Source organism: Streptomyces mutabilis, assembly GCF_014649815.1.
GTDB lineage: Bacteria > Actinomycetota > Actinomycetes > Streptomycetales > Streptomycetaceae > Streptomyces > Streptomyces mutabilis.
On sequence record NZ_BMTT01000009.1, the window covers coordinates 57,672 to 113,195 of the forward strand.

General features: G+C 71.6%; 55 protein-coding genes, 2 tRNA genes, 1 other RNA gene and 2 pseudogenes (2 of these 60 running past the window's edge). 34 read left to right on the forward strand and 26 right to left on the reverse strand.

Annotation, left to right across the window (positions count from 1 at the left end):
- Positions 1-1,153: the beginning of a DNA polymerase III subunit gamma and tau gene (locus IE142_RS19500; RefSeq protein ID WP_191886942.1), read on the reverse strand. The gene continues 1,205 nt to the left of window position 1, outside the view; only the first 1,153 of its 2,358 coding nucleotides appear in the window; it begins with the start codon at positions 1,151-1,153; the stop codon falls past the left edge of the window.
- 69 nt (positions 1,154-1,222) lie between these two features.
- An RNA gene (gene ffs, locus IE142_RS19505) (signal recognition particle sRNA small type) lies at positions 1,223-1,321 on the reverse strand.
- Between the two features lie 73 nt (positions 1,322-1,394).
- Between ffs and IE142_RS19510 the strand changes: the two genes are divergently transcribed.
- Positions 1,395-1,482: transfer RNA gene (locus IE142_RS19510), tRNA-Ser, on the forward strand.
- A gap of 204 nt (positions 1,483-1,686) precedes the next feature.
- Here IE142_RS19510 and IE142_RS19515 read toward each other — a convergent pair.
- The 4 genes and pseudogenes from IE142_RS19515 to IE142_RS19530 all read right to left on the reverse strand — a co-directional run.
- Positions 1,687-2,545, reverse strand: a pseudogene (locus tag IE142_RS19515) (LysR family transcriptional regulator); the annotation flags it as partial.
- Positions 2,546-2,708: 163 nt separating this feature from the next.
- Positions 2,709-4,925, reverse strand: a complete 2,217-nt coding sequence (locus tag IE142_RS19520) for an MMPL family transporter (RefSeq protein ID WP_229830684.1) — start codon at positions 4,923-4,925, stop codon at positions 2,709-2,711.
- Between the two features lie 187 nt (positions 4,926-5,112).
- On the reverse strand, positions 5,113-5,781 hold the full coding sequence (locus tag IE142_RS19525; RefSeq protein ID WP_191886943.1) for a response regulator: 669 nt from the start codon (positions 5,779-5,781) through the stop codon (positions 5,113-5,115).
- Positions 5,778-6,968, reverse strand: coding sequence for a sensor histidine kinase (locus IE142_RS19530; protein WP_191886944.1), 1,191 nt, complete (start codon positions 6,966-6,968; stop codon positions 5,778-5,780). Before IE142_RS19530 ends, IE142_RS19525 begins: the two co-directional genes overlap by 4 nt.
- 175 nt (positions 6,969-7,143) lie before the next feature.
- Here IE142_RS19530 and IE142_RS19535 point away from each other — a divergent pair, with 175 nt between their 5' ends.
- The gene (locus tag IE142_RS19535) at positions 7,144-7,575 is read left to right on the forward strand and encodes a hypothetical protein (protein WP_191886945.1); all 432 of its coding nucleotides are present in this window, start codon (positions 7,144-7,146) and stop codon (positions 7,573-7,575) included.
- Positions 7,576-7,653: 78 nt separating this feature from the next.
- Here IE142_RS19535 and IE142_RS19540 read toward each other — a convergent pair whose 3' ends face one another.
- The 5 genes from IE142_RS19540 to IE142_RS19560 form a co-directional block, all read right to left on the reverse strand.
- Positions 7,654-9,429 carry a copper resistance CopC/CopD family protein gene (locus tag IE142_RS19540; RefSeq protein WP_191886946.1) on the reverse strand — a complete coding sequence of 592 codons (1,776 nt, stop codon included), beginning with the start codon at positions 9,427-9,429 and terminating at the stop codon, positions 7,654-7,656.
- Between the two features lie 156 nt (positions 9,430-9,585).
- Positions 9,586-10,350 carry an SDR family NAD(P)-dependent oxidoreductase gene (locus IE142_RS19545; RefSeq protein WP_191886947.1) on the reverse strand — a complete coding sequence of 255 codons (765 nt, stop codon included), beginning with the start codon at positions 10,348-10,350 and terminating at the stop codon, positions 9,586-9,588.
- The gene (locus IE142_RS19550; RefSeq protein ID WP_191886948.1) at positions 10,347-10,841 is read right to left on the reverse strand and encodes a cupin domain-containing protein; all 495 of its coding nucleotides are present in this window, start codon (positions 10,839-10,841) and stop codon (positions 10,347-10,349) included. The genes IE142_RS19545 and IE142_RS19550 overlap by 4 nt, the downstream gene beginning before the upstream one ends.
- Complete coding sequence (locus IE142_RS19555; RefSeq protein ID WP_191886949.1) at positions 10,838-11,470, reverse strand: GNAT family N-acetyltransferase; 633 nt, start codon at positions 11,468-11,470, stop codon at positions 10,838-10,840. The genes IE142_RS19550 and IE142_RS19555 overlap by 4 nt, the downstream gene beginning before the upstream one ends.
- Positions 11,463-13,535 carry a penicillin acylase family protein gene (locus IE142_RS19560; RefSeq protein ID WP_191886950.1) on the reverse strand — a complete coding sequence of 691 codons (2,073 nt, stop codon included), beginning with the start codon at positions 13,533-13,535 and terminating at the stop codon, positions 11,463-11,465. The genes IE142_RS19555 and IE142_RS19560 overlap by 8 nt, the downstream gene beginning before the upstream one ends.
- 81 nt (positions 13,536-13,616) lie before the next feature.
- Here IE142_RS19560 and IE142_RS19565 point away from each other — a divergent pair, with 81 nt between their 5' ends.
- The 6 genes from IE142_RS19565 to IE142_RS19590 all read left to right on the forward strand — a co-directional run bounded on the left by IE142_RS19565 (position 13,617) and on the right by IE142_RS19590 (position 17,122).
- Entirely contained in the window at positions 13,617-14,345 is a 729-nt protein-coding gene (locus IE142_RS19565) for a siderophore-interacting protein (protein WP_191886951.1), read from the forward strand.
- Positions 14,346-14,370: 25 nt separating this feature from the next.
- Positions 14,371-14,955: an HhH-GPD-type base excision DNA repair protein gene (locus tag IE142_RS19570; protein WP_191886952.1), complete on the forward strand. Its 585-nt coding sequence runs from the start codon at positions 14,371-14,373 to the stop codon at positions 14,953-14,955.
- A gap of 339 nt (positions 14,956-15,294) precedes the next feature.
- Positions 15,295-15,678, forward strand: a complete 384-nt coding sequence (locus IE142_RS19575; RefSeq protein WP_229830686.1) for a hypothetical protein — start codon at positions 15,295-15,297, stop codon at positions 15,676-15,678.
- A 75-nt stretch (positions 15,679-15,753) separates the two neighbouring features.
- Positions 15,754-15,891, forward strand: coding sequence for a hypothetical protein (locus IE142_RS19580; protein ID WP_191886953.1), 138 nt, complete (start codon positions 15,754-15,756; stop codon positions 15,889-15,891).
- A 175-nt stretch (positions 15,892-16,066) separates the two neighbouring features.
- Positions 16,067-16,363, forward strand: coding sequence for a type II toxin-antitoxin system VapB family antitoxin (locus tag IE142_RS19585; RefSeq protein ID WP_003999914.1), 297 nt, complete (start codon positions 16,067-16,069; stop codon positions 16,361-16,363).
- Between the two features lie 138 nt (positions 16,364-16,501).
- Entirely contained in the window at positions 16,502-17,122 is a 621-nt protein-coding gene (locus IE142_RS19590; RefSeq protein WP_191887093.1) for a LytR C-terminal domain-containing protein, read from the forward strand.
- Between the two features lie 13 nt (positions 17,123-17,135).
- Here IE142_RS19590 and upp read toward each other — a convergent pair whose 3' ends face one another.
- On the reverse strand, positions 17,136-17,771 hold the full coding sequence (gene upp / locus IE142_RS19595) for a uracil phosphoribosyltransferase (protein WP_191886954.1): 636 nt from the start codon (positions 17,769-17,771) through the stop codon (positions 17,136-17,138).
- A 105-nt stretch (positions 17,772-17,876) separates the two neighbouring features.
- Between upp and IE142_RS19600 the strand changes: the two genes are divergently transcribed.
- The 8 genes from IE142_RS19600 to IE142_RS19635 all read left to right on the forward strand — a co-directional run bounded on the left by IE142_RS19600 (position 17,877) and on the right by IE142_RS19635 (position 22,403).
- The gene (locus IE142_RS19600) at positions 17,877-18,107 is read left to right on the forward strand and encodes a hypothetical protein (RefSeq protein WP_191887110.1); all 231 of its coding nucleotides are present in this window, start codon (positions 17,877-17,879) and stop codon (positions 18,105-18,107) included.
- A gap of 278 nt (positions 18,108-18,385) precedes the next feature.
- Positions 18,386-18,931: a tRNA adenosine deaminase-associated protein gene (locus IE142_RS19605; RefSeq protein ID WP_191887095.1), complete on the forward strand. Its 546-nt coding sequence runs from the start codon at positions 18,386-18,388 to the stop codon at positions 18,929-18,931.
- A 77-nt stretch (positions 18,932-19,008) separates the two neighbouring features.
- Complete coding sequence (gene tadA / locus IE142_RS19610) at positions 19,009-19,440, forward strand: tRNA adenosine(34) deaminase TadA (RefSeq protein ID WP_229830711.1); 432 nt, start codon at positions 19,009-19,011, stop codon at positions 19,438-19,440.
- Between the two features lie 55 nt (positions 19,441-19,495).
- Positions 19,496-19,580, forward strand: a tRNA-Ser gene (locus tag IE142_RS19615).
- Between the two features lie 60 nt (positions 19,581-19,640).
- Positions 19,641-19,844 (forward strand): hypothetical protein, encoded by a 204-nt coding sequence (locus IE142_RS19620; protein WP_191887111.1) that lies wholly within the window; start codon positions 19,641-19,643, stop codon positions 19,842-19,844.
- Complete coding sequence (locus IE142_RS19625) at positions 19,844-20,137, forward strand: Dabb family protein (RefSeq protein ID WP_191886955.1); 294 nt, start codon at positions 19,844-19,846, stop codon at positions 20,135-20,137. The genes IE142_RS19620 and IE142_RS19625 overlap by 1 nt, the downstream gene beginning before the upstream one ends.
- A gap of 175 nt (positions 20,138-20,312) precedes the next feature.
- Positions 20,313-21,164 carry an RNA polymerase sigma factor SigF gene (locus IE142_RS19630; protein ID WP_191886956.1) on the forward strand — a complete coding sequence of 284 codons (852 nt, stop codon included), beginning with the start codon at positions 20,313-20,315 and terminating at the stop codon, positions 21,162-21,164.
- 291 nt (positions 21,165-21,455) lie between these two features.
- Entirely contained in the window at positions 21,456-22,403 is a 948-nt protein-coding gene (locus tag IE142_RS19635) for an RNA polymerase sigma factor SigF (protein ID WP_191886957.1), read from the forward strand.
- Between the two features lie 106 nt (positions 22,404-22,509).
- Here the strand turns inward: IE142_RS19635 and IE142_RS19640 are convergent, their stop codons facing one another.
- Complete coding sequence (locus IE142_RS19640) at positions 22,510-22,707, reverse strand: hypothetical protein (RefSeq protein ID WP_100047657.1); 198 nt, start codon at positions 22,705-22,707, stop codon at positions 22,510-22,512.
- A gap of 229 nt (positions 22,708-22,936) precedes the next feature.
- Here IE142_RS19640 and IE142_RS19645 point away from each other — a divergent pair, with 229 nt between their 5' ends.
- The 3 genes from IE142_RS19645 (at position 22,937) to IE142_RS19655 (ending at position 26,922) form a co-directional block, all read left to right on the forward strand.
- On the forward strand, positions 22,937-23,440 hold the full coding sequence (locus IE142_RS19645; protein WP_191886958.1) for a MarR family winged helix-turn-helix transcriptional regulator: 504 nt from the start codon (positions 22,937-22,939) through the stop codon (positions 23,438-23,440).
- A gap of 85 nt (positions 23,441-23,525) precedes the next feature.
- The gene (locus IE142_RS19650) at positions 23,526-25,991 is read left to right on the forward strand and encodes an MFS transporter (protein WP_502266899.1); all 2,466 of its coding nucleotides are present in this window, start codon (positions 23,526-23,528) and stop codon (positions 25,989-25,991) included.
- Between the two features lie 109 nt (positions 25,992-26,100).
- Positions 26,101-26,922: a YceI family protein gene (locus IE142_RS19655; protein WP_191886960.1), complete on the forward strand. Its 822-nt coding sequence runs from the start codon at positions 26,101-26,103 to the stop codon at positions 26,920-26,922.
- Here the strand turns inward: IE142_RS19655 and IE142_RS19660 are convergent.
- Both IE142_RS19660 and IE142_RS19665 read right to left on the reverse strand, forming a co-directional pair.
- On the reverse strand, positions 26,905-27,606 hold the full coding sequence (locus IE142_RS19660) for a GAF and ANTAR domain-containing protein (protein ID WP_191886961.1): 702 nt from the start codon (positions 27,604-27,606) through the stop codon (positions 26,905-26,907). The two genes, IE142_RS19655 and IE142_RS19660, sit on opposite strands and share 18 nt — an antisense overlap.
- Positions 27,607-27,624: 18 nt before the next feature.
- Complete coding sequence (locus tag IE142_RS19665) at positions 27,625-28,329, reverse strand: ANTAR domain-containing protein (protein ID WP_229830688.1); 705 nt, start codon at positions 28,327-28,329, stop codon at positions 27,625-27,627.
- A gap of 260 nt (positions 28,330-28,589) precedes the next feature.
- On the opposite strand from IE142_RS19665, the gene IE142_RS19670 reads away from it, so the two are divergent.
- Entirely contained in the window at positions 28,590-28,985 is a 396-nt protein-coding gene (locus tag IE142_RS19670; protein ID WP_191886962.1) for an STAS domain-containing protein, read from the forward strand.
- Between the two features lie 34 nt (positions 28,986-29,019).
- Positions 29,020-29,490 carry a PPOX class F420-dependent oxidoreductase gene (locus IE142_RS19675; protein ID WP_191886963.1) on the forward strand — a complete coding sequence of 157 codons (471 nt, stop codon included), beginning with the start codon at positions 29,020-29,022 and terminating at the stop codon, positions 29,488-29,490.
- 69 nt (positions 29,491-29,559) lie between these two features.
- On the opposite strand, the gene IE142_RS19680 is transcribed toward IE142_RS19675, so the two are convergent.
- From IE142_RS19680 to IE142_RS19715, 8 genes and pseudogenes are all read right to left on the reverse strand, one after another.
- A complete protein-coding gene (locus tag IE142_RS19680) occupies positions 29,560-30,318 on the reverse strand; it encodes a TetR/AcrR family transcriptional regulator (protein WP_191886964.1) in 759 nt (252 codons plus the stop codon).
- A gap of 118 nt (positions 30,319-30,436) precedes the next feature.
- Entirely contained in the window at positions 30,437-31,951 is a 1,515-nt protein-coding gene (locus IE142_RS19685; RefSeq protein WP_191886965.1) for an MFS transporter, read from the reverse strand.
- A gap of 54 nt (positions 31,952-32,005) precedes the next feature.
- Positions 32,006-34,201, reverse strand: coding sequence for an ArnT family glycosyltransferase (locus tag IE142_RS19690; protein ID WP_191886966.1), 2,196 nt, complete (start codon positions 34,199-34,201; stop codon positions 32,006-32,008).
- A complete protein-coding gene (locus IE142_RS19695) occupies positions 34,198-35,559 on the reverse strand; it encodes a bifunctional glycosyltransferase family 2/GtrA family protein (protein ID WP_191886967.1) in 1,362 nt (453 codons plus the stop codon). The genes IE142_RS19690 and IE142_RS19695 overlap by 4 nt, the downstream gene beginning before the upstream one ends.
- Before the next feature lie 14 nt (positions 35,560-35,573).
- A pseudogene (locus IE142_RS19700) lies at positions 35,574-37,101 on the reverse strand (HAMP domain-containing sensor histidine kinase).
- Positions 37,098-37,835, reverse strand: coding sequence for a response regulator transcription factor (locus IE142_RS19705; RefSeq protein WP_191886968.1), 738 nt, complete (start codon positions 37,833-37,835; stop codon positions 37,098-37,100). Before IE142_RS19705 ends, IE142_RS19700 begins: the two are co-directional and overlap by 4 nt.
- A 103-nt stretch (positions 37,836-37,938) precedes the next feature.
- On the reverse strand, positions 37,939-38,829 hold the full coding sequence (locus IE142_RS19710; protein ID WP_191886969.1) for an amidohydrolase family protein: 891 nt from the start codon (positions 38,827-38,829) through the stop codon (positions 37,939-37,941).
- A gap of 40 nt (positions 38,830-38,869) precedes the next feature.
- Complete coding sequence (locus IE142_RS19715; protein WP_191886970.1) at positions 38,870-39,754, reverse strand: DUF2797 domain-containing protein; 885 nt, start codon at positions 39,752-39,754, stop codon at positions 38,870-38,872.
- Positions 39,755-39,846: 92 nt separating this feature from the next.
- Between IE142_RS19715 and IE142_RS19720 the strand changes: the two genes are divergently transcribed.
- Complete coding sequence (locus IE142_RS19720; protein ID WP_191886971.1) at positions 39,847-40,245, forward strand: winged helix-turn-helix transcriptional regulator; 399 nt, start codon at positions 39,847-39,849, stop codon at positions 40,243-40,245.
- Here IE142_RS19720 and IE142_RS19725 read toward each other — a convergent pair.
- Positions 40,220-41,704 carry a peptidoglycan D,D-transpeptidase FtsI family protein gene (locus IE142_RS19725; protein ID WP_191886972.1) on the reverse strand — a complete coding sequence of 495 codons (1,485 nt, stop codon included), beginning with the start codon at positions 41,702-41,704 and terminating at the stop codon, positions 40,220-40,222. The genes IE142_RS19720 and IE142_RS19725 overlap by 26 nt on opposite strands.
- 275 nt (positions 41,705-41,979) lie before the next feature.
- Here IE142_RS19725 and IE142_RS19730 point away from each other — a divergent pair, with 275 nt between their 5' ends.
- The 4 genes from IE142_RS19730 (at position 41,980) to IE142_RS19740 (ending at position 45,895) form a co-directional block, all read left to right on the forward strand.
- The gene (locus tag IE142_RS19730; RefSeq protein WP_229830689.1) at positions 41,980-43,287 is read left to right on the forward strand and encodes a hypothetical protein; all 1,308 of its coding nucleotides are present in this window, start codon (positions 41,980-41,982) and stop codon (positions 43,285-43,287) included.
- Between the two features lie 913 nt (positions 43,288-44,200).
- Positions 44,201-44,461: a hypothetical protein gene (locus IE142_RS36795; protein ID WP_229830691.1), complete on the forward strand. Its 261-nt coding sequence runs from the start codon at positions 44,201-44,203 to the stop codon at positions 44,459-44,461.
- Positions 44,458-44,811 carry a hypothetical protein gene (locus IE142_RS36800; protein ID WP_229830693.1) on the forward strand — a complete coding sequence of 118 codons (354 nt, stop codon included), beginning with the start codon at positions 44,458-44,460 and terminating at the stop codon, positions 44,809-44,811. The genes IE142_RS36795 and IE142_RS36800 overlap by 4 nt, the downstream gene beginning before the upstream one ends.
- 550 nt (positions 44,812-45,361) lie before the next feature.
- A complete protein-coding gene (locus IE142_RS19740; RefSeq protein WP_191886973.1) occupies positions 45,362-45,895 on the forward strand; it encodes an NUDIX hydrolase in 534 nt (177 codons plus the stop codon).
- Here the strand turns inward: IE142_RS19740 and IE142_RS19745 are convergent.
- Complete coding sequence (locus IE142_RS19745; protein WP_191886974.1) at positions 45,873-47,210, reverse strand: helix-turn-helix domain-containing protein; 1,338 nt, start codon at positions 47,208-47,210, stop codon at positions 45,873-45,875. The genes IE142_RS19740 and IE142_RS19745 overlap by 23 nt on opposite strands.
- Before the next feature lie 126 nt (positions 47,211-47,336).
- Between IE142_RS19745 and IE142_RS19750 the strand changes: the two genes are divergently transcribed.
- From IE142_RS19750 to IE142_RS19760, 3 genes are all read left to right on the forward strand, one after another.
- Positions 47,337-47,567 carry a hypothetical protein gene (locus IE142_RS19750; protein WP_229830695.1) on the forward strand — a complete coding sequence of 77 codons (231 nt, stop codon included), beginning with the start codon at positions 47,337-47,339 and terminating at the stop codon, positions 47,565-47,567.
- 244 nt (positions 47,568-47,811) lie between these two features.
- Positions 47,812-48,255 carry a glycine-rich domain-containing protein gene (locus tag IE142_RS19755; protein ID WP_191886976.1) on the forward strand — a complete coding sequence of 148 codons (444 nt, stop codon included), beginning with the start codon at positions 47,812-47,814 and terminating at the stop codon, positions 48,253-48,255.
- A 71-nt stretch (positions 48,256-48,326) separates the two neighbouring features.
- Entirely contained in the window at positions 48,327-49,163 is an 837-nt protein-coding gene (locus IE142_RS19760) for a protein kinase family protein (protein WP_191886977.1), read from the forward strand.
- 1,773 nt (positions 49,164-50,936) lie between these two features.
- On the opposite strand, the gene IE142_RS19765 is transcribed toward IE142_RS19760, so the two are convergent.
- Positions 50,937-51,431: a GntR family transcriptional regulator gene (locus IE142_RS19765; RefSeq protein ID WP_191886978.1), complete on the reverse strand. Its 495-nt coding sequence runs from the start codon at positions 51,429-51,431 to the stop codon at positions 50,937-50,939.
- A 170-nt stretch (positions 51,432-51,601) separates the two neighbouring features.
- Between IE142_RS19765 and IE142_RS19770 the strand changes: the two genes are divergently transcribed.
- The 5 genes from IE142_RS19770 to IE142_RS19790 all read left to right on the forward strand — a co-directional run.
- Complete coding sequence (locus IE142_RS19770; RefSeq protein WP_191886979.1) at positions 51,602-51,958, forward strand: SCO3933 family regulatory protein; 357 nt, start codon at positions 51,602-51,604, stop codon at positions 51,956-51,958.
- 124 nt (positions 51,959-52,082) lie between these two features.
- Positions 52,083-53,501: a cell division protein FtsK gene (locus tag IE142_RS19775; protein ID WP_229830698.1), complete on the forward strand. Its 1,419-nt coding sequence runs from the start codon at positions 52,083-52,085 to the stop codon at positions 53,499-53,501.
- Positions 53,502-53,517: 16 nt separating this feature from the next.
- Positions 53,518-53,697: a hypothetical protein gene (locus IE142_RS19780; protein ID WP_191886980.1), complete on the forward strand. Its 180-nt coding sequence runs from the start codon at positions 53,518-53,520 to the stop codon at positions 53,695-53,697.
- 50 nt (positions 53,698-53,747) lie between these two features.
- On the forward strand, positions 53,748-54,476 hold the full coding sequence (locus IE142_RS19785) for a DUF2637 domain-containing protein (protein ID WP_191886981.1): 729 nt from the start codon (positions 53,748-53,750) through the stop codon (positions 54,474-54,476).
- A gap of 156 nt (positions 54,477-54,632) precedes the next feature.
- On the forward strand, positions 54,633-55,524 hold the 5' portion of the coding sequence (locus tag IE142_RS19790) for a replication initiator (protein ID WP_191886982.1). It continues 599 nt past the right edge of the window; 892 of the gene's 1,491 nt are visible here — the first part of the coding sequence; it begins with the start codon at positions 54,633-54,635; its stop codon lies beyond the right edge, outside the window.

The window sequence follows — 55,524 nt, forward strand, 5'->3', positions numbered from 1 at the left end:
CGCGCTCAATGCGGTCCAGCCGCGCCATTACCGAACGCTCGTCGCCGTACGCGGCGGGCAGCAGCACGCGCGCGCAGATCAGTTCCAGCTGGAGGCGGGGCGAGTGGGCACCCCGCATCTCGGTGAGCCCCTCGTTGACGATGTCGGCGGCACGGCTCAGCTCGGCGGCACCGAAGGACCGCGCCTGGGCCTGCATGCGCTCGACGACGTCGGCGGGGGCGTCGATGAGCCCCTTCTCCGCGGCGTCGGGCACGGCGGCGAGGATCACCAGGTCACGCAGGCGCTCCAGCAGGTCGGTGACGAAGCGCCGTGGGTCGTTGCCGCTCTCGATCACCCGGTCCACGACCTCGAAGGCGGCCGAGCCGTCCCCTGTGACGAACGCCTCGACGACGGAGTCGAGCAGCGAGCCGTCCGTGTAGCCGAGCAGGGCCGTGGTCATGTCGTACGTCACACCGTCGGCACCGGCACCCGCTAGCAGCTGGTCCATGACGGACATGGAGTCCCGGACGGACCCCGCACCTGCCCGCACCACCAGGGGCAGCACGCCGTCCTCGATCGCGATCCCCTCCCTGCCGCAGACCTCGGCGAGGTAGTCGCGCAGGGTGCCGGGCGGCACGAGGCGGAAGGGGTAGTGGTGGGTCCGGGACCGGATGGTGCCGATGACCTTCTCGGGCTCGGTGGTCGCGAAGATGAACTTGAGGTGCTCCGGCGGCTCCTCGACGACCTTCAGCAGCGCGTTGAAGCCCTGCGGCGAGACCATGTGGGCCTCGTCGATGATGTAGATCTTGTACCGGCTGGAGGCGGGCCCGAAGAACGCCTTCTCGCGCAGGTCACGGGCGTCGTCCACGCCTCCGTGGGAGGCGGCGTCGATCTCGATGACGTCGATGGAACCCGGCCCGTTCCTCGCCAGGTCACGGCAGGACTGGCACTCGCCGCACGGGGTGGGAGTGGGGCCCTGCTCGCAGTTCAGGCAGCGCGCCAGGATGCGGGCGCTGGTCGTCTTGCCGCAGCCGCGCGGACCGCTGAACAGGTACGCGTGATTGACCCGGTTGTTCCGCAGCGCCTGCTGCAACGGGTCGGTGACATGCCCCTGACCGATGACCTCGGCGAAGGACTCCGGGCGGTAACGGCGGTAGAGCGCGAGAGACGACACGCATACGAGGTTATAGGCGCCCACCGACAACCGGCCCCGCCCGCGGACCCCGACCGCTCCCGCCCCGTGAACGCAAGCGCCCCCCACGCACCCGCCAGAGCCGACCTACCCTTGCTGCCTTCCGGCCCTGGGGGAGTTCAGTCAGATAGCGCCGCGTGAGGGGCTGAGCCACACGTTACCCGATCCGGGGGCCGGAGAACGAGTTCGCGAGCACTCTCCGACGTCATGTAATGTTCTCTGCGGAGGATTCGCCTAGAGGCCTAGGGCGCACGCTTGGAAAGCGTGTTGGGGGCAACCCCTCACGAGTTCGAATCTCGTATCCTCCGCCAGTGCCTCACCGGGCACGAAGTCGAAGGGCCCCACCGCTTGCGGTGGGGCCCTTCGACGTGTGTGGTGCCGGCGCCCGCGCATCTCGGGCGACCTCTCCTCGGTGGCACCCGCGCGGCACAGTGGTCCCGGCGGCGTCGGCGGTCCGGTCGGCGTCGGCGACAGCCACAGGGAATTGACGGGAAGGGAAGGGAGTCGGACCGGAATTCCTCGCCCAGGAAGGTGAGCAGGGCCTGCTCCGCCGGGCCCGCGCGCCCTGGCGGAGCACGGCGATGACGGGCTGGGACACGGCCGGGAAGACCGGGCGGACGAGGTGCCGGTGGTCATGGGGCACCACCGAGGCGGGCACCAGCGCCGCCCCCAGTCCGTGGGCGGCCCAGCGCACGGCCGTCGCCGTCTGGGAGACGCGGGCGGCCGTGACGGGCGCCGGGTCGATGTCGCGCAGCACGTTCAGCAGTACGCCGTCCAGGACGCTGTCGCGGTCGACCGCACCCACGGTTCCCCCTTCAGCGTGCTCAGCTCGACCCGGTCCGCGGCGAGCTGCGGGTGTCCGGCGCCCAGCACCGCGACGAACTCCTCGTCGCCGAGGTGGTGGGCGTCGGCGGGGCTCCGCTCGCACGCCGCCATCAGGGCGAGGTCCAGAACGCCCCGGCGGCACAGGCGCTCCAGCTCTGCGGAGTTCGGTTCCTCGAAGACGGTGACCTCAAGACGCGGGAAGCGGCGGCGCAGGGCGCCCAGCGCACCCGGCAGCTGCCCCGTGCCCAGGCCCAGCTGTGCGGAGACCACCAGCTAGCCCACCAGTTCCTCGGCCCCGGCCCGTGCCGTGGCCCGCGTCCGCCGGGCCGCGCTCACCGCGGCCTCGGCGTCCCGCAGGAACGCCCGGCCGACGGCGGTGGGCACCAGCCCGGTCGGCGTGCGGGCGAACAGCTCCACGCCCAGCTCCCGCTCCAGGCCGTGCATCTGCTGGGACACCGAGGGCTGGGCGACGCGCAGCGCCTCCGCCGCGGCGGTCACCGAACCCTTCTCGGCCACGGCCAGGGCGTACTCGAACTGACGAAGGCTCATCGGCTTCCCTCTCCTCTTCCGCGGGCCGTGGCCCGCCCGGTCGTCGTCCCTGGAGGGAAGAAGCCGTTCGCGGCCGCCGTTCATCCCGGCCCTCGTGAGGGGCGGGTCGAGGGGGCCGAGGGGGCCGGCCGCACGGGCGCCCCCTCCCCCTCCCCCTCCCCCTTCACCGCGCCGTCTCCGTCTCCGTCTCCGTCTCCGTCTCAAGCCGTACCTTCGGCAGGTGCCGGGCCAGGGGCGACGGGAGCCACCAGGCGCGGTCGCCCAGGAGGTGCATGACCGCGGGGACCACCAGGCAGCGGATCAGCGCGGCGTCCAGGAGGATCGCCGTCGCCAGGCCCAGACCGAACTGCTGGAGCATGCGGCTCGGACTGAGGACGAAGGCCGCGAAGACGACGATCATGATGGCCGCCGCGGCCGTGATGACCCTGCCGGTGGCGGCCAGTCCCTCGCGGACGGCGAGGGCGGAGTCACGGGTGCGTCCCCACTCCTCGTGGATGCGGGAGACCAGGAACACCTCGTAGTCCATGGAGAGTCCGAAGACGATCGCGAAGATCATGACCGGGATGAACGCCTCCACCGGGCCGGGCTGCACCCCGAACCAGCCGTGCTGGAAGACCAGGGTGATCACGCCGAGCGCCGCCAGGATGGACAGGAGGTTGAGGACCGCAGCCTTGACCGGGATCCACAGGGAGCGGAAGACCAGGAGGAGCAGGATCGAGGACAGGCCCACGACGATGGTCACGAAGAGCGGGATGCGGGACGACACCGAGTCGGCGAAGTCCTGCGCGGCGGCCGTCGGACCGCCGATGAGATACGTGGCGCCGGTGCGGTCGGCCAGGCCGGGCAGCACCTCCTCGCGCAGGGTGTGGACCAGGTCGGCGGTGGGCTCCGCCTGGGGTGCGGTGGCGGGGAAGGCGATGACCGTCGAGACCGCGCCGTCGGAGGACGGGAGCGGCGGGGTCGTCGCCGCGATGCCCGGGGTGTCCGTGAGCGTGGCGCGCAGGGCAGTCGCCGCCGCCTCGTCGCCCTGGGACACGGCGATCAGGGGGCCGTTGAAGCCGGGGCCGAAGCCCTCGGCCAGCAGGTCGTAGGCCTTGCGGCTGGTGGACGCCGCCGGGTCGTTGCCCGCGTCGGCGAAGCCCAGCCGCATCCCGGCGGCGGGTGCCGACAGGGCCAGCAGTGCCACGGCCGCCGCCAGCAGCGCCGGCAGCGGGCGGCGCTGTACGGCGACGGCGAGGCGGCGCCAGCCCCGGCCCTCCTCGGTGCCCTTCGCCCCGGCCTTCGCCGCGCGCTTGAGGACGTGGCGCTGGATACGGGCGCCGAACAGGGCGAGCAGGGCCGGCAACAGGGTCAGCGAGGCGGCCATCGTGACCAGTACGGTCAGCGCCACGGCCAGGGCCACGCCCTGGAGTGCGCCCAGCCCGAGGGCGACCAGGCCCAGCAGGGCGATGATGACGGTGCAGCCGGCGAAGAAGACCGTACGGCCCGCCGCGTCCAGGGCGGTGCGGGCGGCGGCGTCGCGGTCCGTGCCCCGGACGAGTTCGTGGCGGTAGCGGTAGAAGATCAGCAGCGCGTAGTCGACGCCCACGCCGAGGCCGACCAGCATCATGATCGGCGGTGTGAAGTCGGCGACCGTGAAGACGTGCGACGCGAGCGCGATCAGGCCCACCGCGCCGCCGACCGCGAACACCGCCGTGACCAGCGGCAGCGCGGCGGCCACCACCGACCCGAAGAGCAGTACGAGGATGACCAGCGCGGCGAGCATGCCCGCGCCCTCGGCGGCCCCGCCGCCGCCCTCCTCCGCGCCGCGCACCGCCTCGCCGCCCAACTCGACGGTGAGGCCGTCACCGTCCGCCGACCGCGCCGTGTCGATGATGCGGGCGACGTCCGCCTCGGGAACGTCCTCGGCCTTGGCGTCCAGGACGACGGTCGCGTAGGCGATGGTGCCGTCCGCGGAGACGGCTGCGGCGTCGGCGTACGGGCTGCGGACCTCGGCGACGGACGGCAGTGCGCGCACCCGGTCGAGGGTCCGCTCCACCTCGGCGCGGTCGCCGGTCAGTCCGGCGGGGTCCTGGAGGACGATCTGCACGCTGTCGCCCGCCTGCGCCGAACCGTGCCGTTCCAGCAGGTCGGCGGCGGCCTGGGAGTCGGTGCCGGGGAGGGTGAAGTCGTTGCGGTAGGCGCTGCCGGCGGCCTGCGAGCCGACGGTGACGACGGCGACCACGGCCACCCAGAGCAGCAGGGCGCCCCAGCGGTGGCGCCGGGACCAGGAGGCGAGGCGACCGAAGACAGCCGGGTGGGCCACGCGCCGGGCAGGCGGGGGTGAGGGGCTGAGTCCGGGATCGGGACCGGGGCTGGGATCGGGGCTGTGTGGGTGCATGCCCGCAGCGTCCGGTTCCGGCATGCCGCCGGGCGTCGGCCCCGGGAGGACAGTCGCCGTACGGCGTGGGTTGCGGGGGCGGAGGCGGTGTACGGCGTGGGTTGCGGGCCGGACGTGGTGTACGGCGTGCGGCGGGGGGTGAAGGGGGTGTACGGCGTGGGGTGCGGGGATGAGGGGAGCGGTCGACTCACTCCGTCAGCCAGCCGGGGCTGACCATCCCCGACTCGTACGCCAGCACGACCAGTTGGGAGCGGTCGCGGACGTCCAGCTTGGTCATGATGCGGCTGACGTGGGTCTTGGCGGTGGCGGGGCTCAGGACCAGGCGGGCGGCGATCTCGTCGTTGGTGAGGCCGGCCGCGACCAGGCGCATGACCTCGCTCTCCCGGTCCGTGAGGGTGTTCAGCCGCGGGCCCGGCGCGGGGGCGCGGACCCGGCCGGCGAACTCGGCGATCAGACGCCGGGTGACGGAGGGGCTGATCAGGGCGTCACCGCGGGCGGCGACCCGGACGGCGTGCACCAGTTCCTCCGGCTCGGTGTCCTTGACCAGGAAGCCGGTGGCGCCGGCGCGCAGGGCGCCGTACACGTAGTCGTCGAGGTCGAAGGTGGTGAGGATGACGACGCGTACGTCCTTCAGGCGGGCGTCGGCGGCGATGTTCCGGGCCGCCTGGAGGCCGTCGACGCCGGGCATGCGGATGTCCAGCAGGACGACGTCGGGGCGCAGTGCGCGGCAGGCGGCCAGGGCCTCGGCGCCGTCGCCCGCCTCGCCGACGACCTCCAGGTCGTCCTCGTCCTCCAGGATCGACCGGAATCCGGCGCGCACCAGACGCTGGTCGTCGGCCAGCACGATTCTGATCATGGGGTGGGGAGTGCTCCCTTCGGACGGGCGGAAGGCTCCGGGGTGTCCGGGCACGGCAGGGTCGCCCGGACCGTGAAGCCGCCCGCCGGGCCGGGACCTGCGGTGAGCCGGCCTCCGAGGGTGCGGGCGCGCTCGCGCATCCCGGTGATGCCGCTGCCGGAGCCGCCGCCCACGGGGGCGGGGCCGCGGCCGTTGTCGGTGACCTCGACGGTGATGTGCCGCGGGCCGCGCTCGGTGCGGACGGTGACGGCGGAGGCGTGGGCGTGGCGGGTGACGTTGGTCAGCGACTCCTGCACGATGCGGTACGCGGCGAGGTCCACCTCGGCCGGGAGCGGACGCCCCTCGCCGTCGGCGCGCACCTCGACGTCGAGGCCGGTCAGCCGGGCCGCCGCCACCAGGTCGCCGAGCCGGTCGAGGCCGGCCGCGGGCGCGGTGGGCGCCGACTCGTCGGCCTGCCGCAGCACGCCCAGGATCGCCCGCAGCTCGCGCAGGGCTTCCCGGCTGGCGTCCTTGACCGCGCCGAGCGCCTCCTCCGCCCGTCGCGGGCCGTCGGGGTCCTTGCGGAGCCGGCGCAGGGCGGCGGCGGACTGGACGTTGATCAGGGAGATGTGGTGGCCGACGACGTCGTGCAGCTCCCGCGCGATGCGCAGCCGCTCCTCGCTCGCCGCCCGCTGCTCCGCCTCCCGGGCGAGGGCCAGCCGGTTGTCGCGCACCCAGCCGAGGGCGACCACGCCCACCAGCCAGCCGGTCATCATGAACAGGGCGACCCCGTTGACGTCGTGGTTGCCGAGCAGCGTGCCGGTCCCGGTGAGCAGCAGACCGAGCGCGGCCAGGACGATCGCCGCGCGGAGCCTGCCCGCGGCGGCGACCGTGTAGAGGGCGACGACGAAGGCGACCATCAGCGGACCGTCGTAGGCGCTGACCAGGTAGTACGCGATGGTGGCGGCCAGCACGAAGGCCGCGGTCGGCACCGGGTGGCGTCGGCAGACGTACAGGGCGGCGCAGGCGGCGACGAGCAGGGCCCAGACGAGCGCGGTGGCCTCCCAGGACTCCTCGCGCTCGCCGATCAGCGAGCGCAGGCTGCCCACCGCGACCAGGACGAGGACCGCCCCGGCCAGCGCGGCGTCCGCCGCCCGGCCGCGCGGCAGCCTCAGCCGGGGGCGGGACGGCAGGGCGCGGGGAACCATGCGGCCAGCGTAGGCAGGGCACCGGCCGCGTGCCCTCCCCCGCGCGACGGAACCCGCCCGCGCGCACCCGCAACCCGGGGCGTAGCCGGACGCCGGGCACCGCAACCGCTGGGGTACGGCGGATACCGGCCGCAGGCCGACGCCCCGGAGCCGGTCGCCCGCCGAGGCTGACGGCATGAACAGCCGACCCTTGCCCGGCCTCCCCCTCTCCGTCCGCCTGCGCCGGCTGCACCGGCCGATGGTGGCCCTGCTGACCGTCGTCGCGCTGGTCCGGCCGGTGTTCTCGGTCACCGGAGCGACCGACGCGCTCGGCAGACCGCTCACGCCCCTCCTGCTCACCCTGCTGATCAGCCTGTTCTGGATTCTCGCCGTCGGGCTCAGCCGGGTGCGGGAGCCGCTGCTGACGCCGGTGGCCGCCGGGGTGGCGTACGCGGTGGCCGCCCTGGTCCTGAGCGGGGTGCTGTCGCCCGTGCTCACGGGTGAACTGCGAGGTCCCCTGGCACGGCCGCAGGCCATCCTGCCGATGCTCCTCGTCAACGGCGTGTGGGGCGCGGTCTGCGGCGTCTGCGCGCTGGGCGTGCGCCGGTTGCGCGGAGGAGCGGTGTGAGTGGCGGAGCGGAGGAGCGGTGTGAGTGGCGGAGCGGCGTGAGTGCAGGGGTGCGCGCGCGGACGGGGGGGTGGCGCGCTATCTCTCGATGCGGATCCGCCTCGACTCGCTCACCTGGTCGATCTCCGACACCCGGACCGTCGTCCTCGTCGTCCAGGTGCCGGGAAGCGGGAGGGTGAGGGAGTTGGTGCTCCAGTAGCCGCCCCGGTCCACGAGTGCCGCGTCGATCGGACCGACGTCCTTGTCGGGCAGGGTGAAGGAGAGGCGCAGTTCGGGGACGGCGGCCAGGCTGCCGTCGGGGCCGAAGACGACGGCCTGCACGGCGTTGTCCCCGGTGCGGCCGGGGTCCAGGGTGATCTGGACCGTGCCCCGGCCCGAGGCGCCGATCTCGAAGGGGATCGTGGTGACGGACGCGGGCAGCACCCTGCCCGCCGGCGCGGTGCGCGCCGCCTCGGCCGCCGCGCGGCCCGGCACGGTGCTGGTGAGCACGGTGGTGATCCCCAGGACGACCGCCGCGACGCCGGCCTCGGCGAGGACGGACCTGCGCAGGCCCCGGCGGTGTGCCTCCCCGGCGGTTCCGGGCGGTGGCACCGGCCCGGACGGCTCCGGGGCGGCCTCCCCGCCCCCGGGCGGCCCGCCCACCCGTTCCCGCACCCTCTCGGGTGCGCGCTTCCGTTCCCGTACGGCTGTCCCGGAGTCCATCAGGGCCGCCGTCCACCGTCGGGACACCGCCGCCGCGGCCAGCAGCACGGCGACCGCCGCCAGCTTGGCCAGCAGCAGCCTGCCGTACGCCGTCCCGGTGAGCGCCTGCCAGGAGCCGAGGCCGCGCCAGGACTGGTAGACGCCGGTGACGACCAGGACGGTCACGGAGGCGAAGGCGATCCGGGAGAAGCGGGTGACCGTGGCGGCGACCGTGGTGCCGCGCAGGGTGACGAGGAGGGCGACGAGGCCGCCGAGCCAGACCGCGGTGGCGAGCAGGTGCAGCACGGACGACGTCACCGCGAGCGGTACCTGGACGCCGGCGGACGCGTGCTCGGCGGCGGCCCAGGTCAGGGCGAGACCGACGGCGAGCGCGGCGCCCACCGCGGCCGGGGCGGGGGTGGGCACTCGGCGCCGGGCGGTACGGGCCGTGCGGGTGAGGAAAAGGGCGACCGGCGCCAGCAGGGCCAGTCTGAGCAGCAGCAGCGCGCCCGGCCGGGTCGTCGCCGTGTCGCCCAGCGCGGAGACGTCCAGGGCGGCCGACGGTCCCGTCCCCGCCTCGTACGGGGCCCTGAGCAGCAGCAGGGCGACGGTGGCGGCGAGCAGCGTCCACCAGGACGCCACCAGCGGCCGGCGCAGCGGGGCGGTGTCCGGTGGGCGGCACAGGGCGACGAAGGCGGCGGTGCCGATGAGCAGGGCGGCGGCGAGGTGGGCGAGGTAGCGGGCGATCTTGTGGAGGGTGGCGGTCAGCGGGTTCTCGGTGGGGCCGGGGTCCACCGAGACCGTCGTCGCGGAGGGATTGCCGACAGAGAAGGCGAAGGCGCCGGAGACGGGGTGGCTGTCGGCCGAGACCACCCGCCAGGCCACGGTGTACGTGCCCTCGCCGAGCCGGCCCGGCAGCGTGACGCGGGCCGTGTCGGAACGGCCGTCCGCCCGGCCGGCCTCCCCCGTCCGCACCCGGTGGCCTCCTGGATCGAGGACGCGGAACGAGTCGTCGCGCAGGCCGACGGACTCGGTGAAGGTCAGGGTGACGTGGCGCGGGGCGCGCTGGAGGACGCTGCCGTCCCCGGGGTCGGTGGAGCGGAGGGCCGCGTGGGCGGACGCCGGTCCGGCGCCGCCGAGGACGAGCAGGAGCAGCGCGGCGCCCAGCAGCACCGGCCACCGAAGCGCCCGTGGTCCTCGCGGTCGCCGGCTCCCGGCGCGCGCACCGTCATCACACCTCACGTCGTGTCCCCGTCGTCGGAACCCACTGCCTCGGGGATGCGTACGGACGCGGCGGCCGCACCGCTCAGCGGTTGTGCGGCCGGTTCCTCACCACGACGGACGTGCCGTCACCCCGCCGTCCACCACGAGGTCGTGACCGGTGACCCAGGACGCCAGCCGTGAGGCGAGGAACACGCACGCGTCCCCGACGTCCTCCGGCCGCCCCAGCCGTCCCGTGGGCGCCGCCCGCAGCCACCGCCGTACGCCGTCCGGCCAGGACTCGGCGAGACCGTCCCGGTCGATGAGGCCGGGCGAGACGGAGTTGACCCTGACTCCCCACGGCCCGTACTCCAGGGCCGCCGAACGTGCGTGCATGACGACCGCCGCCTTGGAGGCGCTGTAGTGCGCGTGGGCGGGAGCGGGCGCGCCGGCCTCCACGGACGCGATGTGGGTGACGGTGCCGCCGCCGTCCTGGTCCCGCATGATCCCGGCGGCGGCCTGCGTGCACGCGAAGACGCCGGTGAGGTTGGTGTCGACGACCTCCCGCCACTCGGCGGCCGTCATGCCGGGCAGCTCCCGCAGGGGCTGCACGCCCGCGTTGTTGACCAGTGCGGTCAGCCGTCCGCCGCCCCAGTCGGCGGCGTCCCCGACCAGGGCGCGGCAGGCGTCCTCGTCAGTGAGATCGGCGCGCAGCACGGTCGCCCGTCCGCCGAGCCCCCTGATCCGCGCGGCCACCTCCTGCGCCGCCGCCACCGCCGTACGGCAGTGCACCACGACCGCCGCTCCCTCCTCGGCGAAGCGCAGCGCGATGCCCCGGCCGATGCCGCCGCCCGCGCCGGTGACCAGGGCGACCTGTCCGTCGAGGAGTGTCATGGGCGGCACAGTTCCACGATCCGGTCCGCCCGGTCCGGGTAGCGCGCCGTGAGTCCGGCCGCGTCGCCGTGCTCGTAGTCCCCGTAGGTGAAGCCGGGCGCCATCGTGCAGCCGAAGAGCGACCACGTCCCGCCGGGGGCCACCCGGCCGCCCATCCAGGTTCCGGCGGGGACCGTGAACTGCACGTGCTGGCCGCCCAGGACGTCCGGCCCCAGCAGGGCCGTACGCGTGCCGCCGTCCGGGTCGAGGAGCAGCAGCTCAAGGGGATCGCCGAGGTAGAAGTGCCAGACCTCGTCGGTGGGCAGACGGTGCAGCGCGGAGAAGTCGTCGGGGCGGGCGGTCAGCAGCGCCACGATGGCGGTCCCGGCGGGACGCCCGTCGGGGCGCTCGGGACCGGCCCAGGTGCGGCGGAACAGGCCGCCCTCCCGGGGGACGGGCTCCAGCCCGTAGTGCTCGATCAGGTCCTCGGCGGTCGGCGGGGGCGGCGTCACGCCGGGAAGGCTACCTCCCGGCGGATGAAGGCGAGTTGTGCCTTCTTCTCCGGCAGGTACACGTCCGGCAGGTCGACCTCGGGCAGCACGACGGCCGGTCCGGCGGTGAAGCCCTGCTTGACGAAGCGGGCGATCGCCTTCTCGTTGCCCACGTCCGGGTCGACCACGATCCGCCTCCGGTCCAGGCCCACCAGTACGTACGCCATGACGGCCGACGCGAGCGCGGCCGTCCAGCCGGGACGCGCGCCCTCGGGCCCCGCCGGCGCGAGCAGCAGGTGGACGCCGATGTCACCGGGTTCGACGTCGTAGCACTCGCTCACCCGGTCGGCCTCGGGGTCGTAGGTCTGGAGCAGCGCGACCGGTTCGCCGTCCTTCACCACCAGGAAGGCGTGGTGGGTGTCGAGCGTGTCCATGTGGGCGTACGTCTCGGCGACCCGATCCCGTGTGAGGCCGGTCATGCCCCAGAAGACGGCACGCTCCTCGCTCACCCAGCGGTGGATCACGTCGGCGTCGGCGGCCGCGTCGAGGGGGAGGACGCGGACGGTGCCGAAGCCGTCCAGCTCCTGCTCGTGGACGGGCGGGCGGGAGGCGTACGCCGACGTGCGGGGGGCCGTGTGCGGGTCAGTCATCGGTTTCCTTCGTGAGCCGGTCGAAGTCGGTGATCACCGGGACGAGTTCGCCGTCGAGCCACAGGGTCTGCTGGTCGCGGTGGTGGGGCGAGCCGGGGACACCCGAGGCTCCGTGGGGCACCACCCAGCGGCTGTGCTGCCGGTCGGCCAGGTCCCAGACGTAGCGGGCGGCCGGGCCTCGCGCGGCGCGGTCGGTGAGTCCGGGCACGGCGGAGGTGCACAGCACGCAGTCGTGGTCGCCGGAGAGGCGGGGTTCCTCCCGGCCGTCGGAGGTGTCGGGCAGGGCTCGCCAGGGGGCGAGGCGGTGGGTGTCGCCCCAGGTGCCGGCGGGAGGCCGGGCGGCCACCTCCTCCAGCGCGGCACGGACGGCTTCGGCGCGGTCGATGCCGTACAGGTCGTCCGCGCGCAGCAGCTGTTCGAGGGCGTACGCGACGCGCGGCACGAGCGCGAGCCACGGCCGGAGCACGTCGGGGTACGCGGGTGCCACGGCCGCGGGGGCGAGGGCCGGGTGAGCCGCGAGGCGCCGTACGACGGCTCCGCGCACGGCCGCGTACGCCGCCGCGTCGGTGCTGCCGGCGTCCATGTGCCGGTCCCAGGCGAGGAGGCGGTCACGGAGGGCGGCGGCTTCGGGAAGCAGGTCGTCCAGGGCGGCGAGGCGGTCCAGGAGGGGGCCGGCCGAGGCGAGGTGGGTGTCCGTGTGGATCGCGGGCATGCCGGCCGCCGACCAGCCGTCCTTGCCGGCGAGCAGGGCGGCGATGCGGTCGGCGCGGTGCGGCGGGGCGAACTCGACGCCGAGCGAGGCGGCCGGGCCGCGCTGGTTGGCCATCACGGCGACGCCCCCGGTGAGGCCGGCGCGGGGCGGGGTGTGCCAGCCGGTCCACTCGTGGCCGGGCTCCCAGGCGAGTACCGGGCGCAGGCTGTTGGCGCTCGCCCGCACCGGTACGCGTCCCGCCACCCGGTGCAGCAGCCCGCCCTGGGTGTCGGCGGCCTGCACGACGTTGACCGGCTCGGCCCACGCGTCCAGGGCGCGGTCCACGTCGGCGACCCGGCGGGCCCGCAACAGCGGCAGCAGGGCGCCGAAGCCGAGGTCGGCGGTGACGCGGGGCGGGCAGCGCAGGCTGAGGGCGGCCGGGGTGCCGTCGTCGAGGCCCTCGGGGCCGCCGGCGATCACCGGTCCGCGGTCGGTCTCGATGACCTCGACGTCGATGCTCTCCTCCCCCGCGACGTGGATCGTCTCGGTGTGCCGGGCGGCGCGGTGCCAGGCGCCGTCGGGACCGAGCGCCTCGACGCCGGCGCCGGTGCGGCGCAGGCGTTCGCGGTAGAGGTCCTGGTAGTCGGCCATGGCGTTGGTGATGGCCCACGCGACCGTGCCGGTGTGGCCGAAGTGGGCGATGCCGGGGACGCCGGGCACGGCGAGTCCGACGACGTCGAACTCCGGGCAGGACAGGTGGATCTGCTGGTAGACGCCGGGGTCCTCGATGAAGCGGTGCGGGTCGCCGGCGATGAGCGCGTGTCCGGTGGCGGTGCGTTCGCCGGAGACCCGCCAGCCGTTGCTGCCGGCGGTGCCGGGTCCGTCGGTGGCGAAGAGGGCGACGGCGTCGGGGCCGAGGTGTGCGGTGATGTGCTCGCGCCAGAGCTTGGCGGGGAAGCCGGCGAAGAGGATGTGGATGGCGAGCCAGACGGCGAGCGGGGTCCACGGCTCCCAGCGGCCGGGGGTGAGGCCCACCCGGGCGAACTCGGGGGCGTCGCAGGCGGCGAGCCCCTCGTTCACGCCGTCCACGTACGCCCGTACCCAGGCGGCCGTCTCCGGGTCCTTCTCCTCCAGGGCGGTGAAGCAGCGGCGGGCGGTGTCCGCGAGGCGGGCGCGGCGGGCCAGGCGGTCCCAGGACAGCGCCTCGGGGCCGAGGAAGGACGCGGAGGTGCCCTGGGCGCGGTGCCGCTCGACCTCCAGCTGCCAGGCCCGGTCCCGGGCGGTCACCCGGCCCTGGGCACGGACGAGTTCTTCCGCGTCGGCCGCGCGGAGGTGGGGGATCCCCCAGGCGTCGCGGTAGGTCTCGGCGCTCACCCCTGTGCCTCTACTCTCTTTAGGTTAGGCTCACCTAAGTTGATTGTCGTGGCCGAATAGTACGTGAAGGGTGAAGAAACGATGAGGCAGGGGCGGGGTTGGGAGGGCGCGGTCCTCAAGCTGATGCGGGGCAAGGACTTCGAGTTCACCGTGACGGACGTCGAGGACGTGACGCCGGACTTCCGGCGGCTGCGCCTGACCGACGGCGGCATGCTGGCGGCGACCGGGGTGCACCCGACCATGTGGGTGCGGCTGTGGTTCGACAACGCGGGCAAGCCGCACCAGCGGGCGTACACGCTGGTCGATCCGGACCCGGCGGCCGGCACCTTCGGCATGGAGTTCGCACTGCACGAGGGGTGCGCGAGCGACTGGGCGCGGACGGCGAAGCCGGGCGACACCGTCGAGGCGACCGTGCAGGGCACGGGCTTCCAGGCTCCCGAGCCCGCGCCCTCCCGGCTCTTCGCGGTCGCGGACCCGGCGTCCCTGCCCGCGCTGAACTCGCTGCTCGACGCGCTGGGGCCGGTCCCGGCGACGATCTGGTTCGAGGGCGGCGGCGCGGCCGACGGGCTGCCCTTCCGCACCGACCCCGACCGCCACGAGGTCCGCACGGTCCCTCGCCGGGACGCGGGTGCCCATCTGGTCGCACAGGTGAAGGAGGCGCTGCCGGAGCTGCTGCGGTCAACTCCCGAGCCGTACGTCTGGATCGCCTGCGACACGGCGACGACGCGGGCGCTGGGCGCGTACGCCCGTAAGGAGCTGGGAGTGCCCAAGCAGCGGGTGAACGCGCTGGGGTACTGGCGCGCGACCTGAGCCGTCCCTTGCGATCATCGGGGGCATGGACGTCACACTGCACCTCGCCCAGGACCCCGAGGCCGACGAGCTCCTCGGCCGCAGCCCGCTCGCCGCGCTGGTGGGCATGCTGCTCGACCAGCAAGTGCCCATGGAGTGGGCGTTCAAGGGGCCGTCGACCATCGCCCGGCGCATGGGCGCGGAGGACCTGGACGCGCACGACATCGCCGCGTACGACCCGGAGGCCTTCGCCGCGCTGCTCTCCGAGAAGCCGGCGGTGCACCGCTACCCCGGTTCGATGGCGGGACGGGTGCAGCAGCTGTGCCGGTACCTCGTCGAGACGTACGACGGTGACGCCGAGGCGGTGTGGCGGGGCGTCGGCAGCGGCAAGGAGCTGCTGAAGCGGCTCCAGGAACTGCCGGGCTTCGGCAAGCAGAAGGCCCAGATCTTCCTGGCCCTGCTGGGCAAGCAGCTCGGCGTCCGGCCGGAGGGCTGGCGCGAGGCGGCCGGCGCGTACGGCGAGCCGGACTCCTTCCGCTCGGTGGCCGACATCACCGGGCCGGATTCGCTGACGAAGGTCCGGGCGTACAAGCAGGAGGCAAAGGCGGCGGCGAAGGCTTCCGGAGGCTGAGCGGGTGCCTCCGGCGGTTGGGCGGGGAGGGCCTGCGGCGGGCCTGCGCCGGCTCGTGGTGCGGGGTGCCCGTGGCGGCCTGTACGGGTTTGTGGTGCGGGGTGCCCGCGGCGCCGCTGTGGTTGGGGTGCGGGTAGCACGCTCGGTTGTCCGTGGGTCGGGGCCGCGCCGGGGGTGTCCGTCCCCGGAACGGCGCGGGATCGGTCGGTTGCGGGGGTGAACGGCGCGGACGGGCCGACCGCTGCGGGCGATCGGCGCCCCTGCCCGTCCCTACGCCGAGCGAGCGGTTTACGCCGCGGCGCGATGGGCGGCGCACGCCCGGCGGGGACACGAACCGACGTGAGACCCGCACCGCACGCCACCACCACCGTCCCCGCCGCACGCGCCGGGCGGGTGGTGCGTGGCGGGCGCCGCGGTGCGTGGCTGCGGGTCCTCGTCCTGCTGCTCGCCCTCGTCCTGCCCTGCGCCCACGCGACGGCCCAGGCGGGGCCCCTCGCGCCGGTGGCGGGTGCGGGCGGCGGAGGCGTCGGTGGTGGCGGTGCCGGCGAGTACGACCAACTCGGCACCGCCCCGCGCGCACCGGCCCGAAGCGTCCGGCGCGGTGCCGTGCTGCGGACCGTGGCGTCGGGGCGGACGACCCGACCTCGGCAGCGGCGGTCCGTCGCGCCTCCCCTTCCGGGCGGGCCGCCGTCCTCTCCTCGTTCCGTGGTCCTGCGCTGCTGAGGGCGCCCGGCCGGGCGGTCCGCCCGGTCCGTCCGCCCCGCGCCGACACACCCGGACAGGAACGAGGAAGCAGCCATGTCCGACGACCCCTACGCCGTCCTGCGCGCCCTCCTGCGCGCCGAGGGTGCCCGACGCACCCCGGATCCCGACACCGGCAAGCCACAGGCTCCGAGCGAACCCCGGCCCCCCGCGCACGAGGAGAGGCGGGACTGACCGAGCCGGCCGAGCGCGGCGGAGGCGGTCCGGCCGCCTCCGCCGCGGCGGCACCCGGTCACGGCCGTACCGACCGGGTTCCGGACCTGTTTGCCCCCTTTCACGGCTTCTTTTCCAGCGCTGCACTCCGCCGCCATGGCTGCGCCCGCAACGTCTGGGCCGGTAGGCTTTCCGTGTGATCTTCAAGCGCATCGGAAACGGCCGGCCGTACCCCGACCACGGCCGGGAGAGCACCCGGCAGTGGGCGGACGTCGCGCCGCGCCCGGTCCGCCTCGATCAGCTCGTGACGACCAAGGGCCAGCTCGACCTGGAGACCCTCCTCGCCGAGGACTCCACCTTCTACGGCGACCTCTTCGCACACGTCGTGAAGTGGCAGGGCGACCTGTATCTCGAGGACGGACTGCACCGCGCGGTGCGCGCGGCACTCCAGCAGCGTCAGGTGCTGCACGCGCGGGTCCTCGAACTCGACTGACCAGCCCCGCGACGCCTCGGCTCTGACCCCCTTTCGGGTTGCGTCGGGCCGAACGGCGGAACGTCGACTGATCATCTAATAGGCATCACCGCCTCATCGCACTACGCTGCGCCCATGAGCATGCTCACTCCCCCTGGTATGGGCGGCCAATACAAGATCACGGGGGACAGGTACCCGCGGATGCGACCGGCCCGGCGACGCGGCAGGCTCGCGTTCGTCGCCGTCGCCTGCGCCACCGTCCTCGGGGTGCTCGGCTGGGGCACGCTCCAGCTGATCGACGTCTTCACCGGCGGGGACAAGGCCTCCGCCCTCGGTGCGGCCGGGGACTGCCGGACCACCGCCGCCAAGGCGAGCGCCTCACCCGCGGCGGTGAAGCTGCCGAAGCCCGCCCAGGTCACCGTCAACGTGCTCAACGCCACGCCCCGCAGCGGCCTCGCCCAGAAGACCGCCGACGAGCTGAAGAAGCGCGGCTTCCGCATCGGTGACGTGAGCAACGCGCCCAAGGAGTACGACAAGAAGGTCCAGGGCGCGGGCCTCCTGCTCGGCCCCGTCACGGCCCTGAAGAGCTCGCTGCCCGTGCTCGGCGCCCAGTTGCCCGGCGCGGAACGCCGTACCGACGCGGCCCGCAAGGGCGCCGAGGTCGATCTGATCATCGGCAACGGCTTCAAGGGGCTGACGAAGCCGGCGGACGCCGACGCGGCGCTGGCCGCACTGGCCGCGCCGCAGCCGACGCCCGCCGCGGAGAAGAAGGGCTGCTGAGCAGCCGTACGACCTACTCGGCCGCCCCGTACATGCGGTCGCCCGCGTCGCCGAGGCCCGGCACGATGTAGCCCAGTTCGTTGAGGCGCTCGTCGACCGAGGCCGTCACGACCGTCACGGGGGTGCCGGCCAGCTCGCGCTCCATGAGTTCCACGCCCTCCGGCGCGGCGAGCAGCACCACGGCCGTCACGTCGTCGGCGCCGCGCTTGATCAGCTCCTGGATCGACGCGACCAGGGTGCCGCCCGTGGCCAGCATCGGGTCCAGGACGTACACCTGGCGCCCCGAGAGGTCGTCCGGCATGCGCGTGGCGTAGGTGGAGGCCTGGAGCGTCTCCTCGTTGCGCACCATGCCCAGGAAGCCCACCTCAGCGGTCGGCAGCAGCCGGACCATGCCGTCGAGCATGCCGAGACCGGCCCGCAGGATAGGCACCACCAGCGGACGCGGGTGGGAGAGCTTGACGCCGGTGGTCTGTGAGACCGGCGTGTGGATGTCGACCTGTTCGGTGCGCACGTCGCGCGTGGCCTCGTAGGCGAGCAGGGTGACCAGCTCGTCGGCGAGACGGCGGAAGGTCGCGGAGTCCGTGCGCTGGTCGCGCAGCGTGGTGAGCTTGTGGGCGACCAGGGGGTGGTCGACGACGTGGAGACGCATGTCCACCACAGTAACCGGGCCCCGCGCGGTCGCTTCACTCGCTCGCGGGAGTCGAACCCCCCGGTCGGGGGAAGGTGGGAGGGACTGACGCTGGGTGGTGACGCTGTGCCTGACCGGGACTTCCACGACACGCCGCCCCTCGGCAAGGAGCCGGGGAGGGCACGGGGTACGGAGCGGAGTACGGAGCTGGAGCGGGAGGGCGAGCGCCGTCGGCGGCGGGCCCAGTTCCTGCGCGACCTGGCCGAGGCCCGGGAGTTGCGGGACCGGGTGCAGCCGCGCCGCGCCAAGGCAGCCCGGTTGCGGCACGCGATGCGCATGCGCACCTTCCGCTGGTAGTTCCCCGGACCGGCGGAGGGAAGATCGCGCGCCGCGCCGGTGTCGGTGCGGTGGGGGTACATGGGTGCCGTGAGAATGCGCGTACGATCCGCACGTGGCGGCGACGAGTCGGGGTCCCCGGTCAAAACTGCCGGACACAGGGCGCCGAAGACGTCCCCTGACGGCCTTGTTTCTGCCACGATTTCGAGTGGGTGGGGCTCAAAGTACCGCTCCCCCGCCCGCAGCCTCCGCCGGAGGGACCCCCAACCGGCACGCCTATGACCAGTGGGAGAGTCACGGTGTACTTCGCCGCACTGCTCGCGCGCACCGAAGACGGATGGGTAGCGAGCGACACGGAGCTCGACGATGTGGAGACCCTGTCGGATCTGGCCGACCTGGCCCGGGAAGCCTCTCCCGACGAGGACACGGTGCTCGTGCTGATCGAGCAGGAGGACGCGTGGTTCGGAGTCGTCCGGGTGGACGGCGAGGAGGACCCCCGTATCTACGTCTCGGACGCCGCCGCGGCGGCCCGCAGCAGCTACGGCGAGATCCTGCTCACCGACGAACTGCTCGGCCGGGAGCCCGGTGACGACGGCGACGACCTCGACGCCCTCGACCTCGACGGCACGGAGGACGGTGAGTCCGACGACGACGAGGACGGTGCCGACGGCGGTGACGCGGCCGCCGGCGCCGGTGAGGCCGTGCCGCACGGGCCCGTCGGTGACGCCGAGGTCCTGGACGACCTGGGCGTGAGCGAGAAGGAGCTGCGCTCGCTGTCCGGGGACGCGGTCGGCGAGATCGCCGACGCCCTGGGCGCCTTCGAGGTGCTGGAGACGGTCCGCTGACCGGACGGGACGTGGGAGAGCAACCGGCGGAACGTTCCGGCCCGCCCGACCCGGTGCGCGGCCCGTGGCGGGCGGCGATGCGGCTCGCACTGGCCGAGGCCGGGCGGGCCGGGCTCAGCGGTGACGTGCCCGTCGGTGCCGTCGTGCTGGCACCGGACGGACGGACGGTGCTGGCCGCCGGACACAACGAGCGCGAGGCCGGCGGCGACCCCACGGCCCACGCCGAGGTGCTCGCCGTCCGCCGGGCTGCCGCGGCGCTCGGAGAGTGGCGGCTGGCCGGCTGCACCCTCGTCGTCACCCTGGAGCCGTGCACGATGTGCGCGGGCGCGCTGGTGCAGTCCCGCGTGGACCGCGTCGTCTACGGCGCCCGCGACGACAAGGCGGGCGCGGCCGGCTCCCTGTGGGACGTCGTGCGCGACCGGCGGCTCAACCACCGTCCCGAGGTGATCGAGGGCGTGCTCGCGGAGGACTGCGCCCGGCTGCTCACCGAGTTCTTCCGCGACCGCTGACCGGCGCCGAATACCGATTTCGAACCACGCCACCCGGTGCTGTAAGGTCTGTCTCGGTAGCGTGTCCGAGCGGCCGAAGGAGCTCGCCTCGAAAGCGAGTGTGGCGCAAGTCACCGAGGGTTCAAATCCCTCCGCTACCGCTCCGGAAGGGCCCCGTCGAAAGACGGGGCCCTTCGTGCGATCATGTGCGATCGAAAGGCGTGCAACAAGGGACAGGGGAGGCCGCGGTGGCGGTGAACGCGAGGAAGATCGCCGTCTACGCACTCGTGGTTTTCGTGCTTTACGTGATCATCACGGACCCGAAGAAGGCCGCCGACTACGTCCAGATAGGTTTTGAGGGCATCTCCGACGCGGCGGGCGCCGTGGGTGACTTCATGACCTGGGCCGCCAACGGAGGAAAGTGATGATCCGCCACCTGGTGCTGTTCAAGCTCAACGACGGCGTGCAGCGTGACGACCCGCGCGTCGCAGAGGGCGTCGAGGCCTTCCGGTCTCTCGGCGACCGGATCGAGGAGCTGCGCTTCTGGGAGTGCGCCTGGAACATCAGCGACCGGCCCATCGCCTACGACTTCGCCATCAACTCGGCGGTGGACGACACCGACGCCCTCCAGCGGTACCTGGAACACCCCGCACACCAGGCAGGCGTGGCACTGTGGCGGGAGTTCGCCACCTGGGTGATCGCCGACTACGAGTTCTGATCCCCCGCCGCCCGCCGTCGGCCCCGCACCCGACCGGTGCGGGGCCGATCTGCGTTCGTTCACTCAACACGACGTTATGCGGTGCTTGCACACAGTGCACATGTCTTGTGATGCTATGACCGCTTTTGACGGATGAGTGACGGAAGAGTTGACGAATCACGAGGTGGAGTTGACCGTGCCGGCCAGTACTGCGCCTCAAGCACCGCCCGCGCCGCCTGCCCAGGCCAACGAGGCGCCCCCGCGGGAGACCACGCAGCAGCGCAGCCGGGGCGCGGACACCCGGGCCCTGACCCAGGTGCTCTTCGGTGAGCTGAAGGGGCTCACGCCGGGCACGCCGGAGCACGACCGGGTACGCGCGGCGCTCATCGAGGCCAACCTCCCGCTGGTGCGCTACGCCGCCGCCCGCTTCCGCTCCCGCAACGAGCCGATGGAGGACGTCGTCCAGGTCGGCACCATCGGGCTCATCAACGCCATCGACCGCTTCGACCCCGAACGGGGCGTGCAGTTCCCGACGTTCGCGATGCCGACCGTGGTCGGCGAGATCAAGCGGTACTTCCGGGACAACGTCCGCACGGTGCACGTCCCGCGCCGGCTGCACGAACTGTGGGTGCAGGTCAACAGCGCCACCGAGGACCTGACGACCGCCTTCGGGCGCTCCCCGACGACCGCCGAGATCGCCGAGCGGCTGCGCATCTCCGAGGAGGAGGTGCTGTCCTGCATCGAGGCGGGCCGGTCGTACCACGCCACCTCGCTGGAGGCCGCGCAGGAGGGCGACGGCCTGCCCGGACTGCTCGACCGGCTCGGCTACGAGGATCCCGCCCTCGACGGCGTCGAGCACCGCGACCTCGTCCGGCACCTGCTCGTCCAGCTCCCGGAGCGGGAGCAGCGGATCCTGCTGCTGCGCTACTACAACAACCTCACCCAGTCGCAGATCAGTGCGGAACTCGGCGTTTCGCAGATGCACGTCTCGCGGCTACTGGCGCGTAGTTTCCAGCGGTTGAGGTCCGCCAACCGCATCGAGGCGTAGTTTCACCCCACCGCGGGAAGCATTCGAAGGCGCGAGCGAACGGTCACCGGGGCGAGCGAATCGCTCACCAGGGCCGTTGCGGGCGGAATCGGGCCGAAAGGCCGTCAGACCCTCTGTTTCCAGGGGGAATTCGCATCTCGGATGTCGACATGTCACTACAGCGTGTTGCCGACATGTGACATTCTGCCGGAGACGCGTTTGCCGGGGCTCCGGCTCCGGTATTCAGGTGAAGGCTGCGTTCCCGTCCCGGGAGCGTGCGCCGTGACCGTCCCGCGACCCAAAGGGGGTGGCATGTCCGCAGACCAGGGCAGCTCGAAGGTGCTCGCGCTCGCGGAGAGCGAGACCGCGCCCGACACGCTCGAGGCGCTCGGCCCCGTCGGCTCCATCGACTCCGTCGGCTCCATCGACGACGGTCAGGCCGGCGAAGCCGTACCGACCCTCGACGCCGTGCCGGCCCAGGCCCTCGCGGCCCCGGAGGCCATCGACACCCGCACCCTGTCCCGCTCCCTGTTCCTGCGGCTCGCCGCCCTCGACGAGGACAGCCCCGAGCGTGCCTACGTCCGGGACACCCTGATCGAGCTCAACCTCCCGCTGGTGCGCTACGCGGCGGCCCGCTTCCGCTCGCGCAACGAGCCGATGGAGGACATCGTCCAGGTCGGTACGATCGGCCTGATCAAGGCGATCGACCGCTTCGACTGCGAACGGGGCGTGGAGTTCCCGACGTTCGCGATGCCGACCGTCGTCGGCGAGATCAAGCGGTTCTTCCGGGACACCTCGTGGTCGGTGCGCGTCCCGCGCCGACTCCAGGAGCTGCGCCTGGCCCTGACGAAGGCCAGCGACGAGCTCTCCCAGAAGCTGGACCGCTCCCCGACCGTCGGCGAGCTGGCCGCCGTGCTCGGCGTCTCCGAGGAGGACGTCGTCGACGGCCTCGCGGTGGGCAACGCCTACACCGCCTCCTCACTGGACTCCCCGGCCCCTGAGGACGACGGCGGCGAGGGCTCACTGGCCGACCGCCTCGGCTACGAGGACACGGCGCTGGAGGGCGTGGAGTACCGCGAGTCCCTCAAGCCGCTGCTGGCCAAGCTGCCGCCCCGGGAGCGGCGGATCATCATGCTGCGCTTCTTCGCCAACATGACCCAGTCGCAGATCGGCGAGGAGGTCGGCATCTCGCAGATGCACGTCTCCCGGCTGCTGACGCGCACCCTGGCGCAGCTGCGCGAGGGCCTGATCTCCGACTGAGTCCGGCTCCGGACACTCCGGCGACCGCCGCGGCACCTCGGGGTGCCGCGGCGGTCGCCGTCACGTGCGTGCGCCCGCACCGGGCGCCGTTTCCGCCTCGGTGCCGCTACTTCAGCGCCAGCCAGGCCACGGCCGCGACGATCGCCACGGCGGCCACGATGCCGACGATCAGGCCGATGCGGGGCCCGGAGGAGGCGGCAGGGGCCGCCTGCCGGGACTGGGGGGCGTCGTCGACGAACGCGCGGAACATCTGGGTGCTGCCTGCGGGGTCGTAATTGCCCTGGGGGCCCTGGTTGTTAGCCATGGGCCGAGACACTAGCGAATCCGCGGTGGTGGCCCAAGCGCGGGGCCGACGAACCACCTTGCGCCGCACCCGGGCCGCCTCCAGGCCTCCCCACCACCCGCCACCTGCACGTTTACTTTCGCAATACTTGTCTTTGCCAACTTTTTGTCTGCCGCATGACCGTTTTTATTTGCCTGTAGCAACCAACCGGTCCTATGGTTGCCCTAAGCAACGAACACGGGAGGTGCGCATGGCCGAGAGGGCGCAGTACGAGGAGCTGATCCGACAGTTCAGCGCCTTCGGCGCCGTCAAACGGGAGATGGGCCGCATCCTGCCGGCCGACTGTCCCGGCGGTTCCGCCGCCGTACTGACGCTGCTGGGCCGCCACGGGGACATGCGCATCAGCAAGCTCGCCGAGCTGCTCGCCGTGGACATGTCGGTGACCAGCCGCCACGTCGCACACATAGCCGACCGGGGCTGGATCGAACGCTCCCCCGACCCCGCGGACAAGCGCTCGCGCATCCTGCGCCTGACGCCCGCGGGCCAGTCGCAGCTCGACGAGCTGTCGGAGCGGACGACCCAGCTGCTGGCCCACCGCCTGAGCGACTGGACCGACGACGAGGTCGGCCAGCTCACCCGGCTGATGACCAGGCTCAGGGCGAGCTTCGACGACTGCCGGTCCGCACCGGCCCGGCCCCCCGCACCACCCGGGGTCGAACAGACCACCCGTACACCCGCGACCACCACGAAGTAAGCAAAGGAAGTCCATGGCAACGACCACACCAGCCGGTGTGCGGGCTCATGCCAAGCACGGGGGAGGCTCCGCCGGAGACGCTCCGATGACGCACCGGCAGATCATGGAGGCGCTGTCCGGGCTCTTGCTCGGCATGTTCTGCGCCATCCTGTCCTCGACCATCGTCACAAACGCCCTGCCCGAGATCGTGGGCGACCTCGGTGGCGGCCAGAGTGCCTACACCTGGGTCGTCACCGCATCGCTGCTGACGATGACCGCCTCCACCCCGCTGTGGGGCAAGCTCGCCGACCTGGTCAGCAAGAAGGCCCTGGTCCAGATAGCCCTCTGCGTCTTCGTCCTCGGCTCCGTCGTGGCCGGCCTGTCGCAGAACCCGGCCATGCTGATCTCCGCACGTGCCATCCAGGGTCTGGGCGCCGGCGGTCTGTCCGCCCTGGCCCAGATCATCATGGCCGCGATGATTTCCCCGCGCGAGCGCGGCCGGTACTCCGGCTACCTCGGCGCCACCTTCGCCGTCGCCACCGTCGGCGGCCCGCTGCTCGGCGGCGTCATCACCGACACCAGCTGGCTCGGCTGGCGCTGGTGCCTCTACGTCGGCGTGCCGTTCGCGATCATCGCGCTGATCGTGCTGCAGAAGACGCTGAACCTGCCGGTGACCAAGCGGAAGGTCAAGGTCGACTGGGCCGGCGCCTTCTTCATCACCGCCGCCGTCAGCCTGCTGCTCATCTGGGTGACCTTCGCCGACGACAAGTACTCCTGGATGTCCTGGCAGACGGGCGTCATGGTCGGCGGCGCGATCGCGCTGACGCTGATCTTCCTGCTCGTCGAGTCCAGGGCCAGCGAGCCGATCATCCCGCTGCGCCTGTTCCGGAACCGCACCATCACGCTGGCCTCGCTGGCCTCGCTGTTCGTCGGTATCGCGATGTTCGCGGGCACCGTCTACTTCAGCCAGTACTTCCAGCTGGCCCGCGGTGAGTCCCCGACCATGTCGGGCGTCATGACCATCCCGATGATCGGCGGCCTGTTCGTGTCGTCGACCGTCTCCGGTCAGATCATCACCAAGACCGGCAAGTGGAAGGGCTGGCTGCTGGCCGGCGGTGTGCTGCTGACGGCGGGCCTGGGCCTGCTGAGCGGTATGCGCTACGACACCCCGTACTGGCACATCGCGATCTTCATGGCGCTGATGGGGCTCGGCGTCGGCATGATGATGCAGAACCTGGTCCTCTGCACGCAGAACCAGGTGGCCCCGAGCGACCTGGGCGCCGCCTCCTCCGTGGTGACCTTCTTCCGGTCCCTCGGCGGTGCGGTGGGCGTCTCGGTGCTCGGCTCGATCATGTCGTCCCGGATCAGCCACTACGCCCAGGACACCATCGGACAGCTCAGCCCCGAGGAGCAGGCGGGCGCGGCCACGGCCACCGGCGGGGGCATCCCCAAGATGGACCTGCTGCCCCCCGGCATCCGCGAGTGGCTGGAGAGCGCCTACGGGCACGGCATCGCCGACATCTTCCTGTACGTCACACCGATCGCCGCCCTCGGTTTCATCGTGACCCTGTTCATCAAGGAGGTCCCGTTGCGCACCTCGGGCGCCCTCGCCCAGGTCGCGGACGCCGAGACCGCCTCCCCTTCGGCTCCGGCCCCGGCCGAGGCCACCCGGGTCGCCGCCGAACCGGTTCCGGCCGGTGGGGTCGCCGCCCCGTCCATCGCCGACTCCGGCACGCAGCCCGCGGCCACGCAGCGACTCGCCGCCGTCGCCTCGGCGGCCGGTTCCGGTGAGCCCACCGCACCCGTCTCCGGCGGCGTCGCGGTCCGCGGCTACGTCCGCGGCGCCGAGTCCGCGCCGGTCCCGCAGGCCGCGGTCACGCTGATCTCGCTGGGCGGCCGGCAGCTGGGCCGCTCGATCGCCCAGGCCGACGGCTCCTACGCGATCGACGCGCCGAGTGCGGGATCGTACGTCCTGATCGCCTCCGCCGACGGTTTCCAGCCGCAGGCGTCGACGATCGTCGTGAACGACGAGCCGGTCGCGTACGACATCCTGCTCAGCGGCACCAGCGGGCTGACCGGCCTGGTGCGCGCCGTGGAGGGCGGACTGCCGGTGAAGGACGCCATGGTGATCGTGACCGATGTACGCGGGGACCTGCTGGCCACCGCCGCCACCGGTGAGGCGGGCGAGTTCTCCTTCGCCGAGCTGGTGCCCGGCACGGTGACCGTCGCGGTCAACGCCGCCGGCTACCGGCCGCGCGCCCTGCCCGTCGAGGTGGGCGGCACCGGCGTCACCCGCGTGGAGGTCGACCTCCAGGCCGGCGCTCAGGTCCAGGGTGTCGTGCGGGCGCCGCACGGTCCGCTGGCCGACGCCCGCGTCACGCTGGTCGACGCGGCGGGCAACGTGGCCGGCACGGCCACCACCGGCGCGGACGGGGCGTACGCCTTCACCGACCTGGACGCCGGTGAGTACACCGTGATCGCGACCGGCTACCCGCCGGTGGCGACGTCCCTGACGGTCGCCGGCCCGGGTGCCGACGGCCACGACATCGAGCTCGCCCACCCCGGCGAGTAGCGAGACCCCGGCCCGTGGTGGCGTGCGCGCTCTGAGCGGAGGCGCGTCCGCCCACCACGGGCCGGTTCGTTCATGACCACTTTCTGAGCCTTTGCAGGGAGAAAACGGGATGGGACTGACCGCGAGGATCCGAACGCGGGACGGATGGGCCGTGTCGCACGCGGTCGTCACGGTGACCGACATGACCGGTGCGCAGGTGCTGCGCGCCGAGGCGGACACCGAGGGCACCGTGCGGGACACCGCCCCGCTGGCGCCGGGGGCGTACACCGTGATCGTCACCGCCGTCGGCTACGCGCCGGCCGCGTCCAGCGCGATCGTCACCGCGAGCGGCCGGGCCGAGGTCGGCACCGTGACGCTGGCCCGCCAGGGCGGCACCGAACTGCCGCCGCCCGGACCGTGGACCATCGACCCGGCGCACTCCAGCGTCGCCGCGGTCGCCCAGCACCTGGGCATCTCCAGCGTGCACGGCAGGTTCACGGAGTTCGCCGGCACGGTCGAGATCGCGCCGGACGACGTGACCAAGTCCCGGGTGGAGGCGGTGATCAAGGCGGCTTCCGTCGACACCGGCAACGGCATGCGCGACACGCACCTGCGCTCCGCCGACTTCCTGGACACCGAGCGGTACCCGGAGATCACCTACCGCTCCACCGGGGTGACGCAGGCCGGCCCGGACCGCTGGAGCGTCCACGGCGAGCTGGGCCTGCACGGCGTGGTCCGCCCGGTCGATCTGGACCTGGCCTACCTCGGCACCGGCGCCGACCCGTGGGGCGGCACCCGGGCGGCGTTCCGCGCGACCACGGAACTGCGGCGCGAGGACTTCGCCATGAACTACAACCAGGTCCTCCAGGCCGGCATCGCCGCCATCGGCACGACCCTCAGGATCGAGCTGGACATCCAGGCGGTCCAGGGGGAGTCACTGCCGGCCGCGTGAGGCGCCGCCGGACGCCTGGGCCACCACTTCGCCGCACAGGTCACGGAGCTTGACGTTCCGGTGCTGGGAGGCCCGGCGCAGCCGAGCCAGGGCCCGGTGGGCGTCGATCCGCTCCCGGGCCATGAGAATGCCGACCGCCTGGTCGATGGTGCTGCGGGAGAGCAGCGCGGTGCGCACGTCGGCCGCCGAGGCCTGCTGCCGCTCCAGGCGCAGGGCCTCGTTCACCGCGTCGGCGGCCCGCTCCGCGAAGGTGCGGGCCGCTTCGCACCCCTGCGCCAGCGAGTCGGGCTCCGAGCCGTAGATGTTGAGCGCGGCACCCGTCTCGCCCTCGACCGCCATCGGCAGCGCCAGCACACAGCGCACGCCGGTGGCCAGCGCGTACTCCGTGTACGAGGGCCAGCGGGTCTCCGCGGCCAGATCGGGGGAGTACCGGGCGCTCCCCGTCTCGGCCGCGTCCACGCACGGCCCCGAGCCGTTCTCGTACTGCCTGAGGTCCAGGCCGCTGGGCAGCCCCGAACTCCCCGCCAGCGTCATCAGCCGGTCGGCCCGGCGCACGGTGACCGAGCAGGCCACGGCCCCCGGCACCTGGCCCACCGCGCGGTCGGTCAGGTCGCGCAGCAGGGTGTCGAGCCCCTGGCTCCTGGCTATCGCCTGGTCGAGCGTGTCAGAGGTCTGCGAGGTCATGACCGTACGGATATCCCGTCATCGCTCGCCCACTCCTCGCCCCTGCGCGCCGCTGTTCGCGTCGACGATGCGGCGGGCGAGGTCGCGCAGCTTCACGTTCTCCCGCTGGGAAGCCTTCACCAGGGAGTCGAAAGCACCGGCCGCGTCGATGGTCAGGCGCTCCATGAGGATGCCGGTGGCCTGGCCGATCAGGTCCCGGGTGCGCATGGCCTCGGTGAGCTGCTCCCGCACGGTCGCCGAGTCCAGGGCGAGGGAGACGTGCGCGGTGAACAGGCGGCCGACGCGGGTGGCGTCCTCGTCGAAGGCATGCGGCTTGCGGGCGTACGCCGTCAGCACGGTCAGGCGGCGCCGGTCGGCGCGCAGCCTCAGCGACAGGGCGGAGCGCAGGCCGAGGCCGGAGAGGGCGTTCCCGCCGCCGTCGGCGTCGCTGTCGTCCGTGCGGACCACGGGTGTGGTCCACAGGCGGTCCCAGTCCAGGTGCGGCTCGCGGCCCCCGTGCCGGGAATCGGCGTCGAAGCGTACGGCCTCGTCGGTCCAGGCGAGGGTGCGCAGCCGACCGCGCTGGATCTCCGAGATGCCCGCGTGCTCGGCGCCGGGCAGCAGGCGTACCGCCAGCTGGACCGCGGCGGTCAGGGTGTCGTCGGGGGTGCCCGTACCGTGCAACTGCCGAGCCGCCGACGTCAGGGCCTCGGCCAGCTCGAAGCCCACCGGAAAACGCGGCAAATCAGTAAATTCGGACGCAGCCACCACGAACCTCTTCGGCGTGCACGACCCGGTGGCCGTGCGCAGGAGAGCTCCGCAGCACATTCCTGACTGCGAGCACAGGACGTACAGCACTTTAGCTGCTTGGTTGCGCGGCGGTGACGCCCGGTCGACGGACCGGGCAGGCACCTTCCGCATCCCGGCGACGGCGTGATGGAATGGGGAGCGGGTCAGGAAGCGGCCTTGCCGGAAGCCGGACGGACGTCTGCCAGGTGAGTGCCGTGACCTTCCTCCCCCGACCGTGCGAGCCGTGTGAACCACCCGGTCACACCGTGCTCGCGCTGCCCTGCGAGATCGACTTCTGCAACGCCGCGGGGCTGCTCCCACTGATCATGTCCGCCGTGGACCATCACTCGGCTGGCCTGCGCTTCCTCGTCCTGGATCTGACCGCCACCCGCTTCATGGACTCCCAGGGCGTCCGCCTCCTGACGGAGGTGCGCCACCGCCTGCACGACCGTGCCCGGCTGCGGGTGGTGGCCACCCCGACGGGCGTGCCCAGCCGGATACTGGAACTGTCCGGTCTGCGCCGGGACGTGCCGGTGTACGACAGTCTCGCGGAGGCACTGCGCCCCGGAAGCGGGGCGGGCGGCGCGAAGGTGAGCGGGAGCCCGACCTGAGGCCCGCCCGGCGCATCCGGCCTAGGGTGGCCGCATGGCACCGAACATCGCGACGAACACCCGTGTCTCCCTGAACGAGTTGCTGGACTTCGTACGCCCCCGGCACCGGGCGATCCTGCTGACCCGCCGGGCCGACGGCAGCCCGCAGGGGTCGCCGCTGACCTGCGGGGTCGACGACTCCGGGCGGATCGTGGTCTCCACGTACCCCGAACGCGCCAAGACCCGCAACGCACGGCGCGACCCGCGGGTCAGCGTCATCGTGCTCAGCGACGACTGGAACGGCCCCTGGGTCCAGATCGACGGCACGGCGGAGGTCATCGACACCCCCGACTCCGTGGAGCCGCTGGTGGACTACTACCGCAACATCTCCGGCGAGCACCCCGACTGGGACGAGTACCGGCAGGCGATGGTGAAGCAGGGCAAGTCGATCATCCGGGTGACGCCGGAGAAGTGGGGGCCGGTGGCGACGGGCGGCTTCCCGGCGCGGCTGGCTTCGGACGGCTGACACCTGACGGCATGCGGCATGCGGCATGCGGCATGCCACGGTCGGGGCACCGGGCTTCCGGGGGGCCGGTCAGCCCCGGTCGATCATCGCCTCGATGCCCGCGATCAGCAGGTCCAGCGCGAACTCGAAGTCCCGGTCCAGCATCTCCGCGACCGTATCGCCGCCGCGGGCCGACATGATGGCCCGGGACTCCGCGATGACGTCCGGGGCGGTGTCCGGCGACTCGGCCACCGCGTTCATGGAGTCCTGGAAGTACTCGTCCAAACTCATCCCGGACCCGGCCGCCCGCGCGAAGAGGTGGCCCTCGATCGTGCCGTAGCCGTACACGAACTGGAAGACGGTCGAGATCGCCCCGGTCAGCCGGTGCACGGGCAGTCCGCTCCGGCGCATCACACCCTGCACCGCGCGGGAGAAGGCCAGCGAGTGCGGCCCGATGTTGAGGTAGGTGCCGGCCAGCGGGGACAGCCAGGGGTGGCGCACCAGCAGCGCACGGTTCTCCCTGGCCAGCGTGCGCAGCTGCTCGCGCCAGTCCCCGCCGGCCTCCGGGTCGGGGGGGCGCAGCTCGCCGTACACGGCGTCCAGCGCGAGTTCGAGCAGCTGATCCTTGGTGTCGACGTACCAGTAGACGGACATCGCGGTGACGTCCAGTTCGGCCGCCAGGCGGCGCATGGAGAACTTGGCCAGACCCTCGGCGTCCAGCAGCCGGACCGTGGCCTCGGTGATCCGCTCGCGGTCGAGCCCGGACGGCTGCCCGCCGCGACGACCGCCGCGCCGCCCCTCGCCCACCAGCCAGACACTGGACCGCGGCCCCTGGCCCGCCTTCGCCATACGCACCTACCTCGCTCAACGATGCCGGTCATGCTAGGCGCCCCCTCAGGGACGCGGGGTACGGCGCGACCGGCCACGACTAGCTCGCAGCCGCGCGGTCGCCCCACCGACCGGGCTCTCAGGCGCCGGCCCGCTCCGCCCTGCGCAGCAGCACCGCCGCCACGGCCCCGCCGACCAGCACGGCCACCGCCCCCACCAGCTGACTGCTCTCCAGTCCGGAGGAGAACGCGTCGATGACCCGCTCCCGCTCCGCCTCCCCTTCCGCCGAGGCCAGCGCGGCCGGCAACGACGCCGCCGCGACCGGCACCAGCGCCGCGAACCGCGAGTTCAGCACCGCACCCAGCACGGCCACGCCCAGCCCGTTGCCGAACTCCGCGAGCGTCCCGTTGATTCCCGCGCCGACGCCTGCCTTGGCCGGCGGGATCGAGCTCATGATGGCGTGCGCCATGGCCGGGTTGCCGAGTGCGCACCCCACGCCGATCAGCAGCAGCCCCAGCAGCGTGCCCGCATAGCCCACTCCGGTCAGGGTGGCGATGGCCACCAGGCCCGCCGACATCAGCACCATGCTCAGCATCACCGCCACCGGCGTACCGAGCTTGGCCAGCCACTTCGCCGCGATGCCGGAGAAGTTCAGCACCACCACCGTCACGGCCAGCGGCGCGGTCGCCAGCCCCGCCTCCAGCGGGTCGTACCCGAGCACGAACTGCAGGTGCTGGGTGAGCAGGAACAGCGCGCCGCCCATACCGAAGGTGATCAGCATCAGACCGGCGACCGCGCCCGTGAACCGCTGGTTGCGGAAGAAGGCGAGGTCGAGCATGGGATACGGGACGCGGCTCTCCCAGTACGCGAAGAGCGCGAGCACGCCCACCGCGACGGCCGCCGTGGCCAGTACGCGGCCCGAGGTCCAGCCGTGCTCGGGGCCGGAGATGATCGCGTAGACCAGTGCGGTCATGCCGATCGTGGAGAGTACGGCGCCCAGCAGGTCGGGGCGGTCGCCCTGCCGGTTCTTCGACTCGGGGACCAGGGTCACCACCGCGGCCAGGCCCAGCGCCACGACCGGCAGGTTGATCAGGAAGATCGCGCCCCACCAGAAGTGGTCCAGCATGAAGCCGCCGATCAGCGGACCGCAGGCGAAGCCGAGCGCGCTCACCGCGCTCCAGATGCCGATCGCCTTGGCGTGCTCCTCGGGCGCGAAGATCTGCATGACCACGGCGAGCGTGGTGGTCAGCAGCAGCGCGCCGCCGACGCCCATGCCGGCCCGCGCCGCGATCAGCTGGCCGGTGCTGTCCGCGAGGCCCGCCGCCAGTGAGCCCAGGCCGAACAGCGCCAGACCCGCGGCCAGCATCTTCTTGCGGCCGTAGCGGTCGGCGGCGCTGCCCGCGGTGAGCAGCAGGCCGGACTGCACCAGTGAGTAGGCGTTGATCATCCACTGGATGTCGGAGGTGGCCGCCCCCAGCTCGTCGGTGAGCGAGGGGATGGCCACGTTCAGCACGGTGTTGTCGAGCACCACCGTCAGCTGGGCGAGGCTGATGACACCGAGGATCAGCCAGCGCCGCGGGTGGCCCTGGACGGTGGCGGGCGCGGGCTGGGCCCGGCCCGGTTCCTTTTCCCGTTCCGGTGAGGACGTCGTCATGCTGTACAGCGTATAAGGGCTCCCATACGCTGTACAGCGTGACTGCCCGGCCTGTCAGGCGGTCGGCCGGGTGAGGTCGTAGAAGGTGGCCGAACCGACCGTCACCTTCGTGAAGTTGGCCTCCACCCAGGACGTGATCCGCGACGACGTACCGGAGTCGCCGCCCGCGCCGCCGCCCGTCCCGCCGCCGACGAAGTAGTGGATCTCGCCGCCCTCGACGTACTTCTTGAACTGGGCGAGCGTCGGTGACGGGTCCGTGCCGTTGAAGCCGCCGATCGCCATCACGGGCTCGCCGGTGCTGAGCTGGTAGCTCGCGGCGTTCTGGGCACCGACCGCGGCGGCGACCCAGGTGTAGTCGTCGGCGTCGGTCTCCAGCAGCTTCTTGGCCTCGGAGCCGACCTGGGCGCCGTTCAGCAGACCCCCCATGCCGCCGCCTCCGCCCATGCCGTCGCCGCCCGTGCCGGTGCCACCCTCGGTCCGGCCGTCCGGGGCGGTCTGGCCGTTCCGGCCCGGTGCGCCTCCGGGGAAGCCGCCGGTGCCGGGACCGCCCTGGCCCCGACCTTGGCCCTGGCCCTGCCCTTGACCGGGCGCGGTTCCGCCGCCGGGAAAGGCGCCTCCGCCCGGGTCGCCGCCACCGGGGCCGCCGCCCCGGCCACCACCACCGCCCGGCCCGCCCATCATGCTCGCGCCGGACGGGCCGGCCGTGACGATGGAGCCGCTGTGCCCCTCCTGCACGGTGCTCAGCGTGTACGCGGCCGGCGCGGCCAGTGACGCCACGACGCCCAGCCCCGCCGCGGCGAGCGCCACCCGCCCGCCCGGCCGCCCGGCGAAGACCAGCCCCAGCGCGGCCACCAGGCCGCCGACGAGGACGAGCCACTTCAGCCAGGGCAGGTAGTCGGGCGTGCGGTTGAGCAGCACGTAACCCCAGGCCGCGGTCGCCGTGACGGCGGCGGCGAGGGCGAGCGACGCCCAGACCCGCTCGCGCCGCTCCCACAGCGCGGTCGCGCCCATGCCGACCACGACGGCGAGGTACGGCGCGAGGGCCACCGTGTAGTACTGGTGGAAGATGCCCGCCATGTAACTGAAGACGGCCATGGTCATCAGCAGCGAGCCGCCCCAGACCAGGAGGGACGCGCGGGCGGCGTCGGTGCGGCCGCCGCGGCGCAGGGCGACGAGCCCCGCGACCAACAGGACCAGGGCCGCCGGGAGCAGCCAAGAGATCTGGCCGCCGATCTCGGAATTGAACATCCGGTCCCAGCCGGTCTCGCCCCACTGTCCGCCGCTCCCGCCGCCGGGGCCACCGCCGCCGCCGACGCTGCCGGTCTCCTCGCCGTTGAGCCGGCCCAGGCCGTTGTAGCCGAAGGTCAGCTCCAAAAAGCTGTTGTTCTGCGAGCCGCCGATGTACGGGCGGGACGACGCCGGCCACAGCTCCACGGCCGCGACCCACCAGCCGCCGGAGACGACGAGGGCGAGGGTGGCGAGCGCGAGCTGCCCGAGCCGCTTCCTCGGCCGCACCGGCGCGCAGACGCCGTAGACCAGGGCGAGGGCCGGCAGGATCAGGAACGCCTGGAGGGTCTTGGCCAGGAAGGCGAACCCGATCGCGACGCCCGCCCACACCAGCCACTTGGTCCGGCCGTCCTCCAGCGCGCGGACGACCAGGTAGCAGGCCACGGACATCAGCAGCGCGAGCAGCGCGTCCGGGTTGTTGAACCGGAACATCAGCGCGGCGACGGGCGTCAGGGCCAGCACCGCACCGGCGAGCAGCCCGGCCGCCGGGCCGAACCGGCGGCGCACGGCCGCGTACACGACGGCGACCGTCGCGACGCCCATCAGCACCTCGGGGACGAGGATCGACCAGGAGCTGAGCCCGAAGATCCGCACCGCGAGCGCCATCGGCCACAGGGCGGCCGGGGGCTTGTCGACGGTGATGGCGTTGGCCGCGTCGAGCGAGCCGAAGAAGAACGCCTTCCAGGACTGGCTGCCCGCCTGCACGGCCGCCGAGTAGAAGGAGTTGGCGTAGCCGGAGGCGCTCAGGTCGCAGAGGTACAGCAGGGCCGTGGCGAGCAACAGGCCGAGGAAGGCCGGGCGTGCCCAGCGGGGGTCATCGGGCCGGCCGCGCCACAGGGTGCGCACCAGTGCGCGTGGTCGGGACCGTGCGGGTCCGGGGGGCGCCGTGGGCGGGGGCCCCCCGTTCTCGTCCCGGGGGCGGGTGTCCCCCGCGTGCGTCGCCGGTTCGCGGTGCGTCGTCATCGGCCGTCCCTCGGGTCGGTTTGGGCTTCGCGCACGGACCGCAGCGGCACGGTCGCGCCGCCCCGGGTGCGGTACGGGTCCGGGTGCCGGGGTTCCGCCGGGAGCGGCTCCGTCGCGGGCGCCGGGTCCGGGAACACCCAGGCCCGGAAGAGCAGGAAACGCAGCACGGTGGCGGCGAGGTTGGCGGCGATCAGCACCGCCAGCTCCGTGGAGTGGCCGGGGTCGACGGTCGCCGCGTTCAGGGCGGCGAGCGAACCGCCGGTCAGCACGAGACCGATGCCGAAGACCACCAGTCCCTGCGCCTGGTGCCGCACGGCACCTCCCCGCCCCCGCACGCCGAAGGTCAGCCGCCGGTTGGCGGCGGTGTTGGCGACCGCCGAGACCAGCAGCGCGAGCGCGTTGGCGACCTGCGAACCGGTGAAGCCCCGGAAGGCGCTGTAGAGCAGCAGGTAGAAGAGGGTGGACAGGGCGCCGACGGCACAGAAGCCGACGAGCTGCCGGGCCAGGCCCTGCGGTACGCCGGTCAGCTCCCGGTCGCGCGGGTCGTCGCCGAACGGCCGGGCCAGCCGGTCCAGTGGCAGGGAACCGGTGGCCAGGGCCTTGCCGACCCGCCACACGCCCTTGAGGTCCTCGGTCGCCGTCCGCACGATGTGCACGGTCGAGTCGGGGTCGTCGACCCAGTCGACCGGCACCTCGTGGATGCGGCAGCCGGCCCGCTCGGCGAGCACCAGCATCTCGGTGTCGAAGAACCAGCCGGTGTCCTCCACCAGCGGCAGCAGCACCTGGGCCACGTCCCGGCGGATCGCCTTGAAGCCGCACTGGGCGTCGGAGAAGCGGGCCTGGAGGGAGCCGCGCAGGATGAGGTTGTAGGAGCGGGAGATGAACTCCCGCTTGGCGCCGCGCACCACGCGGGAGCTGCGGGCGAGGCGGGAGCCGATCGCCAGGTCCGAGTGGCCGGAGATCAGCGGCGCCACCAGCGGCAGCAGCGCGTTGAGGTCGGTGGACAGGTCGACGTCCATGTAGGCGAGGACCGGGGCGTCGGAGGCCGACCAGACGGTGCGCAGGGCCCGGCCCCGCCCCTTCTGCTCCAGTCGGTGGGACGTGACCTCGGGCAGCTCCGCCGCCAGCCGGGCGGCGACGTGGGGCGTGGCGTCGGTGGAGGCGTTGTCCGCGACCGTGATGCGGAACCCGTACGGGAAGGTCCGCGTGAGGTGGTCGTGGAGCCTCAGGACGCACGGCCTGAGGTCCTTCTCCTCGTTGTAGACGGGGATCACTACGTCCAGGACAGGCGTACCGGCTCCTGCGGCCGGGAGATGCTCCCGCGCCGGCAGGGAGCCGGGAGAAGAGTCGGTTCGCATGGGACCGACCCTTCTCAACTCCCCTGTCGCACCCGTGTGGTGACGCTGTGCTGTGCCTGTGAGTGCCCGGGCGGGCTCTCCTGGACGGGCAGGTGCAGGGTGAAGACCGTCCGTCCGGGCACGCTGTCGACGGTCACGGCTCCACCGTGCGCGGTCGCCACGGCCTGCACGATGGCGAGCCCGAGGCCCGTCGAACCGGTGGCGCGGGACCGCGCCGAGTCGCCGCGCGCGAACCGTTCGAAGACGTGCGGCAGCAACTCGGGCGGGACGCCCTGCCCGTTGTCCTCCACGTCCACGCACAACCACGCCCCGTTGCGGCGGACGCGCGCCGTGACGGTGGAGCCGGGCGGGGTGTGGTTGCGGGCGTTGGCCAGCAGGTTGACCAGCACCTGCTGGAGCCGGGCGGCGTCCGCCGAGACGATCGCCGGTTCGTCGGGCAGGTCGAGGCGCCAGTTGTGGTCGAGCCCGGCCGCGCGGGCGTCGCTTACGGTGTCCACGACGAGCGGTACGAGGTCGGTCTGCGCGAACTGCAGCGGCCGTCCGGCGTCCAGGCGAGCGAGCAGGAGCAGGTCCTCGACCAGCAGGGTCATCCGCCCGGCCTCGGACTCGATGCGGCCCAGCGCGTGCCGGGTGTCGGGGCCGACCCGTTCCCGGCCCCTGCGGGTGAGTTCGGCGTACCCGCGGATGGAGGCGAGCGGCGTGCGCAGTTCGTGGCTGGCGTCGGCGACGAACTGCCGAACCCGGGTCTCGCTCTCCTGACGGGCGTGCAGCGCCCCGTGCACGTGGTTGAGCATCCGGTTGAGCGCCGAGCCGACCCGGCCGACCTCGGTGTGCGGGTCGCACTCCGACTCCGGGACGCGTTCGTCCAGGTTCACCTCGCCCGCGTGCAGGGGGAGTTCGGAGACGCGGGTGGCGGTGGCGGCGACCTTGCGCAGGGGGCGGGTGGCGACGCCGACGATGACGGCCCCGGCGAGGCCGGCGGCGACGAGGCCGGCGGCGGTGACGCTGGCCTCGACGATGATCAGGGTGCCGATGGTGCCGGTGACCTCGGAGGTCGGTACGGCGGCGTAGTAGCCGTCCTTGTACTGCACGCGGTAGTCGCCGAGGTCGCCGATCTCGACGGTGTGCGTGCCCCCGTCCCGGGGGGGCGGTGGCCAGCGCGGCGCGTTCCGCCTCGGTGAGGGCGACCGGCGTGGTGCCGCTGAAGTTGGTGCTGTCGTCGTCCTGTATGCCGTACTTGGCGTCGACGACGGTGCCGTCCCGCACCTCGGCGACGATCGTGCCGCGCGACTGCGGCCCGCGGGTGACGAACTCGTCGAGGTCCATCCGCTGCGGGCCCCCGCCGCCCGGCCCGCCCGGCGGCCCGAAGCCGGACACCCGCATCGCGACCTCGTGCACCTGCCCGTCCAACTGCTCGTACAGGTGCGACCGCAGCGCCACCGTCGTCACCGTGCCGATCACCGCGCACACCACCGCGATCAGGGCCACGGACGCGACGACGAGCCGCGTCCGCAGGGTCCGCGGCCGTCGCCGTCCGCTCACGCCGCGGGCTTGATCAGGTAGCCGGCGCCCCGCCGGGTGTGGATCATCGGCTCGCGTCCGGCGTCGATCTTCCGGCGCAGGTAGGAGATGTACAGCTCGACGACGTTCGCCTGCCCGCCGAAGTCGTACGACCACACGCGGTCCAGGATCTGCGCCTTGCTCAGCACGCGGCGCGGATTGCGCATCAGGAACCGCAGCAGCTCGAACTCGGTGGCGGTGAGGTGGATGCCGTCGCCGCCGCGCGTGACCTCGTGGCTGTCCTCGTCGAGGGTGAGGTCGCCCACGACCAGGACGGAGTCGGAGCGCCGGTCGGCGGCGCCGGAGCGGCGGATCAGTCCGCGCAGCCGGGCGACGACCTCCTCCAGGCTGAAGGGCTTGGTGACGTAGTCGTCCCCGCCGGCGGTCAGCCCGGCGATGCGGTCCTCGACCGCGTCCTTGGCGGTCAGGAACAGCACCGGCACGTCCGGCAGGTCGCGGCGCAGCCGCCCCAGCGCGCTCAGCCCGTCCATGTCCGGCAGCATCATGTCCAGTACGACGGCGTCGGGCCGGAACTCGCGGGCGGCCTGGACGGCGCCGTGCCCGTCCCCGGCGCTGCGGATCTGCCAGCCCTCGTAGCGCAGGGCCATGGACAGCAGCTCGGTGATGGACAGCTCGTCGTCCACTACAAGCACCCGGACGGGGCTCCCGTCCGGCCTCAGCAGTTCGGTGCGCCCCTGGGGCGAGGTCGTGGTCATACCGGACACCATGTCGGGGCGCTCTGAGAGCACCCTTTCGCCGAGCTGTGATTTTCCTGAGAAACGCACAGGAGTCCCTCAGGGACCGTTCGGACGGTCGCCGTCAGCGCGTCGGCAGCCCGAACAGCCGCGCCCCGTTGTCGTGGCACACGCTTCGCAGCCACGCGTCGCCGAGCTCCAGGCGTTCCAGCGCACGCAGCTGGTGCAGGTACGGGTAGGGGATGTTGGGGAAGTCCGAACCGAGGAGGATGCGGTCGCCCAGACCGGTCAGCCGTGGCAGCGCCCGCCGGGGGAAGGGGGCGAGCCGCTCGCTGAAGTCGGTGAACGCCATCGTCGTGTCCAGCCGCACCTCCGCGTAGCGCTCGGCGAGGTCCAGGAAGTCCTCGTACTCGGGCATCCCCATGTGGGCGGCGACCAGCCGCAGCCGGGGATGGCGGGCCAGCACACGTGCGATCGGCTCGGGCCCGGTGTGCTTGCCGGGCGCCGGCCCGGACCCGCAGTGGATCACGACCGGCACCCCCGCCTCGGCGAGCAGCCCCCACGCGCCGTCGAGCAGCTCGTCGGCCGGGTCGTACGCCCCGACCTGGACGTGTGCCTTGAAGACCCGTGCCCCCGCCTCGACCGCCTCACGGACGTACGCCTCCACTCCCGGCTCCGGGAAGAGAGTGGAGGTGTGCAGGCAGTCGGGGGTCCGACGGGCGAATTCCACCGCCCAGCCGTTCAGCCACCGGGCCATGCCCGCCTTGTGCGGGTACAGCATGGCGGTGAAGGCCCGTACGCCGAACTCCCGCAACAGTGCCGTGCGCTGCTCCTCCGCCTTGCGGTAGGTGATCGGCCACTCGACGCCGCCGGTCAGCGGCCCGAGGGAGTCGAAGTAGCCCCACACCTTGCGCAGCACGCGCTCGGGCATGAAGTGCGTGTGCACGTCGACCAGTCCGGGCAGCCCGAGCGCCTCCCGGAACCGGCGGACCTGTTCGGCCTCGTGATCACTCATGCGGCCACGATCGCGCCCGGCGCACCCCGGGAACAAGGGGTCAGAACAGACCGTCCTGCACTCCGGCGGCCCCCTCGAACGCCCGCAAGGGAACGGCGCACGGCTCACCCTCGGCCGACACCAGATCCCACCCGGTCATCAGCCGCGTGTCGAGCACGACCACCCCCCGCTCCGTCGCCAGATGCAGGTCGGGACCGGCGACCGCCACCAGCTCACCCCCGACCGCGCCGCCCGCCACCAGCTCGGTCACCTCCCCCACGGCGACCGGACCACCGTCCTCACCCCCTTCCAGCCCGAACACCCCCGCGTGGTCCGCGCCACGGAACGGAGCCGGCGTCAACGACTCCGGCCAGCCGCCGAGCGCCACCGCCCGCGCGTGCAGCTCCGTGATCTCGGCCGCCCGCTCCCGCACCGACCCGGGCAGCCCGGCCCGTACCGCACGCTTCTGCGCGTAGGGAACGCGGTCGGGCACCCCCAGCGCGGCCCGCAGCAGCTCCTCCGTCCGCCGAGCGGCCATCAGGGGCCCGTGGCCCAGCCAGCTGAAGCAGACGGCGCCCTGCTCCAGCAGCCGGGCGGCCCCCCGCTCGTACGCGGTGATCCCGACCTTGACGAGGCCCGGCCCGAACCACGCCAGGTAGACCCGGTACGGCCGCGGATCGTCCGCGATCGTGTCGGCGGCCACGGAGTGCGCCCGGTCCAGCCGCGCGCACTCCTCGCACCGCGCCCCCGTGCTGCGCCCCGACACGCCGGCCCGCGCCGGGCACGCGTGCCTCCGTGCCCCCACGCATGTCCGCACGCCTCCCTCGGCGACCCCGAAGGCCACCCTCCTGCCCCGGACCAGCGCACTGCGCCGGCCCCCGACCCACGTCAGCACGGGACCGTCCGCAGCCCACCGCAGCCCCGAGCACCTCCATGCCTGTGCCACCCCGCCGAGGGTAGAGGGCGCCACTGACAACGCCCGCCGACGACGTCGAGGCGGGCACTGTCCAGAAGACAGTGCCCGCCTCGACGTACGGTATGAGCATGATGGGAAGCGACGCGACGTGCCCGGAGCGCCTGGTCATGGAGCACGTCACCAGCCGCTGGGGCACCCTGGCCCTGATCGCCCTGCTGGACCGCCCCCACCGCTTCAGCGAACTGCGCCGGGAGATCGGCTCGGTCAGCGAGAAGATGCTGGCGCAGACCCTGCGGACCCTGGAGCGGGACGGCCTGGTCCACCGGGACGCCAAGCCCGTGATCCCGCCCCGCGTGGACTACTCCCTCACCGACCTCGGCCGGGAGGCCGCCGAACAGGTCCGGGCCCTCGCGCGGTGGACGGAACGGCGGGTGGCGGCGGTGGAACGGGCCCGCGAGGCGTACGACGCCGGCCGGCCCGCCACCGCGCACCGCGTCACTGCTGGAGGACCGCCTTCATGACGTCGCGGGCGATGGGCGCGCCGAGCCGGCCACCGGAGATGTCCGCACGGGAGATGTCCATGTCGGTCGGGTCGATGAAGACGGCGACGGCGACGGAGGACCCGTCGTCCTTCTTGCCGTAGGAGACGAACCAGCCGTAGGGCACCTCGTCGTCCACGTCGACACCGCGCTGCGCGGTACCGGTCTTGCCGCCGACCGTGATGCCGTCGATCAGGGCGCGCTTGGCGCTGCCCTCCTTGGCGGTGAACTCCATCATCTGCTGGACCTTCTGCGCGGTCTCGGCGGAGACGGCCTCGCTCATCACCGCGGGTTCGGCCTTCTCCAGCGTGCCGAGGTCCGGTCCCTTCACCTCGTCGACGATGTAGGGCTGCATCAGCTTGCCGTCGTTGGCCAGGGCGGCGGTGACCATGGCCATCTGCATCGGCGTGCTGGTGAGGCTGCCCTGGCCCATGCCGGTGAGCGCGGTGCCCGGCTTGTCGAGGTCCTCGGGGTAGAGGCTCTTGGTGGCGAGCAGGTCACCGAAGTCGTCGGAGTAGACGTCCTCGTTGAAGCCGAACTTCTCGGCCGTCTCGCGCATCTTGTCCTGGCCCAGCTCGGCGGCGGCGTCCAGGAAGACGTTGTTGCAGGAGTGCTGCATCGCGACCTTCATCGAGGCCTTGTCGCAGACCGCGTCACCGGCCTCACTGCCGATCTTGTTGGTCGACTGCGGCAGCTGGTACGGCGACTCGGCGTCCGTGCGTGCGTCGATGTCGGTGACCGCCCCGTGCTCCAGCGCGGCGGCCGCGGTGAGGATCTTGAAGGTGGAGCCCGGCGGGTAGGTCTCGCGCAGCGCGCGGTTGGCGAGCGGCTTGCCCTTCTCCTTGCCCAGCGCGACGAAGCGGTCCGACTCCTTGAAGGTGCCGCCCGAGAACGTCGACGGGTCGTAGGAGGGCGCGGAGACCAGCGCCAGCACCTTACCCGTCCGGGGGTCGAGGGCGACCACGGCTCCCCGCGCGCCCTTCAGGTCGGTCAGCCCGTCCCAGGCGGCCTTCTGCGCCTTCGGGTCGATGGTGGTGACGACCGAGCCGGCCCTCCGGCCCTCGCCGCTGACGATGTCGGCGAACCGCTGGAACGCCAGTCGGTCGTCCTTGCCCGTCAGGATGCCGTCGTAGGTCTTCTCCAGCAGCGTCATGCCCTGGGCCTGTGACGCGTATCCCGTCACAGGCGCGTACATCGGCCCGTTGGCGTAGGTGCGCTTGTACTTGAGGTCGCCCTCGGTCTCGGTGGAGCCCGTGACGGCCCGTCCACCGACGATGATGTCGCCGCGCGGGGTGGAGAACTGCTCGATCTGCACCCGCCGGTTCTTGGTGTCGGAGGCGAGCTCCGGAGCCCGGACGTACTGCAGCCAGTTCGCGCGGATCAGCAGGCCGAGCACCAGCAGCCCGCAGAAGATCGCCACGGCCCTCAGCGGCTTGTTCACCGGATGCCTCCGTCGAGGCTCGGCCGGGTGACGGTCGGCCTGTCGGATATGGAGACGCGTCGTCGCAACATGGGCACACCCTAGACACAGTCACGGGCCGCCTTCACCGTGCGGTGGGGCCTCGGGACGCGTCTGCGACAGACCTGTGCCCGATATTGCCCGGCGCGGCAGCGCCTGTTGATCATAAACTCATCACACATTCAGGCCGGCCCGCGCACTTTCGGCGGCCCGCCCCCACGTTCTCCGCCCCGTTCTCCGCCCAGGAAGGGCCGTTTGTGAAGTTCCGTCGTTCCCTGTCCGTGGCCGCCGCCGTCGCGGTGGCCACACCCGTCGCACTGTTCACCGCCGCTCCGGTGTTCGCCGCCGGGACGCCCACGGCACAGACCCAGAACCAGCCGACTTACGCGGAGTTGGAGAAGGCCGCCGCGGACGCGAAGAAGGAGTACGAGGACGCCCTCGCCGCCGAGAAGGAGGGGAGGAAGACGCTCGAGGCCACCCTGGCGGCGCTGGACTCCGACACCCACCCGCTCAGGGCGGCCACGATCACCGCGAACAAGGCCGCCGAGGACGCGGCCGACGCCGAGGCCGCCGCCGAGAAGGCCGTCAAGGACGCCGAGGCGGCGGTCGAGGCGGCCGCCACGGACGCCGAGAAGGCCGAGGCGCAGCAGGCCCTCGAAGCCGCCGAGGCCGATCTGGCGGAGGCGACCGAGGCCAAGCAGGAGGCCGACGCCACCGCCGAGGAGGCTCAGACCGCGCTGGACGACGCCAGGGTGGCGGCGGTGCGCGAGTACGGGAAGCTCAAGACGGCTGTCGACAAGGCGCTCGAGGCCGAGGAAGCCGCCGAGGAGGCGCTCGGCACCGCGAAGGAATGCGTCCGCGAGGACGGACTGACCGCGCTCGCGGTGGGGTTGCCGTCCGAGGTCGTCGCCGGGACCACCGTCGACTTCACCCTGCGCGTGACCAACGGGTCCGAGCGCACGCTGAGCGTCGACCCCTTGGCCTTCGTGCACGTGGACGGTGAGCCCAGCGGTGCGAAGGGCTCGCTGGAGGTGAAGTGGTCCAACGGCTCCGGCTGGAACGCCCTGGACGGCGACCAACCCGAGCACATCGCCCGCATCGACACCATGAAGCCCGGCGAGCACAGCGACGTGAAGCTGCGGATGAAGGTCGCCTCCGGCGCCGGGGCCGCCGACGCTTTCGCCCTGTTCGCCGCCGACGCCTCCGACGCGTACAAGCCGTGCGTCCTGGGCCCGATGAACCGCTACGACTTCGAACTCCTGCCCGCGGACAGCGACCCCGGCACGGTGGACGAGGCCGACCCCGGCAAGCCCGGCGAGGACGACGACAAGCGACCGGACACCGCGGGCACGGGCACGGGCACCGGGACCTCGCCGCAGGGCGGCACCTCTAAGCAGACGGTGCAGACGGTGCGGACGTCGGCCACCGACACCGGCGGCACCCTCGCCCGGACCGGCACGTCCCCCGCGCTGGCTCCGCTCGGCATCGCGAGCGCCGCGGCCGTGGCACTCGGCGCCGGCACGGTCCTGTTCATGCGCCGCCGCAAGGCCGCGGACAACGCCTGACGCCAAACCGCCCGGACCGAGCCGCTGCCCGCCCGGTCCGGGCGGACTCGTCACGCCTTGCGAAGACGACGACAAGACAACGACAGAGGCCCCGGATTCATCCGGGGCCTCTGTCTCATGTGCACTCGGCAGGATTCGAACCTGCAACCTTCTGATCCGTAGGATCGGGCGGGCCGTTGGGCGGTGGCTCCACCTTCCCTCCGGCTGATCGCTGGTGGTCGTGATCAACGGCCTCTGTGTGCCGTCGTTGCCGTCAGGGTTGCCGTCAGCGCTGAACGGTGGCACCGCCACTCAAGGGGAGACCCCCTCTCTCGATCTGCTCACGCACAGCGACGCCCGAAGGGGAGCTGGACGCGGTGATCAATCTGCCACTCCACCTGCGGAACCGCCTCACGACGAACCAGGCCGGTGGTCACAATTGGAGAGACATATTCCACCTCGAATCATTCCAGCATACGGAAATTCCGAGGAAGATATTTCGACATGGGCTCGCTGGAACCACACCCCTACCAGCCTGGGTTCGCTCACCGTATCCCAAGGTCAAGAGCGAAACTACTGCCGCCACGCCACCCCTCCAGGGCATCGATAATAAGCCCCGATGCACCATCGGCATTGCGTTCTCGCACAACTGACCTAGGCTCATCGAGCACCCTTCGCAGCCACTCCCTCACGGGGGGCTAGCGCCGAAAAAACAGATACGAAGGGAACACTGTTGAGACGCGCAGTCCACAGAAGCCTGCTGGCCTTATTCGCGGCCCTTGGGATAACCCTGGCCTCCAGTACGGCAGCGAACGCGCACTACGTCTACTACGCGGACCTCGTGTGGTCGAACGCCGATTCGTCGCGATGCGTCATGAACCGGTCCGAGACGTCACACGGTTCAACCGGCGGAGGATATTTCCGCGGCGACTCGATGTCCCAAGCCGAACTCAGCGCCATCCCGTCCGACTGTATTCTCCCCTGGGAACGCAACTCCGGGTGGCTCGCAGAAGGCTTCATCATCTACAAGTGGTACGTCGATGCCCAGGGTGACGGTTCCTGGCTCATCTGCGATCGGACCGACCAGTGGTACTTCAACACCGAACCAGCATCCACGATGCGCATCACCAGTACCGCTCCCGCAGGCGGCGCGTGCGGTTCCGGGTACTACGCCTCGGCAACCTCGCCGGCATGAAGGACGGCAACGCGTGGTACGGCTGGGATGTCATGATGTGGTCCGGATCCCACCTGCTGCCTGACACGTCGTTCGCGGCGCCGCCGGCACCGACCGAGGCGCCCCCTGGAGTCAACGACGACAACGTGGCACCGGCAGGATCGATGCCAGACACCATGGCCGTGTCGGATTCCAACGGAAAGCCTGCCCTCGATGCATCGGGCAACCCCATCGAGACGCAGATACTCCCGGAGGCCCCGACAGAGGCCAAGAGTCTCTCCACGGCGAACGCTCCGCGACACTTCACGACCGCTCAGAACGGTGCCACCATCGAAGAGGTCGAAGTCGTACTCGACGGCCTCGTAAGGTAGGGACACAGCCCCAAGGAACACAACAGCTCCGACGCGGATCACTTCCCGCGTCGGAGCTGCGGCGCGACGAGGAGCGCCAATGCGACTCTCACCAAACAAGAAGAGGAGTCATAAATTGGTCACCGTGCAACGCATTTGCGGATTCCTCGCACTCATTTCTCTTGCATGGATCGGGCTCATCGCATTCCTGGCAACACCCGACGCATTACTTTTTGGCGCCAAGCGCGGTTCCCTCATCGCCCCGGTTTCGATCCTCATCCTCGCCGCCGGCGGGTGGATTGTAACCTCATACCGAACACGGAAACTATCCGACCGCTGACCGAATCAGTACCTTGCGCCTCTCCTCACGCGCACCTGCGTGCCGCCGTGACCCCCCGGGGATTGTCGCCAACCCTGCGGGGCTGCGGGGATGTGACGTCGTCGCAGCGGGGGCACTCCGTGGCTTCTGAACATGCACACACAGTCGATCTCGTCACTCTGACCCTAATCATGGACCTGACTCCGGCTCGGTCTGAGATGCTTGGTGCATCGCGTGAGAGGGGCGGCATTCATGCAGTGGCAGACCCATGGCGAGCGGCAGATCTACACCAACAAGTGGGTGAATCTGTGTCTGGTCGACGTCCAGCAGCCTGATGGGCGCAGGTGGGAGTATCACGTCGTTCGGCTCCGGCACCTGGCCGTGGCTGCCGTGGTCAACGATCGCCGAGAGGTCCTGATGATGTGGCGGCATCGCTTCATCACCGATTCGTGGGCCTGGGAGTTGCCCATGGGCTTGGTCGAGGAAGGCGAGACGCCGGAGGAAGCGTCGGTTCGCGAAGTCCTGGAGGAGACGGGCTGGCGCCCTGGCCCGGTCAAGCCGCTGATCTACGCCGAACCGGCCAACGGGATCACCGACTCGCAGCATCACGTCTTCCGCATGGACGGCGCGACCTACGCCGGGCCACCCACGGAGAAGAACGAGTCCGACCGGGTCGAGTGGATTCCACTCTCAAAGGTGCGGGCCATGATCGACCGCCGGGAGGTCGTGAGTAGCGGTTCCCTCGTCGGCCTCCTGTACTTGCTCATGGACGAGTCGATCCGCTGACCAAGGGAAGAGCCTCCCGTAGCCGCGCTTCAAAGGCGAGGGCTACGGGCTCCTGCCTGTGCGGGGCCAACTGGTCGTAGAACTCTTTCAGGTGGCCGGACACCCGCTCGGAGGCCACCGCTGAGGCGGGCTGTAGGGCCTGAGTGGCGGTGTGGCATGCCTGGTCGAGCTTCCCTTGGTCCAGCTGTGTACGCGCCAGCCAGAACGCGTGAAACGCTCGGCCGCGCTGGTTGCTGTGGTCCTCGCGACGAAGGGCGTCCGCGATCAGAGGCTCCGCAGTGGCTGCCTCGCCCAGGCGTCCGTGGGCGATCCCCGTATCCACGATGAGCTTCGGCTCATCGAAGTAGGACACCCACGCGGGATCGGGGTCGTCCTGCCCGATGCGTTCGAACTGCCGATGGGCTTCCTTGATCGCCTCGTGAGTTCGGGCCTGGCTGCCGAGGGTGGCATGGGCGAACGCCTCGCGCATGGACAGCATGGAGAGGACCCGTGGGGTGGTGCCGATGGCAGAGCGGGCCTGGTCCTGCGCGGCGGTCACGAGGGCAAGGGAGTCCGCGGGTTTGTCCTGGTAGGTCGCCTGCAAGCTCATGCAGGCGAGGACGTTGGCCATGAACTGCCGGTCGTCGATCTCCTTGGCCAGGTGCAGGGCCTCTGTGAAGTACGCGCGGGCCTGGTTGTACTGCCGGGCGTCGAAGTAGGTCCAGCCGGTGAGGCGGGCAAGCTCGGCTGCGATGCCATACAGGCCGTGTTGGATAGACGGTGGTCGGTCCTCCTTCAACAGCTCGACCACGTGCCGCAACTGGCCCACAATGGCTGGCCTCAAAGGCTCCCCACCATGTTGGTTGTCCCGGCGCCAGTAGTCCTCGATGGAGGACCGGAACGCTTCTAGGGTCGCCGGGCTGAGGCTTGTCCGGGTGGCCACAGCCAAGATGCTGTCCACGTCGGGGCCTGGCAGCGATGACGGCGTCTCCTCTGGCTCCGACGGCTGCTGTGCCTCGCGCTCGGTCACGACGAGTGCCTGGGGCGTCTCCCACGACCGGCGTGCAAGACCCAGCATATGACCTGGAATGCGTAAACCGTCCGCGATGCGCTCGATGACGTCCATGTGCAGCAAGTGCCGGCGTCCAGCGATCACCTCGCCAACGCGGCTGGGCGTCAGTTCGCAGCGTCTCGCGATCATCGACGGGTAGATACCCGCTTTTGTCTTCACCAGCCGGAAGACCCTCGCGAAGTCGCGTAACCGGCATGCGTTGATCATCTCGGGATCGGTGAGCAGCCTGGCAGGCAGTTCCTGCGGCCGGTCGGCGTCGGGCATTGGGCAAGCTCCCACACTGCGAGGGCTACGCAACGTCGCGGATTCTCTACTAGCCGCGATGTTACCCAAGTTGGGTAATCAGCCGGGCCTTTTAGGACCGCACCCCCAATCGCGATGCTCCTGTGCATGGCGAGCAACCAGCAGACCAGACCAGCCATCGGTGACCTGGCCAGGGACAACGCCAGGCGACGTATCGGCGTGGTCATGGACCAGATTGGTGGCCGTGTGCAGATGCGGCCGGTCCGTGGCGGCGCCGAGTGGGATGCGATGCCGGACCAGGTCGTAGCGCTCAGTGCACGAGAGGAACTGAGCGTTCGCCTGGCCGTGCGGAACGGCAACAGTCGGGTCGGGCTGTGATGCGCGCCATCGGCCGGTACGCCGGAGTCCTATTCATCATCGGCATCAGCGGATCGTGCGGGCTGGTGATCGGCATGACTCTCGCCATCGGCAAGTAGGCCGGCCGGTCCGAACGGGTGCCAATCCCGGCTCCCCACCCCGCTCGGGCCGGCCTCCACACCCCCTCCCGGATCGTCAGTGATGTGAAGTCGCGGCTGGGACGGGAGCCATCTGCCATGCACCGCCTCACAGAAGGAGATCGCACATGACGACAACGGCGAACGATCAGAAGACCGGTCGCGCGGTGGCTGGTGAGGAACTGTTCGAGAGCCTCGGCCACTTCGTGGTCGCGCACAACGGCCAGTCCCCCGAGCGTGCCGAGCGGATCGCGGACCAGGCCGTGGCCTTCCTCGTCACCGCAGCCACCGCCACGGTGCCCATGGTTCCGTCGGACGACGTGGACCTCGGCCTGCACGCGCTCATCCTGCACACGAAGGAGTACGCCGAGCTGTGCGAGAAGTACGCCGGCCGCTTCCTGCACCACAACCCGAAGCCGGGTGGGGGCGCCCGCGACCCGGAAATGGTCGCTGCCTCGGCGCGCGCCATGAAGGCCGCCGGATTCATGGTCTTCGATGACCTCTGGACCGTGAACGGCGAGAATCTCGCCCAGTGCGACTCCGACTGCGGGCGCCCGTACGGCCAGGCATAGCCATCGGCTCACGCGACGCGGCCGACCCTGTTCGAGGTCGGCCGCGTTCGCGACAGGAAGGAGAAGAGACGTTGTCCGGCTCAACCCCTGAACTCCCGATCGTGGTGCTGCATGCGCTCATGCCCACGGCTCAGCGCATGGTCCTCAACCGTCGCGGCTCAACGGTCTGGGAAGTCGAGAGCCATCGAGGCCGGTACGCCGTGAAACTCGGGTATCCGATCGAGGCCACGGCCGACTGGCCTGCCCAGCCCTGGACCGCGCTCGCTCCGGCCCGTGAGGGCGCCATCTTGCACCGCCTGGGCTCCGCAGACGTGGCCTACGGCGAGTGGGAGCAGGGAACGTGGAACTTCCAGCCGTGGCATGAAGGTCCGGATCTGCACCGGTTGTGGGAACCCTGTCGTTCCGCCGGCTCGACCATCACACCGCACGTCAGTGTGGCGCTGAGTTGCGTCGAAGCGCTGGCCGAGCTCCACGCGGCGGGCTGGGCGCACGGTGATGTACAGCCCGCTCATTTCATCATCGGGCCGGATCGAACACACCTCATCGACCTCGCCCTTGCCCACGGCGGTCAAGTGCCCAGCGGGTACGACTTCCCGTTCCGCGGCTGCCTCGTCCACTACGAGGCTCCGGAGATCGCTCAGAGCGTCCTCGCTACCGGGACCGCCGAACCAACCCAGGAAGCCGACATCTACGCACTGGGCGCCTCTCTCCTCATCTCCGCTACCGGCTGGCGAGCGGTCGAGTACCCGGACGATGCTCCACGTCCTGTTCAACGGGAGGCAGTGGCGAAGGGGAATCGCCGCTCCGTAAAGGCGCCCGGTCAACTCGGTGAGCTGATCGACGCGATGCTCAGCCATGCTCCCGGGGATCGCCCCACCATCTACGAGGTGGGCAAGGCCATGAGCTGATCACGAGTCCCCGACAACAGGCGTCGCCAAGCGGGCCACAACAAGAGACCGGACCACCCCTCAGCCTGGACAGCATCCCGGGTGGTCCGGTCACGGAAGCCCTGATCAGGACCCCGGTGCCGATGGTACCGGGGTGATCGGCGTGCTCAGATACGGGTGCGGTCGCAACCCCGGCTCTCTGTTATCGAGTTGTGGAGGACGAGAGTTGCGGCTTGGCCGACAGGCGCGCGGTTCTGACCTGAGCCACCGAAAGTCAGCCACGACGGCGAGACTGCCGAACGAGCACTTGCCACGTGTGTTTCCAGTAACCCCGGACTGACCCCGACCACGCTACTTCTCTTCGTCACGGCCCTGGACTCCCTACCGGGCTGAGCGTGGTCGATGCGGACGCCTGACGCATGGGTGTGCCTGCGGCCATGACTTCCGTCGGCTGCGAAGCGTGGGCCGGCCGGGCGGCGTGGTCTGGTGTGGTCGGGGTCGGCCTAGTCCTGGTGGTCGGTCTGGTCGGGTTGCTTTGTGGTCGGGTTGTCCGCCTTGGCTGTGCTGCGCGCTGAGTGGGTGGGGGCCGGTGCAGCGGTGGCGGAGACAAGGAGCGGCGGCGGCCCGTGGCCGCCAGCGCGCGCGGCCCGCCGTAGGCGGGCCGCCTTGATCCAGTAAAGAAACTCTGAACAGCTCCCGCCTCGTCGGGCCTGGCGCGTCGGCGGCCATGCGTGTCCGCGCCTCCCTATCGACTCACCACTTCGGAGCCACTTCGGATACTTATGGCCTTCTTTTTGCCTATTCGTTCCGGTGGTCGGCGAAATCTATCCACAGGCTGGCCGGTCCAGGGTTAGACCTGTGGAAAAGCCGGTGCCTTCGTTATGCGTCCGTGAGCGTGGTCGCCCCTCCGTGGTCGGCGGTCTGGTCGGGGGCGACTGATGAGCTGGCACTGCAAGTCGCGACAGATAGTGACGGGGGTCACATGCGAAAGACGAGGGTGAGCGTCACACCGAGGCTCGATTTCCGACCTGTAGCAGGTGAAGGCAGTTGGCGCCGACCGCTCGGCTGCATCCGCCTTCGGTGATCTGGTGGCGCAAACGAGAGGTGAGGGTAGTGAGCGACGTCACAAGGAATCGGTGTCACACACGACCCGAGAAACCAACCTCTACGGGCGCCGTTCGAAACGGGGCGGCGCAACATAGCCGACGATCGCCGGTTACCCAAACCGGCGATTCTCCGGACCATTGGTGGTCCTCGGCGAACGAAGGGAGGTGCGCTTTGAGCGGCGCGAAAGATGGGGCGGACTGCCCGGGGGTCCACGCCAAAAGGACGGTGGCGGGCTCGGGATGCTCGGTTCGCTTTGTCCGCGTGCCCCAGGAAGCTGCTCCTGCGTTCCGCAGCACGGGCCCGGAAGAAGGGTTCCTTCCCGTTCCTTCCCGTCCGGCGGGAGGACAAGGCCGGGCGTCACCTGCCTGTCCGGTTCGGCCTGTAGACCTGACTCAGCAACCGCAATGGCGGCTTGCCAAGCAGAACGGGCAAGCCCTGATCCGGCTGCGGATGGCCGCTGGGCGCGCCTTCGGGCAAGCCCTCGTCGGTTGGCTGAACGGGACAAGGAACGACAGCACGGCAGCGAACGGGGAGACATGACCGAGCAGATAGACGACGCGGAAAGGAAGCTGGTCAGCATTCACAGCCGGGAGGCGGCGGAGGCGTCCGCGCTGATTCAGGAAATGACTGCCATGGTGGCGAGGCTCAGCCGTGAGGCAAGGCAGATGCGGCAGGAGGTTGCCGGGCTCAGGAACCCGGGCCTGGCCGCTGTGCCTTCTTCAGTGCCTCGACTTCCCGGCGTAGTTCCTGATGCTCCGCGCTGAGTGCTCGGATTTCATCGCGCAACAGGGTGAGCATGTCGGCAAGGGTGCGTTCGGAAGCCTCGGGACTGCCGGGCTTCCCCTTCCCAATGGTGAGATTGCCTGCCTCATCGCCGCCAGGTTCGGCTCTGTTCGCCAAGTACCAAGCGGGCGGGGTGTAGTCGACGCCGCCCTTGCCCTCGTAGTCGGCGACGAAGCTACCGCGGCCCTGGATGGTGTAGATGAGCCCTTCATCGCGGAGGACGTTCAGGGCCGCGCGGGCAGTCATGTTGGCGACGCCGAAGCGCTCTTGCAGCTCCCGGTAGGGAGGGAGCTGGTCACCCGGCTTGTACCGGCCCGCCTTGATCTCACGCCGAAGCTCGTCGGCTGCGTGCTGATAGGGCGGCCGGCGGTCGTGCTTCGGCGAACTGGCAGGCGTCATAGCTATCAGGGTAGCGAGATCTAGCAGCCCTAGCACACGCCTCTGACAAGTGCACACTCACGACCTGTTCCACCTAGCTAGCATCGGTCGCTTGACATTGCTAGGTGAGCGAGTTTCTATTGATCACGCCCGCCACCCGGCGGAGCACCTACCGAAGGGACGTAACACCCATGGCCCGTATCCGTGTTGGCCTCCTCCCGACCGCCGCGTTCATGGTCGGCACCCCGCCGGTCCCGAAGTACGCGGACGCCGAGAAGACCCAGTTCGCCACCGACCGCGAGACCGGCGCGAAGCTCTACACGATCACCCTCTTCTTCATGGAGGAGGACCGCGCCGAGGCGCTGAAGGTCACCGTTCCGGAGACCGGTCTCCCCAACGGCCTCAAGCCGGGCATGCCGGTGATGCCGGTGGAGCTGTTCGCCACCCCGTGGGCCCGGATCTTCAACGGCTCGCTCTCGGACGGCATCGCCTACCGCGCCGACCGCCTGTCCCTGGCCACCCCGGCCACTGACACCGAAACGGCGTGACCGACACCGCACACCCGTCCTTCCCGCACCTGCCGCGACGACATGAGCGCGTCGCGGCGGTGCGGGAGCACGGGGCCCACCCGCACCACCTGACCGCAATCCGGAACTGAAGGAAGGAAGCGAAGTGACCCTGAACGACGTGAACGAGGGGCTGGGCTACGCCCCGGTCCTGGTCGGCGTCGGCCTGGCCGCCCTCGCCGTGTGGGGGCTGGTGTGGGTAGCCCGCTACCTGCTGGCCGACTCGATGATGCGGGACAGCATCCGGCAAGCCGTACGGGTGCGCTGGGGATGGAAGCGGTTCGCCGCCATGGCGGGCCTGTCCGTGACGGACAAGACCCCGAGCGCGATGGCCTCGCTGTCCACCACGGACGGCAAGCCGCCCAAGCCCCGCGTGTTGACGCCGACTCTCAAGGTGAAGCCCGACCAGTTCGGCGTGGTCGTGCGGGCCGGTTGCCTTCCAAAGGTGGGCCTGGAGGAGTTCCAGAAGGCCGCGCCCTACATCGCGGACGCCTGGCGGTGCACGCGAGTGTCCGTCTCCCAGGACAAGCCCGGCCACGTCCTCATCCGAGGAGTGCGCGTTGACCCGCTAATCACCAAGACCTCCCACGCCCCGTCCGGCAAGGTGCTGGAGAAGCTGGCGACCTGGGGCCTGGGAGTGGACGAGTACGCCCAGGCGGTCAGCGTCGACCTGGCGGAAGTCCCCGGCGTCACCGTGGCCGGCCTGCCCGGCTTCGGGAAGACCTCACTCATCAACCGCTTCATCTGCGACTGCGCGCCCTCCCCGGCGGTGCAGATCGCGGTGGCGGACGGCAAGGTGATGGCCGCCCACGAAGGCGACTACGCCGACCTCATGGACCGCCTGTTCGCCTTCGCCGGGGCTGACCTGAGGGAAGCCAACGCCCTGTTCCGCAAGCTCGTACGGCTGCGCCGCGCCCGGTCCACGTCGATCAAGACCGTGCTCGGCCGCAAGGACATGTGGCACGGCGGTCCGTCCGTCGCCTGGCCCTGGGTGGTCCTGATCATCGATGAGGCACACACCTACTTCCGCGACCACAAGGGCTCCGACAAGGAGACCAAGCAGCTCGCCGCGCTGGCCGCGCAGAACGCCCGGCTGGTGGAGGAGCTGGTGAAGATGGGCCGCTCTGTGGGCATCCTCGTCATCCTCGCCACGCAGAAGAGCACGGGCGACGCGATCCCCACCTTCATCCGCGACGTGTGCCCGGTCGGCCTGTCCTTCGCGCAGAAGACCACTGACGCCGCCGTGGCCGCCCTCGGCGACGACATCCGCGACTGGCCCGACGCCAGCCCGACCCTGTTGCAGGAACCCGCCTACGTCGGCGTCGCGGTCATGAAGACCAACGGGCAGAAAGGATTCACCCGCCTGCGCACCCCGTACGTCACCGAAGACGACTCCGCCCACATCGCCGCCCGCACCGCCCACCTCACCGCCGACCCGGCCGACCTCCTCACCGCCCAGCTCCCCGGCCTCGACCTCACCAAGACCGACCCCGACGACGACTCTATGGCGCCGCTGGCGGCCTGAACTCGCAGGAGGACACATGCGCCCCCGTACCCGTAAGGCCGTTCGCGCCATGCGGCAAGCCGCCCGCGAACAGCGCTGGGAGGACGTGTCAGAAATCGGCACCGCCGCCTACTGGATCGGCGACGGCAAGGACCGTCGACTACTCGAAACCTACCTCGGCCCCAACGCGGCCGTGATCGTCAGCCGAAGGCGCTGACCACCTGGTGACCCACGCCCATCTATCTGTGAAAGGAGGTGAACTCCCCCTTGTCTGAGGACCGGATTACCCAGCGCATCGTGACCGTGGTCATGGTCATCATCGCCCTGCTGGCCTTCGTCTTCTCCTTCGGCAACGTCTGGGCCCTCGCCCTGCGCCTGGGCGTCCCCGCGCCCATCGCACCCCTGATCGCCCCCATGGTCGACCTGTCCGTGGTCGGGCTCCTGGTCGCCCTGCGCTACCTGTCCCTGCGCGGTGTCCCGCCCGAGCGAATGAAGGCGGCCACCCGCCTCATGCACGTCTCCGGCCTGCTGACCCTGGCCCTCAACATCGCTGAACCCCTCGCCGCCGGCCACTACGGCCGCGCCGCCGTCGATGCCGTGGCGCCCCTGCTCCTCCTCGACTGGGGCACGGTCGGCCCGCAGCTCCTCCGCTCCTTCCACGCGGTGACCGCCGACGAAACCGCCCCGGCCCCGACTGCGGACACGCAACCGGCACAACAGCCCACCCCGGTCGTCGACGATCCGGCACCCGCCCCGGCGCCCGCGCCGCCCGTCACGCCGGAACCAGTCACCCCGGCCGCCGTACCGGCCCCTGTCACACCTGTGGCCGCCGTGGCTGCGCCTGCGGTCAAGGTCCCTGAGCCGCTGCTCACCGAAGCACGCTCCATCGCCTCGACCCACCACGCCGAGCACGGCGAACCCATCACAGCGGCCCAGCTCAAGAGGCGACTCGGCATCGGCCTGCCCATGGCCACCGCCCTCCACGCCGCCCTGTAGGGCCGCCCCCTCCGCCGGCCTACCCGGCACCTCCCGCCCTGCCCACGCCCTGGGCCGACTCGTCGTGTCTGCGGGCAGCAGCCCGGACGCCTTCGCCAGCAGCCGACTGCTGCCCGCAAGCCCCACCCTCACGCCAGAAGGGAGACCTCGCTACCCATGCGCCGCCCCCTCGACCTGCGCCACGTCATCAGCCCCGGCCAGCGGGACCTGATCGAACTGGCCAACACCCACGACTTCGACCGCGTACAGCAGCAGCTCCGCGACCTGCGTGGCTGCACCACCCCGGTCAACCTCCACGGCTGGACCACCACCACCGACCAGACCACCAAGGAAGTGGTCCGCTCCTACCGATCCGAAGACGAACCGTCCGGGCGCCTGCTCACCACCTGCGGCAACCGCCGGTCCTCCCGCTGCCCAGCCTGCTCACGGGTGTACGCCGCCGACACCTACCACCTCATCAAGGCCGGACTGTCCGGCGGCAAGAACGTCGCCGAAACCGTCCGCGACCACCCCCGCGCCTTCGTCACCCTCACCGCCCCCTCCTTCGGCCCCGTCCACAACCGCCTCACCACCGACGCGGGCAAGCCACGCCCCTGCGCCTGCGCCTGCGGCAACACCCACACCGAAGACGCCCCCGAACTCGGCACCCCGCTCAACCCGGCCACCTACGACTACACCGGCGCCGTGCTCTGGAACGCCCACGCCGGACAGCTCTGGGCACGCTTCACCACCTACATGCGCCGTGCCCTGGCCGAACACCTCGGCATGACGCAGAAGGCGCTCAATGCCGCCCTGCGTGTCTCCTTCGCCAAGGTCGCCGAGTACCAGAAGCGCGGCCTGGTCCACTTCCACGCCGTGATCCGCTTCGACGGACCCGACGGCCACACCACCCCACCTCCGCCTTGGGCCACCTTCGACGCCCTGAGCGCCGCCGTGGGCCTGGCCGTCGAGCGCGCCCGGCTCACCGTCGAGTCCGACGCCATCGGCGAACGCGTCATCGCCTGGGGCCGCCGGTTCAAGGTCGACCCCATCACCGCCCTCGGTGACG

What these genes read in the sequence shown, in the direction of transcription:
- IE142_RS19655 (WP_191886960.1), top strand. Translation starts at nt 26,101, where the DNA reads ATGGGACTGACCGCGAGGATCCGAACGCGGGACGGATGGGCCGTGTCG.
- IE142_RS19545 (WP_191886947.1), bottom strand. Translation starts at nt 10,350, where the DNA reads ATGACACTCCTCGACGGACAGGTCGCCCTGGTCACCGGCGCGGGCGGC.
- IE142_RS19535 (WP_191886945.1), top strand. Translation starts at nt 7,144, where the DNA reads ATGAACAGCCGACCCTTGCCCGGCCTCCCCCTCTCCGTCCGCCTGCGC.
- IE142_RS19645 (WP_191886958.1), top strand. Translation starts at nt 22,937, where the DNA reads ATGGCCGAGAGGGCGCAGTACGAGGAGCTGATCCGACAGTTCAGCGCC.
- IE142_RS19555 (WP_191886949.1), bottom strand. Translation starts at nt 11,470, where the DNA reads ATGACTGACCCGCACACGGCCCCCCGCACGTCGGCGTACGCCTCCCGC.
- IE142_RS19580 (WP_191886953.1), top strand. Translation starts at nt 15,754, where the DNA reads ATGTCCGACGACCCCTACGCCGTCCTGCGCGCCCTCCTGCGCGCCGAG.
- IE142_RS19520 (WP_229830684.1), bottom strand. Translation starts at nt 4,925, where the DNA reads ATGCACCCACACAGCCCCGATCCCAGCCCCGGTCCCGATCCCGGACTC.
- upp (WP_191886954.1), bottom strand. Translation starts at nt 17,771, where the DNA reads ATGCGTCTCCACGTCGTCGACCACCCCCTGGTCGCCCACAAGCTCACC.
- IE142_RS19565 (WP_191886951.1), top strand. Translation starts at nt 13,617, where the DNA reads ATGAGGCAGGGGCGGGGTTGGGAGGGCGCGGTCCTCAAGCTGATGCGG.
- IE142_RS19755 (WP_191886976.1), top strand. Translation starts at nt 47,812, where the DNA reads ATGACGACAACGGCGAACGATCAGAAGACCGGTCGCGCGGTGGCTGGT.
- IE142_RS19650 (WP_502266899.1), top strand. Translation starts at nt 23,526, where the DNA reads ATGACGCACCGGCAGATCATGGAGGCGCTGTCCGGGCTCTTGCTCGGC.
- IE142_RS19705 (WP_191886968.1), bottom strand. Translation starts at nt 37,835, where the DNA reads ATGACCACGACCTCGCCCCAGGGGCGCACCGAACTGCTGAGGCCGGAC.
- IE142_RS19695 (WP_191886967.1), bottom strand. Translation starts at nt 35,559, where the DNA reads ATGCGAACCGACTCTTCTCCCGGCTCCCTGCCGGCGCGGGAGCATCTC.
- IE142_RS19680 (WP_191886964.1), bottom strand. Translation starts at nt 30,318, where the DNA reads ATGGCGAAGGCGGGCCAGGGGCCGCGGTCCAGTGTCTGGCTGGTGGGC.
- IE142_RS19675 (WP_191886963.1), top strand. Translation starts at nt 29,020, where the DNA reads ATGGCACCGAACATCGCGACGAACACCCGTGTCTCCCTGAACGAGTTG.
- IE142_RS19685 (WP_191886965.1), bottom strand. Translation starts at nt 31,951, where the DNA reads ATGACGACGTCCTCACCGGAACGGGAAAAGGAACCGGGCCGGGCCCAG.
- IE142_RS19660 (WP_191886961.1), bottom strand. Translation starts at nt 27,606, where the DNA reads ATGACCTCGCAGACCTCTGACACGCTCGACCAGGCGATAGCCAGGAGC.
- IE142_RS19590 (WP_191887093.1), top strand. Translation starts at nt 16,502, where the DNA reads ATGGGCGGCCAATACAAGATCACGGGGGACAGGTACCCGCGGATGCGA.
- IE142_RS36795 (WP_229830691.1), top strand. Translation starts at nt 44,201, where the DNA reads ATGTCCCAAGCCGAACTCAGCGCCATCCCGTCCGACTGTATTCTCCCC.
- IE142_RS19690 (WP_191886966.1), bottom strand. Translation starts at nt 34,201, where the DNA reads ATGACGACGCACCGCGAACCGGCGACGCACGCGGGGGACACCCGCCCC.
- IE142_RS19740 (WP_191886973.1), top strand. Translation starts at nt 45,362, where the DNA reads ATGCAGTGGCAGACCCATGGCGAGCGGCAGATCTACACCAACAAGTGG.
- IE142_RS19750 (WP_229830695.1), top strand. Translation starts at nt 47,337, where the DNA reads ATGGCGAGCAACCAGCAGACCAGACCAGCCATCGGTGACCTGGCCAGG.
- IE142_RS19525 (WP_191886943.1), bottom strand. Translation starts at nt 5,781, where the DNA reads ATGATCAGAATCGTGCTGGCCGACGACCAGCGTCTGGTGCGCGCCGGA.
- IE142_RS19570 (WP_191886952.1), top strand. Translation starts at nt 14,371, where the DNA reads ATGGACGTCACACTGCACCTCGCCCAGGACCCCGAGGCCGACGAGCTC.
- IE142_RS19625 (WP_191886955.1), top strand. Translation starts at nt 19,844, where the DNA reads ATGATCCGCCACCTGGTGCTGTTCAAGCTCAACGACGGCGTGCAGCGT.
- IE142_RS19635 (WP_191886957.1), top strand. Translation starts at nt 21,456, where the DNA reads ATGTCCGCAGACCAGGGCAGCTCGAAGGTGCTCGCGCTCGCGGAGAGC.
- IE142_RS19720 (WP_191886971.1), top strand. Translation starts at nt 39,847, where the DNA reads ATGAGCATGATGGGAAGCGACGCGACGTGCCCGGAGCGCCTGGTCATG.
- IE142_RS19745 (WP_191886974.1), bottom strand. Translation starts at nt 47,210, where the DNA reads ATGCCCGACGCCGACCGGCCGCAGGAACTGCCTGCCAGGCTGCTCACC.
- tadA (WP_229830711.1), top strand. Translation starts at nt 19,009, where the DNA reads ATGCGGCTCGCACTGGCCGAGGCCGGGCGGGCCGGGCTCAGCGGTGAC.
- IE142_RS19640 (WP_100047657.1), bottom strand. Translation starts at nt 22,707, where the DNA reads ATGGCTAACAACCAGGGCCCCCAGGGCAATTACGACCCCGCAGGCAGC.
- IE142_RS19765 (WP_191886978.1), bottom strand. Translation starts at nt 51,431, where the DNA reads ATGACGCCTGCCAGTTCGCCGAAGCACGACCGCCGGCCGCCCTATCAG.
- IE142_RS19770 (WP_191886979.1), top strand. Translation starts at nt 51,602, where the DNA reads ATGGCCCGTATCCGTGTTGGCCTCCTCCCGACCGCCGCGTTCATGGTC.
- IE142_RS19530 (WP_191886944.1), bottom strand. Translation starts at nt 6,968, where the DNA reads ATGGTTCCCCGCGCCCTGCCGTCCCGCCCCCGGCTGAGGCTGCCGCGC.
- IE142_RS19710 (WP_191886969.1), bottom strand. Translation starts at nt 38,829, where the DNA reads ATGAGTGATCACGAGGCCGAACAGGTCCGCCGGTTCCGGGAGGCGCTC.
- IE142_RS36800 (WP_229830693.1), top strand. Translation starts at nt 44,458, where the DNA reads ATGAAGGACGGCAACGCGTGGTACGGCTGGGATGTCATGATGTGGTCC.
- IE142_RS19780 (WP_191886980.1), top strand. Translation starts at nt 53,518, where the DNA reads ATGCGCCCCCGTACCCGTAAGGCCGTTCGCGCCATGCGGCAAGCCGCC.